Genomic DNA, 48566 nt, shown 5'->3' on the forward strand with positions numbered 1-48566 from the left:
TGTAAAAGCGGAACCCTAAGTGGCCGTGACCTAAATAACGGATATGTACTCGGTCTGATCCAAGATACTGGCCAGCCCTGAGGCCGCCATCGGGGGCAAGCCCCCTCCCACATTTGTTTTGTGCCCTCTCGCTTAACTCCTACACTCCCTAATCATGTGGCATCACGCCACGGGCTTTGCTGTGCGCGCCATTGACCCGCATCAAGACAAACGGCATCGGGCCGACGCTTGACAACCCAAGGTCGTAAACGTATGTTTCAAACACCTGTTTGACCGCCATCATCCTTTCACGCGGTTGCTCATCCCAGATACATCAGCAGAGGTTTATCGCTATGCCTGACTACAAGGCCCCCTTGCGTGATATTCGCTTCGTTCGTGACGAACTGCTCGGTTATGAAGCGCACTATCAGAGCCTGCCGGCTTGCCAGGACGCTACCCCGGACATGGTTGACGCCATTCTCGAAGAAGGCGCCAAGTTCTGTGAGCAAGTGCTGGCGCCGCTGAACCGCGTGGGTGACATCGAAGGGTGTACCTGGAGCGAGTCAGGCGTTAAAACCCCTGCCGGTTTCAAAGAAGCCTACAAACAGTTCGTCGAAGGCGGCTGGCCAAGCCTGGCCCATGACGTGGAGCACGGTGGCCAAGGCCTGCCGGAGTCCCTGGGCCTTGCCGTGAGTGAAATGGTCGGCGAAGCCAACTGGTCGTGGGGCATGTACCCAGGCCTGTCCCACGGCGCGATGAACACTATTTCCGAGCACGGCACGCCGGAGCAGCAAGAGGCCTACCTGACCAAGCTGGTGTCGGGCGAGTGGACCGGCACCATGTGCCTGACCGAGCCGCACTGCGGCACCGACCTGGGCATGCTGCGCACCAAGGCCGAGCCTCAGGCTGACGGTTCCTACAAAGTCTCCGGCACCAAGATCTTCATCTCGGCCGGTGAGCACGACATGGCCGACAACATCGTCCACATCGTACTGGCGCGCCTGCCGGATGCACCGGCAGGTACCAAGGGTATCTCGCTGTTTATCGTGCCCAAATTCCTGCCCAACGCCGATGGCTCGATCGGTGAGCGCAACGCGGTGACCTGTGGCTCCTTGGAGCACAAGATGGGCATCCACGGCAACGCCACCTGCGTGATGAACTTCGACGCAGCCACCGGTTACCTGATCGGCCCGGCGAACAAAGGCCTGAACTGCATGTTCACCTTCATGAACACCGCTCGCCTGGGGACCGCGCTGCAAGGCCTGGCCCACGCCGAGATCGGTTTCCAGGGTGGCCTGAAATATGCGCGTGACCGCCTGCAAATGCGTTCCCTGACCGGCCCGAAAGCGCCGGAAAAAGCCGCCGACCCGATCATCGTGCACCCTGACGTGCGCCGCATGCTGCTGACCATGAAAGCCTTCGCCGAAGGCAACCGTGCGATGGTGTACTTCACCGCCAAGCAAGTGGACATCGTCAAGTACGGCACCGATGACGAAGCCAAGAAACAGGCCGATGGCCTGCTGGCCTTCATGACCCCGATCGCCAAGGCGTTCATGACCGAAGTCGGTTTCGAGTCCGCCAACCACGGCGTGCAGATCTACGGCGGTCACGGCTTCATCGCCGAGTGGGGCATGGAGCAGAACGTTCGCGACAGCCGCATTTCGATGCTGTACGAAGGCACCACCGGTATCCAGGCCCTCGACCTGCTCGGCCGTAAAGTGTTGATGACCCAGGGCGAAGCGCTCAAGGGTTTCACCAAGATCGTGCACAAGTTCTGCCAGGCCAACGAAGGCAACGAAGCCGTCAAGGAATTCGTTGCACCGCTGGCGGCGCTGAACAAAGAGTGGGGCGAGTTGACCATGAAGGTCGGCATGGCCGCGATGAAAGACCGTGAAGAAGTCGGTGCCGCCTCGGTGGACTACCTGATGTATTCCGGTTATGCCTGCCTGGCTTACTTCTGGGCCGACATGGCGCGCCTGGCTGCCGAGAAACTGGCCGCCGGCACCAGCGAAGAGGCGTTCTACACCGCCAAGCTGCAGACCGCGCGCTTCTACTTCCAGCGCATCCTGCCGCGTACCCGCACCCATGTAGCGACCATGCTGTCGGGCGCCAGTAACCTGATGGACATGAAAGAAGAAGACTTCGGCCTGGCTTACTAAGCCGCACCGCGGCTTTTTTTGAAAACCGCCGCTTCCTTCGGGACGCGGCGGTTTTTTTGGTGTTTAAAAAACCTAATGCCGTGCTCAGGGATTGCCGACGGCTGCCGTTACAGTGATGGCAATATGATACAGGTCGGACGGGTTGTGTTTAACTGCCTGCGTAGAAGCACCATGCCATTACTTTTTGCGGGTCGGAGTTCTACCCTTGTTACGCGTGTCCGCTGTGCGGTTCAGTCATTTCCTACCCTCGTTGCTGCTGTTGATGGCTGGGCTCTCGGCTGCTTATCTCAAGGACCTCAACGTTTTCTTCACCTCGCTGTTCAACGTGCTGCCGACCCTGGTGCTGTTGCTCGGCGGAGCGTACTGCGCGGTGTATCGGCGCCAGCGTGAATTGTTCCTGATGATCACGGTGTACGTCGTTTATTTCCTGCTGGACACCCAGACCGATTTCTACCGCGACAATGGCCGCGTGCGCGAAGACGCCGCCGTCGTGTTTCACCTGTGCTGCCTGCTGCTGCCCTTGCTGTTCAGCGTGTACGCGCTGTGGCAGGAAAAGACTCACCTGTTCCGTGACTTCGTCGCACGTTGCGCGGTGCTATTGGCCGTCGGCAGCCTGGCGCTGGCGCTGGAGCAACGTTACCCACAGGGCGTGCTGGACTGGTTGGCCGAGATTCGCTGGCCGGCGCTGCATGGCGCGTGGATGAGCCTGATCCAGCTTTCATACCCGATGTTTCTGATTGGCTTTATCACCCTGGCCGCCCAGTACTGGTATCAGCCGCGCCCGCTGCACGCTGCGCAACTGGTGGGGTTGCTGGGGCTGTTCTGGATGCTGCCGCAAACCTTCATCCTGCCGTTTACGCTCAACATCATGTGCAGCCAGGTGATGCTGATGATCGCTGCCGGTGTGGCGCATGAGGCGTATCAAATGGCCTTTCGCGATGAGCTGACCGGCTTGCCGGGCCGCCGCGCCCTGAACGAACGCATGCAGCGGCTGGGGCGCAATTATGTGTTGGCGATGAGCGATGTGGACCACTTCAAGCGTTTCAACGATACCCACGGCCATGACGTGGGCGACCAGGTGTTGCGCCTGGTGGCGAGCAAACTGTCCAAGGTCAGCGGCGGCGGGCGCGCCTACCGTTACGGCGGTGAAGAGTTCGCCGTGGTGTTTGCCGGCAAGAGCCTGGATGAATGCCTGCCGCACCTGGAGGCCATCCGCGAAAGCATAGCCACCTATGCGATCAAGTTGCGCAACCCGGACCGCCCCAACGACGACCATCAAGGGCGCCAGCGTCGGGCCGCCAGTGGTGCGTCCAGTGTGTCGGTGACGGTCAGCATCGGCGTGGCCGAGCGTCAGGCCGAGCAGCGTAGTCCTGAAGAAGTACTCAAGTGCGCCGATCAGGCGCTCTATGCCGCCAAGGGCGCCGGGCGCAATTGCGTGATCGCGGCCGGGCAGAACCGTCGCGGCGCCGTGCGCATGGAAAACGCTGCCGGTTGAGTAATGGCGCTGTATTCAGCAGCGCTACAGTGATTGTTCGCGGCGTTGGCCGGCAGTAGGTTGAGTCCATCTGCCGCCGGAGACATCGCCATGCCTGAGTACAAAGCTCCCCTGCGCGACATGCGCTTTCTGATCGATAACGTGTTCGATTTCCATGGTCACTACGCGGCCCTGGGCGCGACGGACGCCAGCCCCGACATGGTCAGTGCAATTCTGGAAGAAGGCGCGAAGTTCTGCGAAAACGTCCTCGCGCCGCTCAATCGCAGCGGCGACGAGGAGGGCTGCCATTTCGACAATGGCGTCGTGACCACGCCCAAGGGCTTCAAGCAAGCCTTCGCCCAGTACGTGGAAGGCGGCTGGCACGGCGTGGCAGCGGACCCGGCCTACGGCGGCCAGGGGTTGCCGCAGTCCCTCGGGCTGGTGCTGAGCGAGATGATCGGCTCCAGCAATACGTCCTGGGGCATGTACCCGGGCCTGACTCACGGCGCAATGTCGGCGATCCACGCCCACGGCACCGACGAACAGAAAGCCACGTACCTGCACAAACTCACCGCCGGCGAGTGGACTGGCACCATGTGCCTGACCGAAGCCCATTGCGGCACCGACCTGGGTTTGATCAAGACTCGCGCCGTTCCCCAGGCCGATGGCAGTTATGCGCTCACCGGCAGCAAGATATTCATCTCCGCCGGTGAGCACGACATGAGTGCCAATATCATCCATCTGGTGCTGGCCAAGCTGCCGGATGCACCGGCGGGGACCAAAGGCATTTCGTTGTTCATCGTGCCCAAGTTTCATGCCGATTCCGGCGAACGCAACGCCGTGCAGTGCGGCTCCATCGAACACAAGATGGGCATCAAGGCCTCGGCCACCTGTGTGCTGAACTTCGACGGCGCCAGGGGTTTCCTGATTGGCGAAGCCAACAAAGGCCTCAACTGCATGTTCACCATGATGAACCACGCACGCCTGGGCACCGGGATGCAGGGGCTGTGCAATGGCGAGGCAAGCTTTCAGGGCGCGATCAAATATGCCGGGGAGCGCCTGCAAATGCGCTCGCTGACCGGCGCCAAGGCCCCGGACAAACCCGCCGACCCGATCATCGTGCATGCCGATGTACGTCGCATGTTGCTGACCATGAAAGCCTTCAACGAAGGCAATCGTGCGCTGACCTACTTCACCGCCCAGTTACTCGACACCGCGCACTTGAGCCGCGACGCCGGCCAGCGCGAGGAGGCCGAGAACCTGTTGGCCTTCCTCACGCCGATCTGTAAAGCCTTCATGACCGAAACCGGGCTGGAGGTGACCAACCACGGTATGCAGGTGTTCGGCGGCCATGGCTATATTCGCGAGTGGGGCATGGAGCAACTGGCGCGTGATGCGCGGATTGCGCCGATCTACGAAGGCACCAACGGCATCCAGGCCCTCGATCTGCTGGGGCGCAAAGTGCTGGGCAGCCAGGGCAAGTTGCTGCGCGGCTTTACCCGAATCGTGCATAAGTTCTGCGCCGCCCATGCCGAGCATGCGCAACTCAAGGCCCATGTCGAACAGCTCAACCAGTTGAACCAGCAATGGGGCGAGCTGACGCTGAAGGTCGGTACGGCGGCGATGAGCAATCCCGACGAAGTGGGAGCGGCGGCCATGGACTACCTGATGTACAGCGGCTACATCATCCTCGCCTACCTGTGGTTGCGCATGGCGATTGCGGCGCAGGCGCACGACGACCCAGGGTTTGCCCAGGCCAAGCAGGCCACGTGTGACTTTTATTTCAAGCGCCTGTTACCGCGCACCACGATGCACAGGGCTGCCGTGGAGGCGGGCAGCGAATGCCTGATGAGCCTGCCGGCGCAGGCATTTGCATTGTAAACGTGCGTCAACAGCCTGGTTCGTGACTTACAAATACTTGTCGGTCACGAACGGACCCTATGTGTCTTAAACGTTGTTCGGGTACACTCGGAGCCTGTAAAACCGATCCTATCGAATCACTTTTCACGTTCTCACGAGGTTTGCCATGGCTGATTACAAAGCGCCGTTGCGTGATATGCGCTTCGTCCTCAACGAAGTTTTTGACGTCGCCACCACCTGGGCGCAGTTGCCTGCCCTGGCAGACACGGTTGACGCCGAAACCGTTGAAGCCATCCTCGAAGAGGCCGGCAAGGTCACCGCCAAGTCCATCGCGCCGTTAAGCCGTGGAGGCGATGAGCAAGGCTGCCGTTGGGTGGACAGTGTCGTCAGCACGCCGGACGGTTTCCCACAGGCTTACGCGACCTATGCCGAAGGCGGCTGGGTGGGCGTCGGCGGCGACCCGGCGTATGGCGGCATGGGCATGCCCAAGGCGGTGTCGGCGCAGGTCGAGGAAATGATCAATTCGTCCAGCCTGGCGTTCGGCCTGTACCCGATGTTGACCTCGGGCGCTTGCGTGTCGATCAATACCCACGCCAGCGAGGAACTCAAGGCCACCTACCTGCCGAAGATGTATTCCGGCGAATGGGCCGGTTCCATGTGCCTGACCGAAGCCCATGCCGGTACCGACCTGGGCATGATTCGCACCAAGGCCGAGCCGCAGCCGGATGGTTCCTACAAAGTCAGTGGCACCAAGATTTTCATTACCGGCGGTGAACACGACCTGACCGAAAACATCATCCACCTGGTGTTGGCCAAGCTTCCTGATGCACCGGCGGGGCCCAAGGGCATCTCGCTGTTCCTGGTCCCCAAGTTCATGGTGAACGCCGACGGCAGCCTCGGTGCCCGCAACCCGGTGACCTGCGGCTCGATCGAACACAAGATGGGCATCCAGGCCTCCGCGACGTGCGTGATGAACTTCGACGAAGCCGTCGGCTACCTCGTCGGTGAGCCCAACCGTGGCCTGGCGGCGATGTTCACCATGATGAACTACGAGCGCCTGGGGGTGGGTATCCAGGGCCTGGCTTCCGGCGAGCGCTCCTATCAGAACGCGATTGAATATGCCCGCGATCGGGTGCAGAGCCGTTCGCCATTGGGCGCCCAAGCCAAGGATAAACCGGCCGATCCGATCATCGTGCACCCGGACGTGCGCCGCATGCTGCTGACCATGAAAGCGGCGAACGAGGGCGGTCGTGCGTTCTCCACCTATGTGGCCACGCAGTTGGACATCGCCAAGTTCAGCGAAGACGCTGCTGCCCGTGAGCGCGCCGACAACCTGGTGGCGCTGCTGACGCCGGTCGCCAAGGCGTTTCTCAGCGACCTGGGCCTGGAAACCACCGTGCTCGGCCAGCAAGTGTTCGGTGGCCACGGCTACATTCGCGAGTGGGGTCAGGAGCAATTGGTGCGTGACGTGCGCATTACCCAGATCTACGAAGGCACCAATGGTATCCAGGCACTGGATTTGATGGGGCGCAAGATTGTCGGCAGCGGCGGTGCGTTCTACACCTTGTTCGCCGATGAGATCCGCCAGTTCATCGCCAGTGCCGGCGCGCAACTGGGCGAGTTCACCCGCCCGCTCGGCGCGGCGGTGGACAGCCTGGATGAATTGACCGCCTGGGTGCTGGACCGTGCCAAAACCAATCCGAATGAAATCGGCGCGGCATCGGTGGAATACCTGCACGCGTTTGGTTACATGGCGTATGCCTATATGTGGGCACGCATGGCCAAGGCCGCGTTGGGCAAAGAGACCGAAGACGATTTCTATGCCAGCAAGCTGGGCACGGCGCGCTTTTACTTTGCGCGCCTGTTGCCGCGTATTCATTCGTTGAGCGCGTCGGTGAAAGCCGGTAGCGAGTCGCTGTTCCTGATGGATGAAGCACTGTTCTAGGGGCGAAGCGTGCGTGTAAGCAATCTCTTACATGACGTGCTGCTAATCGTCCTCTATCGCCAAATTGGATCCACGGATAATCTACTTCACATGGACGTCGCGCAGGAAGCGCAAAGCAACAACACGGACACGTAGGATTCTGCCAGGATGGCGGAGTGAAATGGATGTCAGGGAAACAGTCTGCAAAGCCCCGCTTCGGCGGGGTTTTCTTTTGCCCGCGAAAAAGTCAGGCGCCTGCCTGCGGGGCATTCATCACGTCTTCGAGCAACGTGCGCAGCAACGCCACCGTCGCTTGCTGGCGCTGCACGTCACGGCACACCAAACCGACTTTCAACGGCACCCTGGGTTCGCTCAAGGGTTTCCATAGCAGCGACTGGCTGTTGTGTTCGTCCTGGGAACGCCCCGGCAACACAGTGGCCAACTGCGTATGAGGCAGGCTGTCGAGAATCCCCGCCATGGTATTGAGCTCGGCCTGCACCTGCGGGCGTCGGCCCAGGTTGGCCAACTGACCCTGCCAGATCTGCCGTACCTGGAATTCCTCCCCCAGCAGCAACATCGGCAACTCCGCTGCCTGTTTCAGCGAGACCTTCTTGAATTCCCGCAAGGGATGTTGCTCAGGGATGACCACCTTCAATTCATCCTCGTACAACAACACGCCATGCAGGCCCGGTTGGCGAGGTGGCAGGTAGCTGATGCCGATGTCCAGCGAGCCGTTGAGCAGCCGCCGCTCGATCTCAAGCCCGGTCAATTCGTAGATCTGCACAACCAGGTGGGGTTGGGCCTTGCGCACCCGCTCGAGCATTTGCGGCACCAGGCTGGTGTGCACGGTTTGCAGCACACCGATGGCCAAGGTGCGCATCGCCTGGCCCTTGAAGTTACGCAACGCCTCCACGGCCTGCTGCATGCCGTCGATCAGGGGCAAGGCGTGGTTGTACAGCGTGTGTGCGGCGAGTGTGGGGAGCAGGCGCTTGCTGCTGCGTTCGAACAGGCTCACGTCGAGGTTCTGCTCCAGTTGGCGAACCTGCTGCGACAAGGCCGGCTGGGAGATCGACAGACGCTCTGCGGCACGCCCTACGTGGCCTTCCTCATACACCGCGACGAAATAACGCAGTTGCTTGAAATCCATAAGATTTGCTTATCGAAAAAGCTGGAAAATCGAAATGGCCGTTGGCCTCCGAGCGGCCTAGTCTAGCGCCTATTCGCAGGGCTTACAGGGCCGAATCGGGCAATGACTCACGTTTTTGGTAATGGCGTTTACATAGGCAAGACAAAACACCGCGTCGCGCTGTTGGTACCCGACACCTACCCAGGTGCGGTTGCTATCGGGGCTGAACTGTGAACCTGTTCCGGCGCCCGGTGCCCAGTCTTGACGACCTGGTACTTCATGCTCCGCCTGATGATTTTTCCAGCCAATGCCTGATGCCCACTGTCGCGCGTCCCTGCGAGGTGTTCGTCCAGGGTCACGGCGCCTGGCTTTCGGACAGTAACGGCCGTGCCTACCTGGATTTCAGCCAGGGCGGCGGCGCCAACAGCCTCGGCCACAGCCCACAAGCGGTGCGCGACGCCATCACCGAACAGATGCAAACCGTGATCAACCCGGGCATGGGCTTGTACAACCGGGCGCAGCTCGACCTGGTTGATCGCCTGTGCCATCACACCGGCAGCGATCAGGCCTACCTGCTCAACAGCGGTGCCCAGGCCTGCGAAGCCGCAATCAAACTGGCGCGCAAATGGGGCCAACTGCATCGCGGCGGCGCTTATCACATCATTACGGTGAGCAACGGCTGCCACGGCCAGAGTTTCGCCGCGATGTCGGCTTCGGCCGTTGCCTGGGAAAACCGTTTCGAGCCGCAATTGCCGGGTTTCAGTCATGTACCTTTCAACGATCTGCCGGCTCTGCACGCCGCCGTCGATGCGCATACCGTCGCCATCATGCTGGAGCCGATCCAAAGCGCCGCCGGTGTCATCCCTGCGACCGAACACTACCTCAAGGGCGTCGAACGTCTGTGCCGCGAACTGGGCATCCTGCTGATTCTCGATGAAGTGCAAACCGGGATCGGCCGCTGCGGCAGTCTGCTCGCCGAGCAGCAATATGGCATTCGCGCCGACATCATTACCATTGGCAAAGGCCTGGGCGGTGGCGTGCCGCTGGCGGCGTTGCTGGCACGTGGCACCGCCTGTTGCTTCGAAACGGGCGAGCTGGACGGTACCCATCACGGCAATGCGCTGATGGCCGCAGCGGGGATCGCGGTGCTCGATGCCGTGTTGACCGACGGCTTTCTCGAACACGTACGCGAATCCGGCCTCTACCTGGCAGAAGGCCTTGCCCGCCTGGCCTACCGTTACGAGCATGGGCAACTGCGCGGCAACGGACTGATATGGGGCCTGACGCTGTCGGACGATTGCGCGGCTGCGGTGGTAAAGGCCGCGCTGCACGAAGGCCTGATCCTCACGGCTGCGCAGCCGGATTGTCTGCGTTTCACCCCCGCCCTGAACATCAGCAAGAACCACATTGACGAAATGCTCCTGCGCCTGGCCCGTGCCTTCTCTCGGGTACGCACCGCCCAACTGCAATGCCGCAAGGGCATTGCCGTCTAACCCCATTTCCTGAACCGTCTCGCGGGATACGCGGCGCTTCCAGCCTGATTCTTTTGGCTGGGGGCGTTTTTTTGCGTGCGTAATTTTTGGACTGAAAAGGTTGCTTGTGCGTCGTCGGAAACAATGGCTTTTTAGCGGGCTTCGGCAAGGAATGTCGATGGGGGCGCCCAACGCCCTCTTCTAATCTATACCACTGAGTGGTATGTTTTCGAGAAGGATTTTCATGAAGCTCAGATTGTTCAAAACTCGGAATTTTGCGAAAGCAGCCAGCAAAGCTTGGATAAGCGATTCTGAGCTAAAAGAAGCATTCAGCGATTTACTGAACGGGCAGGCTGAAAATTTGGGCGGCGGCGTTTGGAAGAAGCGGCTGAACCAAAATCGCCATCGCTCCATTGTCCTGGCTAAAGGCAGGCACTACTGGGTCTACCAATTGCTGTTCGCCAAGCAGAGTCAGAGCAATATCAGTCAGCGTGAACTGGATGGCTTTCGGTTGCTGGCCAAGCTCTACGAAGACTTAAACCATGTCCAGATTCAGCAATTGCTGGATTTAAAAGAGTTTGTGGAGATACATCATGACCAGGAAATATAAAAGTGAAGCGCTTGAGTCTATTCACCAGTCCGCCGAAGCGCTTTATACAATTGGCGCCATCAGCAAAACCACGCTTCGTGAGTTCGACGAAACGTGTCTGGCAACGGTGCCTGCACATATGCCAGCCGAGCAGATCAAACACTTGCGTGAAAGCAGCCACGTCAGCCAGCCCGTGTTCGCGCGCTACCTGAACACCAGCGCATCGACTGTTAAGCAGTGGGAGTCTGGCGAAAAACAACCCAGCGGCATGGCGCTCAAGTTGTTGAGCATTGTTCAAAAGCATGGCCTGCAGATTCTGGCATGAGATGGCCCAATGCCAGAAACCACTGAACCCTCACGAAGCGCCAATGTCGATTAGCTACACGGCTCACACGAGCCGATTTTTGGAGCTGACCCATGGACATCATTCGTATCATCATCGCCATTCTGCTGCCGCCACTGGGTGTGTTCCTGCAAGTAGGATTTGGCGGCGCATTCTGGCTGAACATCCTGCTGACCCTGTGCGGTTACTTCCCCGGTATCATTCACGCCGTGTACATCATCGCCAAGCGCTGAGACCCTCAGCCTTTCGCGATGAGGCGTGAATTGCGCTCATTGCGAAACGCCAGCTGTTCAATGGTCTGGGTGGCATGTTCGGCCTCTTCCCGCGCTTGCAGGATTATGCCGTGCTGCTCGGACTTGCTGCACACCGGGTCTGCGTTACTCGCATCCCCGGTGAGCATGAAAGCCTGGCAGCGGCAGCCGCCGAAATCCTTTTCCTTCTCATCGCATGAACGGCACGGTTCGGGCATCCAGTCGTAGCCGCGAAAGCGGTTGAAACCGAACGAGTCGTACCAGATGTGCTGCATGCTGTGGTCGCGCACATTGGGAAACTGCACCGGCATCTGTCGGGCGCCATGACAGGGCAGGGCGGTACCGTCCGGCGTGACTGTCAGGAAAATACTGCCCCAGCCATTCATGCAGGCTTTCGGGCGTTCTTCGTAGTAATCCGGCGTGACAAAAATCAACTTGCACGGGTGGCCTTCGGCTTCGAGCCTGGCGCGGTATTCGTTGGTGATGCGTTCGGCGCGCACCAGTTGTTCCCGGGTCGGCAATAACCCCACACGGTTGAGCTGTGCCCAGCCGTAGAACTGGCAGGTGGCAAGCTCGACAAAGTCCGCCTCGAGCGCGATACACAGCTCGATAATGCGGTCGATCTTGTCGATGTTATGCCGGTGGGTGACGAAGTTCAGCACCATCGGATAACCGTGGGCTTTCACCGCGCGGGCCATTTCGAGTTTTTGCGCGAAGGCTTTCTTCGAACCGGCCAGCAGGTTGTTGACCTGTTCGTCGCTGGCCTGGAAGCTGATCTGGATATGGTCCAGGCCGGCCTTTTTGAAGTCGCTGATCTTCTGTTCGGTCAGGCCGATGCCGGAGGTGATCAGGTTGGTGTAGAAACCCAACTTGCGCGCCTCGCCGATAAGCTCGGCCAGGTCCTGGCGCACCAGCGGTTCACCGCCGGAAAACCCAAGCTGCGCGGCGCCCATCTCGCGGGCCTCGCGAAATACCTTGATCCACTGTTCGGTGCTCAGCTCCTTGCCCTGCTCGGCAAAATCCAGCGGGTTGGAACAGTACGGGCACTGCAGCGGGCAGCGATAAGTCAGCTCGGCGAGCAGCCAGAGCGGCAGGCCGATAGCGGGTTTTTCAGGCAAGGGTGATCCAGTGCTCGGCACGGGCGACCTCCATGAATTGCTCGATGTCATCACCGAGTTCCGGCACGCCGGGGAATTGCTGGTCCAGCTCGGCGATGATGGCGGCCACGTCGCGCTCGCCGTCAATCAGTCCACCAATCAGCGCGGCGCTGTCGTTGAGCTTGATCATGCCTTCCGGGTAGAGCAGCACATGGCCTTTCTGTGCGGGCTCGTACTGATAGCGATAGCCTGGGCGCCAAGTCGGTTTTTTGCTGCGATCAAAACTCATAGGGTGATCCCTTTATGCCAGACCCGCTCTGCGGTCACGCTGTGGTATGGCGGGCGGTTCAGTTCGTAGGCCATGCTCATGGCGTCGAGCATGCTCCACAGGATGTCCAGTTTGAACTGGAGAATTTCCAGCATGCGCTCCTGGCCTTCACGGGTGGTGTAGTGCTGCAGGGTGATCGCCAACCCGTGTTCCACGTCGCGACGGGCCTGGCCCAGCCGGGTGCGGAAGTATTCATAGCCGGCCGGGTCGATCCACGGGTAATGCTGCGGCCAGCTGTCGAGGCGCGACTGGTGGATCTGCGGCGCGAACAGTTCGGTCAACGAGCTGCTGGCGGCCTCTTGCCAGCTGGCGCGGCGGGCGAAGTTGACGTAGGCATCTACCGCAAAGCGTACGCCGGGCAGCACCAGTTCCTGGGAGCGCAGTTGGTCGGGATCGAGGCCGACGGCCTGGCCCAGGCGCAGCCAGGCTTCGATGCCGCCGTCTTCTCCGGGCGCGCCATCGTGATCGAGCAGGCGCTGGATCCATTCACGGCGGATTTCCCGGTCCGGGCAATTGGCCAGGATCGCGGCGTCCTTCAGGGGAATGTTCACCTGATAGTAGAAGCGGTTGGCGACCCAGCCCTGGATCTGTTCGCGGGTGGCGCGGCCGTCGTACATCGCCACATGGTACGGGTGGTGGATGTGGTAGAAGGCGCCTTTGGCGCGCAGGGCCTGTTCGAATGCTTCAGGGGTCATCGGTGTATCAGTCATCTGAGGTCTCCTACAACTCAATGCTCATGCCGTCGTAGGCTACTTCGACATTGCGCCGCACCAGCTCGGCTCGCTCGGGGGAGTCTTCATCGAGGATCGGGTTGGTGTTGTTGATGTGGATAAGCACTTTGCGCTGCTTTGGCAACTGCTCCAGCACTTCGAGCATACCGCCAGGACCGTTCTGCGCCAGGTGGCCCATTTCGCGGCCGGTGCGAGTGCCGACGCCACGGCGCTGCATTTCGTCGTCGTCCCACATCGTGCCGTCTACCAGCAGGCAGTCGCTGCCGGCCATGATCTCCAGCAGCGGCGCGTCGACCTTGCCCAGGCCTGGGGCGTAGAACAGTTTGCCGCCGGTGCGCAGGTCTTCGACGATCAGGCCGATGTTATCGCCCGGGTGCGGGTCGAAGCGATGCGGCGAATAAGGCGGCGCCGCGCTGCGCAGCGGCAGCGGGGTGAAGCGCAGGTTGGGGCACGCGTTGATGGTGAAGCTGGCGTCCAGCTCGATACGGTTCCAGGCCAGGCCGCCGTTCCAGTGGGTGAGCATGGTGAACAGCGGGAAGCCGGTACTCAGGTCTTCATGGACCATATCGGTGCACCACACCTGATGCGGGCAACCCTCGCGCAGGCTCAGCAGGCCGGTGGTGTGGTCTATCTGGCTGTCCATCAGGATGATCGCGCCGATGCCGGTGTCACGCAGGGCGCGGCCCGGTTGCATCGGCGCAAAGCCCTGCAACTGCGCGCGGATATCCGGCGACGCATTGCACAGCACCCAGTTCACACCATCGCCGGAAATCGCAATGGACGACTGGGTACGCGCCTGGGCCCGCAGGCTGCCATCACGAAAACCTGCGCAGTTCACGCAGTTGCAGTTCCACTGCGGGAAGCCACCGCCGGCGGCGGAACCTAGAATCTGGACAAACATGGTCGCTCCATCAGCAAAGCTCAAAACAAAAACGCCCCGGGCGAACCGAGGCGTTGTAGTACCCAGCGAATTAACGGCTGGCGAAGTACATGGTGACTTCGAAACCGATGCGCAGATCGGTGTAGGCAGGTTTGGACCAGGTCATATTCATACTCCTATCAAGGGATGGGGATGTTCACTACCAAGTAGTACATATAGTCCACCTCCCATGGGAGATGTTCAGATATTGCGTGTGAATATTACGCAATTCTTTTCGAGTTAGCGCTGTCTTGAAAGAAAAAGCCTGTTGCAGGGTTGGCAACGATCAATCGGCCGAGTGCCACGCCCCTTGGGCGCACGGCCCGTTGGCGAGGCAACGCCAGCCGCCTGTGGCGTCGTTCAACTGTTGAGCGGCGCGCTGTACATCTTCCCGTGAGCGGGTTTGTATCAAATCTTGTAATTGCTCCAGGTAGTCCGATGGGCGGCCCGCCAGGTGCGCGTGCCACAGCAAGTCGGCGGCTTGAGTCATGGGCAGTGACTGGACCGTGAATTGCTGCGCCAGCGCCTCGTTACCCATGTCGGTGCTGCGCTCGATCAATGACGGCAGGTGTGCCAGAAAGGTCTGCACCTGTTCGACGATTTCATCCAGGGAAGCGCTGGGGGACTGCACGCCGAACAGCAGGCCGGTTTGCCCATTGAGCTGTCGGATGCCGCTGAAAACCGCGTAGCCGATTTGTAGTTCAACGCGCAGGCGCTGATAGAACGGCCCTTGAAGCAGATGACCGAGCAAGCGCCAGACGGCTTCATCGCCCAGGGCCTGGGTGGGTGTCGGGCAGAACAGCAACAGCGCTGCTTCGCCGGAATCGGTGTTTATCTCGTGCCAGAGACGCTGGTCCTGGAGATTTTCAGGCGGATACTGAAGCGGTGCAGGCTGCCCAGGCAGTCGTGCCGAGGCGGTCTTGATGGCCGCTTCACAGGCTGCCGGTAAACCTGCGCCCAGCCCATGCCAACGCGCGGTGGCCCATGGGTCTGGCGTCGCCTGCGGCGTTGGCTGAACACCGGCACAGCAACCGGGCAATGCCTTGAGCAGTTCGCGGATGGCGATCATCGGTGCCGAGGGCGGTGGCGGCAGATGTTCATCGGCAGTGGCCAAGCAGTGCGCCAGCGCTTCGAGCACGGCGGGCATGGGTTCGTGGACGCCAAGCATTTTTACCTGCCAGTCATTGGCGATGGTTTCGAAACACAACTCGACACCCGCCTGAGCGGCACGCTCGCGCAGCGGCTGCAACTGGTTTTCCAGACCGGCAGGCACGCCGCAGTCAAATCGCCAGCGCAGGTACAGCGCGCCTTCGTCAGTGTCATTGGCCAAGGCCTGGCTGAAGGTCAGCGCCGACAGGTCCCGTCGTCCCCGTGAGCGATCCTGGGCGAATGTGCGCAAGCCACGGTGGGCGCTGGTTTGGCCGCGAATCAAGCCGGCTCGCTCTGCTCTGACGGGTGGGCGCAGAAACGGGTTATTCGGTGGAAGCTGCCACCCGCGCGTGGCAGGCGGCAGGTGCAAGGCGTCGAGCATGGCCCTGAGGGCTGCGAGGCCTTGCTCCGATAACTCTTCGGTGTCGTTGCGTGCCAGCGCCAGAGCGCCCTGGACCTGCTGCTGGCGCGCAGTGAGCAAGGCGAACTCCTCGCGTAACGGCGCCCAGTCGCTGTGTGCGAAAAAACTCAGCCAGTCGTACAACAGCGCCTCGATCTGTGTGGTCGAGTCGCTTTGGCTGTCGAGGGTAAAGTCGATATCCAGCACGGCCTGTCCGGCAAAGTGATACGGCACCGAGGCGTGCACTGCCGTTGCCAGGCGTCGATCCTTGAGTTGAGCGAGCAAGCCGCCCGGCGCCGCACTGTTGAGCCAGGTGCAGAGAAACGCCAGCGCTTCGCGCGGTGCATCACAGGTGATGACATGGTGCAGATGATGATCGGCAGCGTGCTGATAGCCCCGCGCTTGCCCGGCCATCAGCGCCGGTGGCGCGGCCTGGGGATGCAGCGGGCCAGGGCTCAACTGCGTACTGAATCGCTGCGCCAGCGCTTCCAGGTGTTCCTGGGATTGCGGGCCGGCCAGGCTCAATGTCATCTGCCCGCTCTGATAGAAGCGCTGATGAAATTCGCGCAGCGCCTGCTGAAAGGCCTCACGTTCCACTGGCAGGCTGTCGCGATTGCCCGCGTGAAAGCCGCGTAGCGGATGATCAGCGGCCAGGCCCTTCAGCAAGGCTACCTGTTGCTGCGCCTTGGCATCCCGAGACCAGGCCACGAACTCCGCATGCAGCACTTCGCGCTCGCGCAGTTGGTCGTCAATGGCCAGGCGAGGGTACGTCAGCATGTCGGCCAAGCGCACCAGCCCTTCGTCGAAGGTCGACACCGGCAGCTCGAAAAAAAACTCGGTGACGCGCTCCCGGGTGCTGGCATTCACTTGCCCGCCATGACGCTGCACGTAGGCCATCAGCCCTTCGCCTGTAGGAAAACGCTCAGTTCCCAGAAACAACAAGTGCTCCAGAAAATGCGCGAGCCCCGGCCATGCCAACGGCGCGTCATGACTGCCCGCCGCCACGCGTAAAACGGCGGCGCAGCGCTTCAAGCGTGGCGCAGGGCGCAGGCAAAGGTGCAGGCCATTGGCCAAAGTCAGGTGCAGAGGGTGAGGGTGAACCGGCGCAGGCATGGGCACTTCCGAAACGGGGCAAGTGCCTATGCTAGCAAACCCGGTGGGTCAGGGCTTGTGCAGTGCGCCGTAAAGCTCGGGGCGACGGTCCTGCAAGTAGTGATTGGCGGCGCGGGCGTCGAGGATCGCTTGCCGCTCCAGCGTGCCGACGATCAACGTCTCATCCAGGCCCGCCTGGGCGATGCGCTGACCATCCGGCGCGGCAATGCTGCTTTGGCCGCAGTAGTGAATATCGCCCTCGTGCCCGCAGTAATTGGCGTAGGCCACGAAACACTGGTTCTCGAACGCCCGCGCCCGCACGGTGACGTCGGCGACAAAGTCGAACGGCACCATATTGGCGGTGGGCACCAGAATCAGTTCGGCACCGGCCAGGGCCAGGCGGCGCGTGTTTTCCGGGAACTCCAGGTCGTAGCAAATCAGGAAACCCAGCTTCCAGCCGTTCAATTCCACCAACGGGAAGTCGTCGTCACCGGCGCTGAACATCGAATGGTCCAGATCGCCAAACAGATGCGTCTTGCGGTAGTTGCACAAGCGTGTGCCATGGACGTCGATCAACTGCACGGCGTTGTAGACCTGGCCATCCTCGGCACGCTCCGGATAACCGTACAGGATCGCCAACCCGGCACTTTGCGCGATGTCGGCAATGGTTTGGGCAGACTCGCCATTCTGAGCCTCGGCCAAGGCGCCTGCTGCCTCGGCGCCAATGTTGTAGCCCGTCAGGAACATCTCCGGCAACACGAGCACATCGGCTCCCGCTGCTTCGTGCGCCAGTTGCCGCAGACGTGTGAGATTACCGGCGACATCCAGCGGCAGTGGCGGGCATTGGTACAGGGCGACACGCATGTCAGGCTCCTTATTCGGGCAGGGCGATGGGCCCAATCTCGTCAAACACATCGCCGGGCCCCGGGTTTTCCGGATGGGTGCCGCCGCCGAAGTGGGTCATGATGCCCCACACCGCGTTCAGCGAGGTCTGCACCGCGCCTTCAACCCAGGCCGGTGTCCAGGAAACGTCGTCGCCGGCGATAAAAATCCCACGTTGCTCGGCGGGCATATCCTTCTGCATGAAGTGCGCATACATGCGCTGGTTATACCGATAGTGGCCGGGCAACGCGCCTTTGAAGGCGCCGAGGAAATGCGGGTCGGCTTCCCAGGAGACAGTAATCGGGTCGCCGATGATGCGCGCCTTGATGTCGACTTTCGGGTAGATCTTGGCCAGCGCGTCGAGTGCCAGCTTGACCCGCTTATCGATGGGCTGGGGCAGCATTTTCAGCGCGTCGCTCATCCAGGAGTAGGACAGGCAGATCACTCCCGGCTTGTCGTCGCCGTTATCGAACAGATAGGTGCCACGGGTCAGGCGGTCGGTGAGGGTCATGCTCATCAGGTCGCGGCCGGTTTGCGGGTCTTTGTCTTTCCAGAACGGGCGGTCGACCATGACGAAGGTTTTCGACGACTGCATGTAACGCGTGCGGTCCAGGGCCATCCACATTTTTTGCGAGAACAGGGTTTCGTCGCATTCGATCTGGGTGGTCAGCAGCCAGCTCTGGCAGGTGGTCAATACGGCAGCGTACTCGCGGGTGTCACCGTAGTTGTCGGTGACGGCGAAACGACCGTCGGCGGCGTGGGCGATGCGCTTCACCCCGGCCCGTGGCGCGCCTCTGTGCAATGAGCTCAGGCTGGTGCCGGCGGGCCAGTGGGCACAGCGCTCGGGTACGTGACGCCAAATGCCCATGGGCACTTGCGCCACACCGCCGACCACCAGGTGTTGATGGTCGTCACAGTTGGTCATTACCACGCGGAAAATTTCCAGCATCGAGTTGGGGAAGTCCGAGTCCCAGCCGCCGGTGCCGAAACCGACCTGGCCGAAGACTTCGCGATGATGGAACGACAGCTTGGCGAACGCTTTGGAGGTGGCGACGAAATCGTAGAAGGTGCGGTCGTCCCACAGCGGCACCAGCTTATTCCACAGTGCCTTGAGGCGCGGCACGTCGCGGTCGCGGATCGCTTGCTGGATATCGCTGAACTGCGAACCGGCTTCCAGGGCGTCGGCCCAGGCGTCGGCCACTTCCTGGAACAGCGCAGGCAAGTCGGACAGTTTTTGCGCGTAGTGGGTCTGGCCTTCCAGATCGATGACGGTACTGCCGGATGCCGGCGTCAGCGGGTTGGGGAAGGGTTTGGTTTCCAGGCCCAGTTTGTCCACATAGTGATAGAAGGCGGTGGACGACACTGGAAAACGCATCCCACCCAACTCGGCGATAATCCCTTCGGCGCCTTCAAAAGCCTGGGAGCGCAGGCGACCGCCCATCTTCGAGGCTTCGTACACCACCGGCTTCAAGCCCAGCTTCATCAGTTCGTAGGCCGCCACCAGCCCCGCAATGCCGGCGCCCACGATCGCCACTTCAGCGCCGTGATTGGCGGCAGGAATACTGCCCAGGCCGGCGGGATGCTCGATCCAGTCATCAAAGGCAAACGGGAAATCCGGGCCGAAGATAGTGATGGGTTTCTTACCGTCGGTGGGGTGGCGATGGGGCTTGGCGATGCTGCTGGACGGAATGCTCATGGCGGACCTTACTGACGACTCGGCGGGAGAGGGCCCGTTGAGTATAGGAAAAGATGGCAGCCAGTTTAGGGAGCGTCGCGCTCGTTAATAAGACGCAATGTGTCGTCGGATTGCACTTATTTTAGTCATTATGACGAGCTGTTTGGTCAGATAGGTTGCCCGCGATCCAATTTGTTACTGAGAATGATCGAAGTCGTGGTTTTCTCCACACCATCGACACTGCCGATCTGATCGAGCAATTGATCCAGCTGCTCCGGCGACTCAGTGCGCAGCCACGCCACATAATCAAACTCACCGCTCACCGCGCACAACTGCTGGACCTGAGCCATTGCACTCAACCTGCGCAGCACTTCCTTGCCCGAGCGCGGCTGCACGGTAATCCCGACATAAGCCTGCAAACCGCCATCCGCCAAGCGCTGGCCCAGGCGCACGCCATAACCGGTAATCACCTGGGTTTTCTCCAGGCGCGCCAGGCGCGACGTCACCGTGGTACGCGCAATGCCGAGTTGCCGTGCAAGCATGGCCACGCTTTCGCGAGCGTTGAGCTGCAACGCGGCGATCAGTTGGCGATCGATTTCGTCCAGGGTGGGCAAGGGGAGAAGCTCCAGTGCGGGGGTAGTGGGCATGCATGTTACAGGCTTGGTTCGGCTTACAGAACCGCTATGCCAGACACACGAAAGCCGCGCAATGCGCGGCTTTTTTTGGCTCAAATCCCACCCTCCAACTTTTGTTTGGCCTCTCTGGCGACTTATCTACTTTGAACTTATCCCAACCCCCATCCCCCTAAAGATTTGCAGATAACCCTGGCCCAGGCAGACCCTGGGTTTCCCACTTACACGCAAAGGTTTGGTGAGTTATGAAGAGTGAACAAGTCGAAGGCGTTACAGAGAAGCTTGCCGGCAAGGCACAGAGCGCCGTGGGTAAATTGTTTGGTGATTCGAAGCTGGAAGCCGAAGGCGCTGGACGCCAAGCTGCCGGGCAACTGACTCAGACTTATGGCGATGCACTGGACAGCGTATCGACTTTCGTTAAGGAAAAACCGGTTGCCGCCATCGCGATTGGTGCAGTGGCTCTGTTGGTGCTGGATCGTTTGCTGCGCCGTTGAGGTGAGGGGAAACCTTCAACAATGAGTAAAACTCAACCGTGTGGGCGGTTTGTGGACGGAAGAGATTTTCTGGCGATTTTCAGTCAGGTTCCGTCTACTGCAGAAACGACAAAGGCCACGTAATACGTGGCCTTGAAGGTGGTGGGCCCACACGGACTTGAACCGTGGACCAAAGGATTATGAGTCCTCTGCTCTGACCAACTGAGCTATAGGCCCTTGTAACTGGACGCGGATTATAACGACGGTTTCCTCGCTGTGCCATCCGTAAAATCCCTCATCCGTGTACGAAGGAAGGTTTCGGCAAATAGCTCCGGTGGCAGGGGCAGGCTGACGATGTAGCCTTGCATCTGTTCACAGCCTTCTGCGGCGAGGAATGCTTGCTGTGCGGGGTTTTCCACGCCTTCGGCGATGATGGTGAATTGCATGCTGTGGCCGAGGGCGATGATGGCGCGCACGATGGCGGCGTCGTGGGGGTCGTCGGGCAGGCCGCGGACGAAGGATTGGTCGATCTTGAGGAAGTCCAGCGGCAGGCGCTTGAGGTAGCTGAGGGACGAATAGCCGGTGCCGAAATCATCGATTGCCAGTTGTACGCCCAGTCTTTTGAGCTGGTGCAGCACCGCCAGTGCTTCTTCCGCCTGGCTCATGATGAAGTTTTCGGTGATCTCCAGTTGCAGGCAGCCGGGTTCCAGGCGGTAATCGCGCAGCAGTTGTTCGATGCGCGACAGCAGGTTGGGGTGGCGTAGCTGCGCGCCGGCGAGGTTGACGGACAGCGGCCCGAAGTCCTCGAAAGCGCCTTGCCAGGCGTGCAGCTGTCGACAGGCCTGTTCCAGTACCCAATCGCCAATTTGCAAAATAGTGCCGTTCTCTTCGGCCAGGGCGATGAAGTGTTCGGGCGGGACGTCGCCGAAGGTGGGGTGGTGCCAGCGAATCAAGGCTTCGGCGCCGATCAGTTCGCGGGTGATCAGGCTGCGTTTGGGTTGGTAATACAGGCTCAATTCGTCACGTTCGATGGCGCGGCGCAGCTCGTGCTCCAGCGCCACGCGTTCATTGGCCTGGGCCGTCAGGTCGCGGGTGTAGCTTTCAACGCGGTTGCGGCCCTTGGCTTTGGAGCGGTACATCGCGGCGTCGGCGTTTTTGACCAGGGTGGCGACGTCGGTGCCGTCCTGTGGGTACAGGCTGGTACCGATACTCGCGCTGATAAAGAACTCGTGTTCGCCGGCCTGGAAGGGCGGTGTGAAGCAATCGAGCAGTTTGTTTGCCAGGTATTGCGCGTCACTGGCCTGTTGCAGGCCGGGCAGCAGGATGATGAATTCATCGCCGCCCAGGCGGGCGACGGTGTCGATATCGCGCAGTTGATCCTTGAGGCGTACGGCGATGTCTTTGAGCAGCAGGTCACCGACCGGGTGGCCCAAGCTGTCATTGATGTGTTTGAAACGGTCCAGGTCGAGAAACAGCACGGCACCTTGATTCCCGCTTTCCTGCTGGCCATTGAGGGCGGCTTGCAGTCGGCTTTCAAACAGCGTGCGGTTGGGCAGGCCGGTCAATGGATCGTGATGGGCCTGATAGTCGAGGCGCGCCTGGGCGAGCTTGAGGCTGGAGATGTCGGCAAATACCGCGACGAAGTGGGTGACCACCTGGTCGCTATTGCGCACCGCACTGATGGTGAGCCAGCTTGGGTAGAGCTCACCGTTCTTGCGGCGGTTGGAAATCTCGCCCTGCCAGTGTCCCTGGGTCGTCAACTGGTGCCACATTGCGGCATAGAAGGCGCTGTCGTGCAGGCCGGAGGCGAGCAGGCGCGGGGTGTGGCCAAGTGCTTCGGTTTCGCTGTAGCCCGTGATTTCGCTGAACGCGCGATTGACGGCGCTGATGTTCTGCCGCGTATCGGTGATCAAGACGCCTTCGGCGGTGCTCTCGAACACGGTGGCGGCCTGTTGCAGTTTTTCCTGCATTTGCTGGCGTTCGGTGATGTCGCGGGCGATGGTCAGCATGCAGTCTTCTTCGCCGATGGGCAGCGGGCGGCTGGACAGTTCGCAGAGGCGAATCCGGCCATCGACATGGCGAATATGGCAGATGAAGTCGCGCACGAAGCCGTCGCGCTTCATCAATTCCAGCATGTGCTTGCGCTCATTGAGATCGACCCATATGCCGAGGTCCAGGGTGGATTGATCGAGCGAGGTGGCGCTGGTGTAACCGGTCAGGTGGCTGAAGCCTTCGTTCACTTCTATCAGCAGGCCATCGCTTTGACGGCTCAGCAACAAGCCATCGGGGGAGGCATGAAACGCCTTGGCGAACTTCTGCTCGGACAGCAGCAGTGCCTCTTCCGTACGTTTGGCCTCGCTGATGTCGATCATCAGGCCGCGCAGCACCGGTTCCGGGCCGTATTTGATCAGGCTGACAATGTCGCGCACCCACAGGCAGCGGCCGTCGGCGGTGATGACACGGTAGTCGATGCTGTGATCACGGTTGGCGCGGGTTTCACGGTAGCAATAGGTTTCGGCGCGCACCAGGTCGGCGGGGTGAACGATGTTGCGCCAGAAGCCGGGGATCAGCCAGTGGGCACGGGGGTAGCCAAGCAGTTCCTCAGCATGGGGCGACACGTAGCTGTAGGTGAAATCGCTGATGCTGGCTTCCCAGGCGATGGCGGACAGGCTCTCCACCAGGCCGCGATAGTGGTACTCGCTGCTGCGCAGTTGCTGCTCAAGGGCCACTCGGCGGGAAATTTCCGAGCTGAGCCGGCGATTGATTCGAATGACTATGGCCAGCACGGTACTCAGCAGCAACACCGCAGGCAGGCCGTACATCAACAGATCTGCCCAGAACGTGCGGTGATCGCTGAAACTGCCCACCCAGTGCTGCTGGATCGCATCGGTTTCGGTTGGGCTGAGATCGGCGAGGACCTTGTCCAGGATGCCCACCAGTATTTTTTCATCCCGTGGCACGCCCATTGCCAACTGATAGCGGTAGGGCGTTTCGCCGCTGACGTACAAACCATCGAGTTTCAGTTGGCGCAGGCTCCAGACGCTGGACGCCAGGTCACTGACTACCGCATCCACTTCATCGATGGCCAGGGCCTGCAGCGTGGAGGTGACGTTAGGCATCGCGACGAGATTGAGGTCCGGGTGGTGGGTGCGCAGTAATTCATGGGGCGCGTAGTTTTCCACCACGGCGATTTTCAGTCCGTACAAGTCCTTGAGGCTGCGTGGTTTCGCGCCGCCTTCATGGGCCAGTATCACGATGGGAAAGTCGATATATGGGCGCGTGAAGGCCAGGAAGCTCTGGCGTTCCGGGGTGGACATGACGCCGGGTAGCAGATCGAGCTGATTGTTGCGCGCTTGTTCGAGCACGGCGGTCCAATTCGCCGGCTCGATCAACTTGACCCTGATGCCCAGGCGATCCTGGATCAGGCGTACATAATCGGCGGCCAGGCCCTGGTAGCGGCCATTTTCATCACGGTATTCAAAGGGTGGCCATGACGCATCCACCCCAAGGCGCAGCTCCTGATGGTCCGTCAGCCAGCTACGCTCATCATCAGTGAGAGTCATCGCGCCAGCCGTTGCGGTCCAGGTCAGCAGCGACAGCAGTATCACGGTCGGCAATCTGGGCATAACGGTCTCGTTATGGCACGGGGAATGTCTCGAGTGTAGACGGGCATTGCGAGGGCGGGGCGTTGCGAGGGAGTAAATGTGTAGAAAGAAATGGCTGGAAAGCAAAACCCCCGGCCTGGGCCGGGGGTTCTGGTATCACTCGTCGAGGAAGGAGCGCAGATGCTCGCTTCGCGTCGGGTGGCGCAACTTGCGCAGCGCCTTGGCTTCGATCTGACGGATCCGCTCACGGGTCACGTCAAACTGCTTACCGACTTCCTCAAGGGTGTGGTCGGTATTCATGTCGATGCCGAAACGCATGCGCAGTACCTTGGCTTCACGGGCAGTGAGGCCGGAGAGTACGTCGCGAGTCGCTTCCTTGAGGCTCTCAACAGTGGCGACATCGATAGGCGACTGCATGGTCGAGTCTTCGATGAAGTCACCCAGATGGGAGTCTTCGTCATCACCAATCGGCGTCTCCATGGAGATCGGCTCTTTAGCGATCTTCAATACCTTGCGGATTTTATCCTCAGGCATTTCCATGCGTTCGCCCAGCTCTTCCGGGGTCGGTTCGCGACCCATTTCCTGCAACATCTGCCGGGAAATACGGTTGAGCTTGTTGATGGTCTCGATCATGTGCACCGGAATACGGATGGTGCGGGCCTGGTCGGCGATCGAGCGAGTGATCGCCTGACGGATCCACCAGGTGGCATAAGTCGAGAACTTGTAGCCGCGACGGTATTCGAACTTGTCCACAGCCTTCATCAGGCCGATGTTGCCTTCCTGGATCAGGTCGAGGAATTGCAGGCCGCGGTTGGTGTACTTCTTGGCGATGGAGATCACCAGACGCAAGTTGGCTTCAACCATCTCTTTCTTCGCGCGGCGGGCCTTGGCCTCACCGATCGACATGCGACGGTTGATGTCCTTGATCTCGGCGATCGTCAGGCCTGTTTCGGCCTCCAGTGCGCTCAGTTTCTGCTGGCAACGGATGATGTCCGGCTGCAGGCGACCAATGGCTTCGGCGTATTTCGACTTGCCTTTGGCCAGGGCGTCACTCCAGGTTTCGTCAACTTCGTTGCCCGGGAACTGGCGCAGGAAGTCGGTACGCGGCATGCGCGCATCACGGACACAGAGCTGCATGATGGCACGCTCCTGTGCACGCAGACGCTCAAGGGCGCTACGAACCCGTTCAACCAGGCCTTCGAATTGCTTGGGCACCAGCTTGATCGGCATGAACAGCTCAGCCAGGGCCAACAGCTCGGCAATAGCCTGCTTGTTGCCACGACCATGCTTTTTCAGCGCCTTGCGGGTGATTTCCATTTGATCGGAAACCGCACCGAAACGCTGGGCAGCGACGACCGGGTCCGGACCGCTTTCGACTTCTTCTTCGTCGTCGGTGCTGGCTTCAGCCTCGTCTTCGTCGGTATCGTCGTCCGCTTTCGGCGCTTTTGGATCAACCGGCGGCGGTACTTCGGCGGCAGGTGGCGCAATGCCGTCGTCCGGGTCGATATAACCGCTCAGGACGTCGGACAGGCGGCCACCTTCGGTGGTGACGCGAGTGTACTCGGAGAGAATGTGGTCAACCGTGCCAGGGAAGTGCGCAATTGCGCCCATCACTTCACGGATGCCCTCTTCGATACGCTTGGCGATTTCGATTTCGCCTTCACGTGTCAGCAACTCGACGGTACCCATTTCGCGCATATACATGCGCACAGGGTCAGTCGTGCGACCGATGTCGGTCTCCACCGCGGCCAACGCGGCAGCGGCTTCTTCAGCGGCTGCCTCGTCGGTATCGGCGTCGGCCAACATAAGGGCGTCCGCATCCGGAGCACTCTCGTGTACGGGGATCCCCATGTCATTAATCATGCGGATGATGTCTTCCACCTGCTCAGGATCTGAAATATCCTCAGGCAGGTGGTCGTTGACCTCTGCGTAAGTCAGATACTTCTGCTCACGACCAAGGGTGATCAACTCTTTGATACGAGACTGCTGTTGCGCTTTTCCGGACATAACACCCTATCCACTGAAGGTCTTGGCGGGCAAAAAACAAGCCGAGGATTATACCCGAGCTATGACCTCACACGCCAGCTGAGGTCGGGTTTGATGTGCAAACGTTCTGTTTTAAAAGGTCGCGCATCTGTTTTGCTATCTGAATTTGCTCTTCAGCCGACAATCCCGGCTGTCTTGCTCTCTTAATGAGCTCATCGAGGGTCTGTGTGTGCTGACCCGCGGATAACCTATTAATGGTGTCTAAAAACTGTTGTTCAAGGTTATCGCCGTCAATTAGCCACTCCTTTTCCGCAAGTGCCTTCAACAAACGGCCCTGTTCCGTGCCATGCCAGCGAGCCATCAGCTGGATTGAGTTTAGCTTAGGATTTTTCTGCACGGCCTCGATCAAGGCGATAAGCACCTGAGCGTAGGTGTTGCTCGCGTTGGCGAAATGGTCGGCGCTTTCAACCTTGCCCGCCAATTGCGGGTGATGGATGAGCGTGCGCAAGGCAATCAGCGTCGGCGCTTCCACGGCAACCGGAGTGCGCGGGGCATGGGCCTCATCGCGGTCGCCGCGTTTGCCATTCTTGCTCCAGGGCTTCTTGTCCCATTTTTTGCCGCCGGCGCCGGGCTTTTTCGGCGTCCACTCCTGCTGGGGCGCATACGCATCCTGCGATTGGTGGAAGTCGGAATAGTCCGGCATGGCGTCGTAATCCATGCCGGGGTCGTAGGCCGGTGGTGCATCTTGCGGTGCGTTATGCACCAGCTGGCTGACGGCTTCGCCGCTCAAGCCGGTGATTTCCAGCAAGCGCATGCGCATCAGTGATTTCAGGTTGGCGCCCGGGACTTTATCGATCAACGGCGCTGCGAGGGTGGCCATATGGGCCTTGCCTTCAAGCGAGCGCGGGTCGGCCTCTTCGGTCAGTTGCTGGAAGAAATAGTCCGCCAGCGGCTGTGCGTGTTGATTGATGCGGGCACGGAACGCGTCGGTGCCTTCGGAGCGCACCAGGGTGTCCGGGTCTTCGCCTTCGGGCAGGAACAGAAAGCGTGCGCGGCGTCCATCCTGCAGGCTCGACAGCGTGGCCTCGAGCGCGCGCCAGGCGGCGTTGCGGCCGGCCTGGTCGCCGTCGAAGCAGAACAGCACGCTGGGCACCACGCGAAACAGGCGTTTCATGTGTTCTTCGCTGGTGGCGGTACCGAGCGTCGCCACTGCATTGCGCAGGCCTTGTTGGGCCAGGGCGATCACGTCCATATAGCCTTCAACCACGATGATTTCGTCGAGGTTGCGGTTGTTCTTGCGTGCCTCAAACAGTCCGTAGAGTTCCTGGCCCTTATGGAAAACCGGGGTTTCCGGAGAGTTCAGGTACTTGGGCTTGTCGTCCCCCAGCACGCGGCCACCGAACGCGATGATGCGGCCGCGGCTGTCGCGGATGGGAAACATCACGCGGTCACGGAAGCGGTCATAGCGCTTGCCGGTCTCGGCATTTTCCACCAGCAGGCCGGCATCAATCATGGCTTTTTGCTGGAGCGTATCGCTGCTCAGGTGCTTGTACAGATTGTCCCAGCCGGGCGGTGCAAAACCGAGGCCGAAGTCCCGGGCGATTTCACCGGTGAGGCCGCGGCCCTTGAGGTAATCGACGGCGGCCTTGCGCTGCGGATGGCTTTTAAGTGCCTGTCGATAGAAGTCGGCAGCGGCGGTCAGCAGTGGATACAGCGGCGAGTCAGTGGGCTGTCGCGGCTTGTGCGCGCGGCCACTTTCTTCGCGGGGGATCTCCATGCCGGCGGCTTTTGCCAGGTCCTCGACGGCCTGGGGGAAATCCAGGTTGTCGTGGTCCATCAGGAAGCCGAGGGCGTTGCCGCCTGCACCGCAACCGAAGCAGTAATAGAACTGCTTGTCCGGGCTTACGCTGAACGACGGGGTTTTTTCTTTATGGAACGGGCAGCAGGCGGTGTAGTTCTTGCCGGCTTTTTTCAGTTGCACGCGTGAGCTGACGACATCGACGATGTCGGTGCGGTTCAGAAGGTCGTCAATAAAGCTCTGGGGAATCAGCCCGGCCATGGCGTTCTCGTCATCACTGCGTGTAAATGAGGGCCCGTGAAATGTTCAAGCGCACGTTGGGTGCCTGATCATTATCGTCTGCATGGGATGTCAGAGAGTGTATCTGCCGAACATTCGCTGACGTTAGTTTCTATCAGTGTTCGACGAATAAAAGTTGCCCGTGAGTCCGGTCTTGACCTGTGGGCGGTCTCGGAAGCTCAGCTATGGGCACAGTCGACACAGTATGATCGCCTGCTTGAAGAATTAGGTGTGCTCGTCAGTAGCCTTGTTAGGCTCGTCAGAAGAGACGTGCACCGCTGGCAAAAGAGCCAGTCCTGACGTTTGAAGCGGTGTCTCGGTCGCGTGTGCGGCGTCGACGATGAAGCATCAAGCGATATCCGCAAATGCCAACAGCCCGGCTGAGGGCCGGGCTTGGCAGAAGCTTGCTACGAACGTCTGTGTATTAGTACAGACGAACGGCGCGGCGCTGCTCGCGCTGAACTTTCTTGGCGTGACGCTTAACAGCGGCTGCTGCTTTACGCTTACGCTCAGAAGTTGGCTTCTCGTAAAATTCGCGGCTACGAACTTCAGCCAGAACACCGGCTTTTTCGCAGGAGCGCTTGAAACGACGCAGAGCTACGTCGAAGGGTTCGTTCTCTTTTACTTTGACGGCTGGCATCCAGAGCTACCTTCTTTCATTACCGGGATCAACGTTCTCGTCGCAAAAAATTCGCGGCTGAGGTCGTCGGTTTTTAAGGGTTGCGGATGTTAACCCCTCATTGGCAGGAATGCAAAGCCTCTGATCGAAAACCGCTAGTCGGGAGGGGGAGTGGCGACTATTATGCGCGCCTTCGAATTCAGCCTCTACAAGGCGCAAACCCATGCTAGTACTGGGACTTGAAACCTCCTGCGACGAAACCGGTGTCGCACTTTACGACAGTGAACGCGGGCTCCTGGCCGATGCACTCTTCAGTCAGATCGACCTGCATCGCGCCTATGGCGGCGTGGTGCCGGAGCTTGCCAGCCGTGATCACGTCAAACGTATGCTGCCGTTGATCCGCCAGGTGTTGGATGAAGCCGGCTGCGTGCCGACCGAGATCGATGCCATTGCCTACACCGCAGGCCCCGGATTGGTCGGAGCCCTGCTGGTTGGGGCTTCCTGTGCCCAGGCGCTGGCATTTGCCTGGGGCATTCCGGCCCTCGGTGTGCACCACATGGAAGGTCATTTACTGGCCCCGATGCTGGAAAAAACACCGCCGGCGTTCCCGTTCGTCGCTTTGTTGGTTTCGGGGGGCCATACGCAGCTGGTTCAGGTCGACGGCATCGGTCAATACACGTTGTTGGGCGAGTCGCTGGACGACGCCGCCGGCGAAGCATTCGACAAGACCGCGAAGATGATGGGGCTCAATTATCCCGGCGGTCCGGAAATCGCCCGGCTCGCCGAAAAAGGCGTGGCCGGTCGTTACACATTCCCACGGCCGATGTGTGATCGCCCTGGTTTGATGTTCAGCTTCAGCGGCCTGAAAACCTCGGCGTTGAATACCTGGCAGCAGAGCGTCAGCGCCGGGGACGACGGCGAGCAAGCCCGTTGCGACATCGCGCTGGCGTTCCAGCAGGCCGTGGTAGAGACTTTAACCATCAAGTGCAAGCGTGCCCTGAAGCAGGCCGGCATGAAGCGGCTGGTGATTGCCGGCGGCGTCAGCGCCAACAAGGCCTTGCGCAGCTCGCTGGAGAAGATGCTCGGGGAGATGAAGGGCGATGTGTTTTACGCGCGCCCTGAGTTTTGCACCGACAATGGCGCGATGATCGCCTACGCCGGCTGCCAGCGCCTGCAGGCCGGGCAGCATGAAAGCCTGGCGATCAGCGTGCAGGCGCGTTGGCCGATGGAGCAGTTGTCGCCGTTGTAGGGGGTAACGTGGACCCTGTTAAAAATGCCGTTCGCGCCCGGCAAACAGGTCGCGTAGATTGCCGCGGTGGCGCCAGACGATCAGCAGTGTCAGTACGCTCATCGGCAGCAGCGCCGCCGGTTCCTGCCAGGCCAGCAAGGGCAGGGTGAGCGGTGTGGCGATCAGTGCCGCCAGTGAGCTGGTACGGGTCAGGTAGAACGTCAGCAGCCAGGCAAGCACCGCCAGTAAGGCTGCCGGAGGGTAGATGCCCAGCAGCATGCCGGCCGCCGTGGCGACACCTTTGCCGCCGCGAAAGCGGAAGTACAGGGGGAACAGGTGGCCGAGGACGGCGCAGATGCCCACCCAGGCCTGCTGTTGCAGGGTAAGGCCCGCGAGGCTGGCGATCAGTACGGGCAGCAGGCCCTTGCAGAGGTCGCCCAGCAGCGTCAATACGGCAAGTTTCTTGCCGGCCAGGCGCAACATATTGGTGGCGCCGGCATTGCCTGAGCCACTCATTCGCGGATCGGGATTTCCCGTCAGGCGGCTGAGCAAAATGGCAAAGGACAGCGAGCCGAGCAGGTAGGCGAGAATCGCCAGTGACCAAAACATGCTAACTATTCCGGGCGAGGACGCCCTGATTCTAACGGGGCATCGCGCCCTTGTCGTGCTGCGGAGAAGAGTGCTTGGACAGAGTGTTTATCGAAGGCCTGGAAGTCGACACCGTGATCGGCGCCTACGACTGGGAGCGCGGCATCCGTCAATGCCTGCGCCTGGACCTGAGCTTTGCCTGGGACAACCGTCCGGCCGCCGCCGGTGATGACCTGACCCTGGCCCTGGATTACGCCAGCGTGTCCGCGCGTATCCAGGCCTTTGCCGAACAGTCCCAATACCAACTGGTGGAAACCTTCGCCGAGCGCCTTGCCCAAGTGCTGATGAGTGAATTCCAGATTCCCTGGCTTCACCTCAAATTGACCAAGCCGGGTGCCGTCCCGGCCGCCAAGGGCGTGGGCGTGGAGATCGAGCGCGGATGTCGCTGACTCAGGTTTACCTTGGCCTTGGCAGTAATATCGAGCGCGAGCTCAATTTGCGTGCGGGCCTTGATGCGCTGGCGAGCTTTTTGACGGACATGCGCTGTTCGGCGGTGTTCGAAAGCCAGCCGGTGGGTATCAAGAGCGGGCCGTTCTTCAATCTGGTGGTGTCGGGCTGCACCGACCTGCCGTTGATGGAGCTGGACCGCCGGTTGAAATCCATCGAGGCCGACAATGGTCGTTACGCGCCCGATCGCAAAGGCTTGCCGTTGGACATCGACGTGCTGCTGTATGGCGATCTGGTGGGTAATTTCGACGGTTTGATCCTGCCACGCGCAGAAATCCTGAAAAACGCTTTTGTGCTGTGGCCGCTGTCGATGATGGCGCCGGATCGTGTTCACCCGGAGGCGGGCAAGACCATGGCCGAGCTGTGGCGAGATGCGCAGATTGACCAGGTGCTCGCGCCTGTCGGGTTTGAATGGCAGGGCCGGCAACTTACGGCAGACGTGCTTCTGTAGGAGCCGAGCTTGCTCGCGAAGAACGTGAACGATAACGCGGCGCTCTCAGGTTTTTCGCGAGCAAGCTCGCTCCTACAGGGGCTTGTGTTGTTCCTTGTAGGCTTTGAGTGCGTTAAGCCGTTCGCGCTTGAGCGCTTCGCCCAGCGCGGGGCCTTTGAAGCCTTTTTCCAGCAACGGTGCTACCTGCACCTCGCGCGCAACCTTCGCCGCGCCACGCAAATAATCGGCCTGTGGATAAGTTCGCTGTTCAAAGCCCTTGCGACCCCGCGCATCCATCTCGCAGGCGAGCACAAACTCCTCAAAGCGTTGCGGGCGACGGTAGACGTCAAAACTCTGCAGCAACTCCAGTAGTGTCGAGGCCTTCAGGTCCAGGGCTCGATGGCCGTGGGTGTGATATTGGCCCACCAGCAGCGCCAGCTCCTGGCAATCCCTTGGCACTTTGAAGCGTTCATTGACGGCCTTTATCAGCTTCAAGCCCCGATGTTCGTGGGCAATATGCTGCGGCAACTTATCCACAGGCGTCAGGCCCTTGCCCACGTCGTGCAGCAGGCAGGCCCAGCGTACGGTCAGCGGTTGCTTGTGCAAGGCCGCCTGCTCCAACACGCTCAATGTGTGCAGGCCCGTGTCGATCTCGGGATGATGGGCTGCGGGTTGCGGCACGCCGAACAGCGCATCCACCTCCGGCATCAAGGTTTTCAGCGCATTGCAGTCGCGCAGCACCTGGATAAACACCTGAGGCTGATCTTCCATCAGTGCCCGGGAAATTTCTTTCCAACTGCGCTCCGGGGTCAGCGCCTCCAGTTCGCCGGATTCGCTGAGCTGACGCATCAGCGCAAGCGTTGGCGCGGCCACGGTGAATCCGAGGTGCGCATAACGCGCGGCGAAGCGCGCAACGCGCAGCACTCGCAAGGGATCTTCGGCGAAAGCGGGCGATACGTGACGTAAAATACGCGCGTCCAGATCGCGTTGGCCGTGGTAAGGGTCGGTCAGATTGCCCTCATCGTCTTCAGCCATGGCATTGATGGTCAGGTCGCGACGAATCAGGTCTTCTTCCAGCGTGACTTCGGGGCTGGCGTGAAACACGAAGCCGCCGTAACCCCGGCCACTTTTACGTTCGGTGCGGGCCAGGGCGTATTCATCGCCGTTTTTTGGGTCCAGGAACACGGGGAAGTCAGCACCGACCGGCTTGAAGCCTTTGGCCAGCATCTCTTCGGTGGTGGCGCCGACGACGACGCGGTCGATGTCGGTGACCTTGATGCCCAGCAGGCGATCACGCACCGCACCGCCGACTTTGTAGATTTTCATGAAAAAGCCTCCATTAGCGGCACAGGATACCGCCTGTGCCTGGCCAATGGAGGCTTTGCCGTTTCAGAGATGCACGACGGCCAGGTCCAGGCGGCCGTAGTCGTTATCGTTGTGATCGCTGCGCGGTGGGACATGGTGGGTTTTCATCACCTGGTCGCCCTGCAGGGTTTCCAGGTGGATGTCGAAGCCCCATAGCCGGTGCAAGTGCTTGAGCACTTCTTCGGTGGATTCGCCCAGGGGTTTGCGGTCGTGCTGCTGGTGACGCAAGGTCAGCGAGCGATCCCCGCGCACATCGATGCTGTAGATCTGCACGTTGGGCTCGCGGTTGCCCAGGTTGTATTGCGCCGCCAGGGTCTCGCGGATAGTCCGATAGCCCGGCTCGTCATGGATAGCCGGCACCACCAGGTCCTCCTTGAGGTCGTCGTCCATGATGCTGAACAACTTCAGATCGCGAATCACCTGCGGGGACAGGTACTGCAGGATGAAACTCTCGTCCTTGAAGCTGCTCATGGCGAACTTGATGGTGGACAGCCAGTCGCTGCCGGCGATTTCCGGGAACCAGCGGCGATCCTCTTCGGTTGGGTGCTCGCACATGCGACGGATGTCGCGGTACATCGCAAAGCCCAGTGCGTAGGGGTTGATGCCGTTGTAATAGGGGCTATCGAACCCGGGCTGGAACACCACGCTGGTGTGGGACGTGAGGAACTCCATCATGAAACCGTCGGTGACCAGGCCTTCGTCGTACAGGTCGTTCATCAGGGTGTAATGCCAGAACGTCGCCCAGCCCTCGTTCATCACCTGAGTCTGGCGCTGCGGATAAAAGTATTGGGCGATCTTGCGCACGATGCGCACGATTTCCCGCTGCCAAGGTTCCAGCAACGGGGCGTGCTTTTCCAGGAAATACAGGATGTTTTCCTGAGGTTCGGCGGGGAAGCGTGCATTGTCCTTGTCACTGTTTTTGCCGGCACGCTTTGGAATGGTGCGCCACAGATCGTTGATCTGCTTTTGCAGGTGTTCCTCACGCTCCTGCTGGCGCAGGCGCTCTTCTTCTGCCGAAATCGGATAGGGGCGTTTGTAACGGTCGACGCCATAGTTCATCAGGGCGTGGCAGGAGTCGAGCAGGTCCTCTACCGCGTCGATGCCGTGGCGCTCCTCGCATTGCATGATGTACTGCTTGGCGAACACCAGGTAATCGATGATCGAACTGGCATCGGTCCAGGTGCGGAACAGGTAGTTGCCCTTGAAAAAGCTGTTATGCCCGTAGCATGCGTGGGCCACCACCAGCGCCTGCATGCAGATGGTGTTTTCTTCCATCAGGTAGGCGATGCATGGGTCGGAGTTGATCACGATCTCGTAGGCCAGCCCCATCTGGCCGCGGGTGTAGGACTTTTCGGTGCTGAGGAAGTGTTTGCCATAGGACCAATGGTGATAACCCAGCGGCATGCCGACGGAGGCGTAGGCATCCATCATCTGTTCGGCGGTGATCACTTCGATCTGGTTGGGGTAGGTGTCCAGCGCATAACCTGCCGCGATGCGGCTGATTTCCCGGTCATAGGCCTGGATCAGTTCAAAGGTCCACTCGGACCCGGTGGAGATAGGTTGGCGCTTATGCTCTTTTTTGGCGGTCATGTCACTAACCTGCGCTGGAAGAGTTCACGGAAGACCGGGTAGATATCGCCGGCCGAGACCAGTTGCTGCTGGGCGAACGTGTCGGCAAAGGCTTCGCCGATGCGCTCGTATTCGAACCACAGCGCCTGGTGCTCACGGGGGGTAATTTCGACGTAGGTGTAGTACTGCACGAAAGGCATGATCTGGTTGATCAGGATATCCCGGCAGATCGGCGAATCGTCGTTCCAGTTGTCACCGTCGGACGCCTGGGCCGCATAGATGTTCCACTCATTGGCCGGGTAGCGTTCGGCCATGATTTCCTGCATCAGTTTCAGTGCGCTGGAGACGATGGTGCCGCCGGTTTCGCGCGAGTAGAAGAATTCCTCTTCGTCGACTTCCCGGGCGCTGGTGTGATGGCGGATAAACACCACGTCGATCTTGTCGTAGTTCCGTTTCAAGAACAGGTACAGCAGGATAAAGAAACGCTTGGCGATGTCCTTGGTGGCCTGGGTCATGGAGCCGGACACGTCCATCAGGCAGAACATCACGGCCTTGGAGCTGGGGTTGGGTTGCTTGACCAGCAGGTTGTATTTCAAATCGAAGGTGTCAAGAAACGGCACACGGTGAATACGCGCGCTGAGTTTCTCGATTTCGATTTCTATTTCCTGGATATCGCCGAAGTTATCCGGTTCTTCGCGCTTCAAACGCGCCAATTCTTCCTTGGCGTGCTTGAGCTTTGCACGGCTGCTGCCTGACAGGGCGATCCTACGGGCGTGAGCTGAGCGCAGGGTGCGGATGATGTTGATACGGGACGGGTTGCCCTCGTTGCTGATACCGGCGCGTACGGTTTTGAAGGTGTCGGTGCCGGTCAGGTTGCGTTTGACCAGGTTGGGCAGCTCCAGGTCCTCGAACATGAATTCGAGAAACTCCTCCTGGGTGATCTGGAACACGAATTCGTCCATGCCCTCGCCGGAGTTGCCGGCCTTGCCCGCGCCCTTGCCTCCACCGCCTCCTTGAGGACGTGCAATGTGTTCACCCGTGGTGAACTCCTTGTTGCCGGGATGCACAACGGTCTGCTTGCCGCCCCGGCCGTGGTGCAGCACGGGTTCGTCGATGTCGCGTCCCGGAATGCTGATTTGTTCGCCATGCTCCATGTCGGTGATGGAGCGGCGGCTGACGGCCTCTTCAACCGCCTTTTTGATGTGGTCACGGTAACGCCGCAGGAAACGCTGGCGGTTTACCGTGCTCTTGTTCTTGCCATTGAGGCGTCGGTCGATCACATAGCTCATGGGCCCCTCCGGGGAGCTTCAAGTTGTAAGCCGCAAGCGACAAGTAAAAGCGGATCGGCTTTTACTTGCAGCTTGTAGCTAAAAGCTTGCAGCTACTTCATTGCGATTTCCGGACCCGTAGGTACCATTCCGAAAGAAGGCGTACCTGTTTGTCGGTGTAGCCACGCTCGACCATTCGTGTGACGAAGTCGTTGTGTTTTTGCTGGTCCTCCTTGCTCGCCTTGGCGTTGAAGCTGATAACCGGCAGCAGATCCTCGGTGTTGGAGAACATTTTCTTCTCGATCACCACCCGCAGTTTCTCGTAGCTGAGCCAGGTTGGGTTCTTGCCGTTGTTGTTGGCGCGGGCGCGCAGCACGAAGTTGACGATTTCGTTGCGGAAATCCTTCGGATTGCTGATGCCGGCGGGTTTCTCGATCTTCTCCAGCTCTTCGTTGAGCGCTACGCGGTTGAGGATTTCGCCGGTTTCGGGATCACGGTATTCCTGGTCCTGAATCCAGAAGTCGGCGTACAGCACGTAGCGGTCGAAGATGTTCTGGCCGTACTCGCTGTAGGACTCCAGGTAGGCGGTCTGGATTTCCTTGCCGATGAACTCGATATAGCGCGGCGCCAGGTATTCCTTGAGGAAACGCAGATAGCGCTCGCGGGTTTCGGCCTGGAATTGTTCCTGTTCGATCTGCTGCTCCAGCACGTAGAGCAGGTGCACCGGGTTGGCGGCGATCTCGTGGGGGTCGAAGTTGAAGACCTTGGAGAGGATCTTGAAGGCGAAGCGTGTCGACAGGCCGTTCATGCCTTCATCGACGCCCGCCGTGTCACGGTATTCCTGGATCGATTTGGCCTTGGGATCGGTGTCCTTGAGGTTTTCACCGTCGTACACGCGCATTTTCGAGTAGATATTCGAGTTCTCCGGCTCCTTGAGGCGCGACAGCACGGTGAACTGGGCGAGCATCTTCAAGGTGTCGGGGGCGCAATGGGCCTTGGCCAGTGAGCTGTTGAACAGCAGTTTGTCGTAGATCTTGATTTCATCGCTGACTCGCAGGCAGTACGGCACCTTGACGATGTAGATACGGTCGATGAAGGCTTCGTTGTTCTTGTTGTTGCGGAAGGTGTGCCATTCCGATTCGTTGGAGTGCGCCAGCAGAATCCCGGTGAACGGAATCGCGCCCAGGCCTTCGGTACTGTTGTAGTTACCTTCCTGGGTGGCCGTGAGCAGTGGGTGCAGCACCTTGATCGGCGCCTTGAACATCTCCACGAACTCCATCAGGCCCTGGTTGGCCCGGCACAGCGCGCCCGAGTAGCTGTACGCGTCGGCGTCGTTCTGCGGGAATTCTTCGAGTTTGCGGATATCGACCTTGCCCACCAGCGCCGAGATGTCCTGGTTGTTCTCGTCGCCCGGCTCGGTCTTGGCGACGCCGATCTGGTTGAGGATCGATGGGTAGAGCTTGACCACCCGGAACTGGCTGATATCGCCGCCGAACTCGGACAGGCGCTTGGTGGCCCAGGGCGACATGATGGTATTGAGGTAGCGCCGTGGGATGCCGAAGTCTTCTTCGAGGATCGCACCGTCTTCGGTGGCGTTGAACAGCCCCAAAGGCGACTCGAACACCGGTGAGCCCTTGATGGCGTAGAAGGGCACCTTCTCGATCAGCTGTTTGAGTTTTTCCGCCAGGGACGACTTGCCGCCGCCAACGGGACCGAGCAGGTAGAGGATCTGTTTCTTCTCTTCCAGGCCCTGGGCCGCATGGCGGAAGTAGGAGACGATCTGGTCGATGCATTCCTCCATGCCGTGGAAGTCTTCAAAGGCCGGGTAACGCCGGATCACCTTGTTGGAGAATATTCGCGACAGGCGCGAATTGTTCGAGGTGTCTACCAGCTGCGGCTCGCCAATCGCCAGCAGCAGGCGTTCGGCGGCAGACGCATAGGTGCTGCGGTCCCGTTTGCACAGCTCAAGATACTCTTGAAGCGTGAGTTCTTCCTGCTGTGTGGACTCGAAACGTTGTTGGAAGTGGCTAAAGATACTCATGACGTCGTCACCTCGCTCGATACGTGGAGCCGACGCCGGATCAATCAGTCGATGCTGGCAGCCATTGGCGTTCCCCAATGGCTGTTTTCCCCCCAGAACACCCTGAAACGCTACCGATGACCCGCGCGCCGGTGTACCGGCTCTCCCCTGATTTGGATGGCCTGCACTTAAGGATAGTTGGTAATCGGGGAGTTCAAGGTGCGATACGTAATTAGTTTGGCTGCGCCGTTCGTCAGAAACGGCGCAAGCCCAAGCGTCACGCGGGGTAGCGGGGTGTGAAAAAAATTATTGCGAATCGCCTGAAGAAATTTCCGCAGGATAGGTCGCACGCCACAGCTCAAAGCCGCCATCGAGGCTATAAACGTCGGAGAAGCCCTGGCTGACCAGATAGGCTGCGGCGCTTTGGCTGGAGTTACCGTGATAACACGCCACGATCACCGGCGCGTCGAGGTCGGCGGCGCGGATGAAGTCGGCGATGTTGACGTTGTCCAGATGCCGGGCGCCGGCAATGTGGGCTGCAGCGTAAGTTGGCTGGTCACGGATATCGACGACCACGGCGCCTTGCTCGCGCAGGGCCTGGGCTTGTTCGGGAGGGATACGTTTGAATTCGCTCATGGCGGGCTCCTAGGGCTTGGCGGCGGCCGTCTGTAGGGTGGGTGCAGGGGATTCACACTGGCAACTGATACGCTCGCCGGTGTCGATGTTCATCAGGGTCATGGCGCCGCCCCACACGCAGCCGGTGTCGAGGGCGAACACGCCGGGTTCTTCGCAGTTGCCTTCAAGAGCGGCCCAGTGGCCGAAGATGATCTTCGTGTCCCGGGTCTTGCGTTCCTTGTGGGCGAACCAGGGCTGGTAGCCGGGCAGGGCGGTGTCGGCGCCTTCCTTGCTCTTGAGGTCCAGCTTGCCCTGCGCCGTGCAGAAACGCATGCGCGTGAAATAGTTGGTGATCACTCTCAGGCGGGCGACGCCGGTGAGCTCGTTGTCCCACTTCACTGGCTCGTTGCCATACATGCCGTCGAGGTAGACGGTGTACAGGTTGTCATCGGCCAGGGCGCTTTCGACTTCGGCGGCGCACTTGAGGGCTTTCTTCAAGGTCCATTGCGGTGGGATGCCGGCGTGGACCAGGGCGATGTTACGGGCCTCGTCGTAGTGCATGAGCTTTTGTCGACGGAGCCATTCCAGTAACTCGGCGCGGTCCGGTGCTTCGAGGATCTCGCGCAGGGTGTCGCCTTTTTTCAGGCGCTCGATGTTCTGGCCGGCCGCGAGCAGGTGCAGGTCATGGTTGCCCAGCACGCAGACCAGCGAATCGCGCAGGTTATAGAGGTAGCGCAGGGTTTCCAGCGACTGCGGGCCACGGTTGACCAAGTCGCCGACCAGCCACAGGCGATCATTCACGGGGTCGAAGGCGACCTGTTCAAGCAGGCACTTGAGGGGCTCCAGGCACCCTTGCAGGTCACCGACCGCGTACGTCGCCATCAGTGCAGGGCTCCGGGCACCGCGAGGCGGAACGGCTTGATGGTTGCGTCGAACAAGTGGCCGTCGGTGGCTTTCATCTGATACGAGCCCTGCATGGTGCCGACCCTGGAGGTCATCACCGTGCCGCTGCTGTAGGTGTGGCTGGCGCCGATGTCGATCAACGGTTGCTGGCCGACAACGCCCGCGCCGCGTACTTCTTCAACCTGACCGTCGCCGTCGGTGATCACCCAATGGCGTGACAGCAACTTGGCCGGCACCAGCCCGTTGTTTTTCACCGTGATGGTGTAGGCAAAGGCAAAGCGGTTGAGTTCGGGTTGCGATTGGTCCGCCAGGAAGCGGGTGACGACGCTGACGTCGATCTGGTAGCGAGGATCGGACATGCAAGAGGCCTTAAAAGCAAAAGCGGAGGACAGCAGATGCGGATCAGTCTAGGCCAAGAGGTGGGCACTAGGCCAGACATGCAGTCGGGTATGACAGGGTTCAAGTGTGGGAGGGGGATTGCCCCCGATAGCGGTGGTTCAGTTAAACCTTCCTGCACTGACACAACCTCATCGGGGGCAAGCCCCCTCCCACATTTGTCCTTACACCTGCTCTGCTGCTGGCGCAGGCTGGATAGCCAACTGGTCGGCCAGGCGCACGAATGCGGCCAGGTCCAGTTGCTCGGGACGCAGGCTGCCATCGACGCCGGCAGCTTCGATCTCGGCATTGCTCAACAGCGCCTTGAGCGTGTTGCGCAGGGTCTTGCGCCGTTGGTTGAACGCTTCGCGTACGACGCGCTCGAGCAGTTTGTGGTCCTTGGCCGGGTGCGGCAGGACGGCATGGGGCACCAGGCGCACGATGGCCGAGTCGACCTTCGGCGGCGGGTTGAACGCGCCCGGGCCGACGTTGAACAGGTGTTCGACGCGGCAGTGGTACTGGACCATGATCGACAGCCGGCCCCAATCACCGCCACCTGGGCCTGCGGCCAGGCGCTCCACCACTTCTTTTTGCAGCATGAAGTGCATGTCGCGGATGATCCCGGCGTTGTTCAACAGGTGGAAAATCAGCGGGGTGGAGATGTTGTACGGCAGGTTGCCGACAACGCGCAGGCTGTTGGGCGCGGCGTTGAGGGTGTTGAAGTCGAACTTCAGCGCATCGCCCTGATGCAGGTTGAAGTTGGGCTTGCCGGCAAATTGCTGGTTGAGGATCGGGATCAGGTCCTTGTCCAGCTCCACCACATCCAGTTGACCGCCACTGGCCAGCAGGCCTTGGGTCAGTGCGCCCTGGCCCGGGCCGATTTCCAGCAGGCGGTCTTCTGGCTTGGCATGGATGGAGCGCAGGATGCGGTCGATCACGCCAGCGTCGTGCAGGAAGTTTTGCCCGAAGCGCTTGCGCGCCCGGTGTTGGTAATGCTCGGTCATATACGGGTCTCGGCCATCTGATAGGCGGTTTCCAGGGCCACGTGCAGGCTGCCGGTATCGATCTTGCCGCTGCCCGCCAGGTCCAGGGCAGTGCCATGGTCGACGGAGGTGCGGATGATCGGCAGGCCCAGTGTCACGTTGACTGCGGCGCCGAAGCCTTTGTATTTCAGCACGGGCAGCCCCTGGTCATGGTACATCGCCAGCACTGCGTCGCAGTGCTCCAGATATTTGGGGGTAAACAGAGTGTCTGCGGGCAATGGGCCGCGCAGGTCCATGCCTTCCTGGCGCAGACGCTCTAATGTCGGTTCAATGATGTCGATTTCTTCATGGCCCAAATGGCCGCCTTCACCGGCGTGGGGGTTGAGCCCGCAGACCAGGATGCGCGGTTGGGCAATGCCGAATTTGTGTTGCAGGTCGGCGTGCAGGATGCGCGTGACGCGTTCTATGCGCTCGGCGGTGATGGCGTCGGCGATATCGCGCAGCGGCAGATGGGTGGTGACCAGCGCGACGCGAAGGCCACGGGTGGCCAGCATCATCACGACTTGTTCAGTCTGGGTGAGTTCGGCCAGGAATTCGGTATGACCTGAGAAGGCGATACCGGATTCGTTGATCACGCCTTTATGAACGGGCGCGGTGATCATGCCGGCGAAGTCGCCGTCGATGCAGCCTTGGCCGGCGCGGGTCAGGGTTTCCAACACAAAGGCCGCATTGGCCTTGTCCAGTTGCCCGGCGACGACCTTGGCATGCAGCGGGGTGTCCCACACATACAGGCTGCCCGCCGGCGCCGGCTGGTCGGGCCAGTTGCCCGGTGCAACGCTCAGCAGGTTGACAGCCACACCCAGCTGCGCGGCCCGCTCAAGGAGCAGGTCGCGGCTGGTAATGGCAATCAGGGGGTGTGGCTGGGGGTGCGAGGCGAGCAGCAGGCACAGGTCTGGACCAATGCCGGCCGGCTCGCCGGGTGTTACCGCGAAACGCTGGGGTTTCACTGCGCTGCCTGGTCGGTGCCTGTTTGCTCGGCGGCCGGCAGCTTGTTTTCTACGTAGGCTTCGTCACGGATCTGACGCAGCCAGGTTTGCAGCTCTTCGTCGTACTTGCGGTTGCGCAGTACGGTCAGGGCTTGCTGCTCGCGGGCCTGGTTGGTGTTGTCGGTGGCGCGACGGCCAAGGACTTCCAGTACATGCCAGCCGTATTGGGTCTTGAACGGCTTGGACAGCACGCCTTGCGGCGTATCGGCCATTACCTGCTGGAACTCCGGCACCAGGGCTTTCGGGTCGATCCAGTTCAGGTCGCCGCCGTTGAGGGCCGAGCCTGGGTCTTCCGAGAAACTCTTGGCCAGGGTGGCGAAGTCTTCACCGCTTTCGATGCGGTCATAGATCTTCTGCGCCAGCTCCTTGGTTTGTGCTTCGGTGCGGATTTCGCTGGGTTTGACCAGGATGTGACGAACGTGTACTTCGTCTTTCAGCGAGGTCTCGCCGCCGCGCTTGCCGAGCAGCTTGAGGATGATAAAGCCGCCTGGAGTACGTGCCGGCTGGGTAATGTCACCCACGTTCATGGCACTGAGCTCACGGTCGAACGGCGGCGGCAGTTGAGCGGCTTTACGCCAGCCCATGTCACCACCGTCGAGCGCGTTGTCGCTGCCGGACTGGGCAATCGCCATTTGAGCGAAATCAGCACCCGCCTTGAGGCGGTCGTAGATCGCCTGGGTTTTGGCTGCGGCGGCATTGAGCTGCTCGGCGTTGGCGCTGTCTGGCGTCGGAATCAGGATATTGGCCAGGTGCAGTTCTTCGGAGAGTTGCATCTTGCCCAGGTCCGAGGCCAGGAAGTTCTTCACTTCCTGCTCCGACACCTGCACCCGCTCCGCTACGCGACGTTGACGTACACGGCTGATGATCATTTCACGCTTGATCTGGTCACGCGCGTCCTCATAGGACAGGCCATCGTGCGCCAGGGCTGCGCGGAACTGATCGATGCTCATGTTGTTGCGTTGAGCGATGGTGCCGACGGCCTGGTTCAGCTCTTCGTCCGAAATACGGATGCCGGAGCGCTCGCCGATCTGCAGTTGCAGGTTTTCGACGATCAGGCGTTCCAGCACCTGGGGCTCCAGGACGCTGGTCGGCGGCACACCACCGCCACGCTTGGCGATGGTCTGCTGAACTTCCTTGACCCGCTGGTCCAGCTGGCTCTGCATGATCACGTCGTTATCGACGATGGCTGCGACTTTATCCAGCTGTTGCACCGCGGCATGCGCCGAGGCGGCACCCAGGAACAGCGCGCCCAGCACTAGCGGGCGCAAACACTCAGAAAGCTTTGTCTTCACGTTCACGATAACCTTCAATGCCTTTGTCGAGGAAGCTCTCTACCTTGGCGCCGGTCAGGCCGCCGAGTCCTTTGAGGACGATCTGGAAGAAGAGCCCGTGGTCACCCTTTTCGTTAAGCGGGGCGATCTGGCTGTATTCGTCGTTGGAAACCCAGTAACGGTTGATGACGCGCAGTTTCCAGCAGCAGTTGTCGTACTCGAAACCACCAAAGGCTTCCAGGGTACGGTTACGTGCATAGTCATACTGCCAGCGGGTGATCAGGTTCCACTGTGGAATGATCGGCCACATCATCGAGAAGTCGTGTTGCTGGATTTTGTAGTAATCCTTCACGTAGTTCGGATCGCCCGGCTTGCCGTAGTCACCACCGAATTGCCATTTGTTGGCCAGCTGGTTATAGACGATCTGGTCGTTGCGATAGCGATAACCGAGGTTGATCACCTTGTTCGGGTCGTTTTCCGGCTGGTAGTGGAACATCGCGCTGCCGGACCGTGGGGAGTGGCTCTCGGGGTCCCAGTTGTAGTCGGCTGTGGCGCGCCAGTCGCGGTTGAAGTGGAATTCGTATTCCAGCGCGATAGGCGATACGTCGGTACGCGCGTCATCGCGATCGGCGGCCAATACGCCTGGCAGTTGAACCTCTCGGTCCTTGAAGTACACGGCCTGACCTACCGAAACGCGTTGGCGCTCAAAACCGTTATCTTCGATCCAGCGGCTGGTTACGCCCAGGGACAGTTTGTTCTCGTCACCAATCCGGTCGGTGCCGCTGAAGCGGTTGTCGCGGAACAATGAGGAGTAGCTGAACGAGTATTCACTGGTATCGAAAACCGGAATATCGCTCTGGTCCTTGTTCGGTACGTAGAGGTAGTAGGCCCGCGGTTCGAGGGTCTGGTTGAAGTCCTTGCCGAACAAATTGGTTCTGCGGTCGAAGTACAGGCCGCTGTCTACACTGGCGATCGGTATCGCGCGGTCCTGGGAGCTCTTGAACGTATCGCCTGCAGCCAGCGTGTTTTTACCGATCGTATCAAGGTCAAGATCGTACTTGGTGTAGACGTACTTGAGCTTCGGCGTAATAAAACCGTAAGTCCAATTCATCGGGTATTCGACGGCTGGCGCGACGTTCAGGCGAGTACCGTTGGCCCGGGTAAGACCCAGTACGTTGCTATCCAGGCGAGGTGAAACCAAGCCGTTTTCGTCGGTGAACGTACCGCTCTGCAAGTCACGATCAAAACGTACGGCTTCGGTTTCATAACTGAAGTTCAAGCCGCCCGGATGAAACGGCAGTTGGCCGTCCAGCGTGAGCTGCGGCAAGCGGTCATACGGCGTGATTTGAGAGATTGTGGACAACTGGTACGCCTGGACATTCAAGCGAGCCTGATAAGAATCGCCCCGGTACGTCAGGGAACCCTGCTGGTTCAGGAAGTCCCGGTTCTGTACACCTTCCTCAAACGACTTCAGATCCTGGAAGTAATAAGGATCGCTGATCTTGGTGTAGTCCACCTGGGACGTCAGGCGCGAATCCAACCCACCCCTGTGCTGCCAGTTGAGCATGTAGCGGGTTTTTTCGTAATCGGTCTGGTTCTTGCGCTCGTCGTTGTCGTCGTTCAGGTACGCCCCGCCGAACTGGCCTTCGCTGGACTTGGTGAGGTAGCGGAATTCGCCTTCCATCAACAAGCCGCGCTTGGTCATGTATTGCGGGTACAACGTGGCGTCGTAGTTCGGTGCCAGGTTGAAGTAGTACGGCGTCACGAGGGTAAAGCCGGTTTCACTGCCGGTGCTGAAGCTCGGCGGCAGGAAGCCGGACTGACGGCGATCGTCAATCGGGAAATAGATGTAAGGGGTGTACAGGATCGGGATGTTCTTGACCCGCAACGTCGCGTTGGTGGCCGTACCGAAACCGGTGGCCGGGTTCAACGTGATGTTGTTGCCCTTGAGCTGCCAGGCGTTGCTGTCCGGCTCGCAGGTGGTGTACGTACCGTCCTTGAGACGGATGATCGCGTTCTCGGCACGCTTGGCGTACAGCGCGTTACCGCGGATACGCGACTTGTGCATCACGTACTCGGCGTTGTCGATCTGGGCCGCGCCGGTGTCGAGCTGGACCTGGGCACGGTCGCCCACGATCAGCGCGCCGTTGTCGCGCAGGCGCACGTTGCCGTTCAGCTCGCCACGGTTCTCGGCCTGGTACAGGCTGGCTTCGTCGGACTCCAGCTGCATGCTGCCCTGGCGCATGACGACGTCACCGGCCAGTGTGGCGACCTGCTGTTCCTGCTCGTAACGAGAAGCCTTGGCACCGATGAAGGTCGGCGCATCGCTCTTGTTCGTCTTGTCATTCATGCCAGGACGCGTCGGCTCGATGTAGGCACCGCCGCAGTAAGGGCCGGTTTCGGCCAACTGTGCTGCGGTCAGCTTCTCGCGAGGCACCCAGTCCAGGTGGCTGTAGTCTTTGCTGCGCGAACGCAGCCCACGGCCCTTGGCTTCGGTGACCAGCATGGTCTTGGGCTCGGCGTCGACGCTGCCGCCAGCCTCGCCCTGCGGCGTGCTGTTGGCCGAGCTGACGGCAGAACCGTCATGCACCGGGCGCGGTGGCAATGGGGCGGCGGCCGTTTTCGGCGCGCAATCCCAGGCACCCGAAGCAGAGACTGAGCAGTCATACTGTTCCGCGGCGACCACGAATGAGGTGGCGAAAGGTTGCAAGGCCAGCAGACTGCCGGTTACCAGCAACGGAAATTTTCTACGAAACGCGGGGGATTTCAATGCCATCTTATTAGTCCGGGCTTCCTGCGTGCCATCTGCCCGCGGTTTGGGCCGCACGCCTCTCGATGGTCTGAAAAAGATGCGTGATAATAAAGCATGCCCCGCTTGACGGCTAGCGCCGTCGGAGACCCTTGTAATGCCCGAGCACGATCTACGTTTACAACAGCTGGAAGTCTGGCTGGATGAGCAGTTGCCGATTCTCTTCAACGCTCAGGACTGGGGCCCCGTACCCCCGGCCACATTGACCGCGGCCAGCAGCGACGCGAGTTTCAGGCGTTACTTCCGGTGGGAGGGTGGGGCGCATACATTCGTCGTAATGGACGCGCCACCGCCCCAGGAAAACTGCAAACCTTTCGTCGATATCGCGTATTTGCTCGCGAAATCGGGAATTAATGTGCCAAAAATTTATGCAGAAGATTTGCCCCGTGGCTTTCTTTTGCTCAATGACCTGGGCCGAAAAACCTATCTGGACGTGATTGACGAGCAAAATGCCGATCAATTGTTCGCCGACGCCATCGATGCGCTGCTGGCGTTCCAGCAGTTGCCGATGGACGCGCCGCTGCCCAGCTATGACGTCGCCCTGCTGCGTCGCGAGCTTGAGTTGTTCCCTGAATGGTACGTACGCCGGCACCTGGGTATCGAGCTTGATACCCGCCAGCAGGCCCTCTGGCAGCGCGTCAGTGACCGCTTGATCGACAGCGCCCTGGCCCAGCCCACCGTGCTGGTGCACCGCGACTATATGCCGCGCAACCTGATGATCAGCGAGCCTAACCCTGGGGTGCTGGATTTCCAGGATGCGGTCTATGGCCCGGTGACCTATGACATTACCTGCCTGTTCAAGGACGCCTTCCTCAGTTGGCCCCAGGCCCGCGTGCGCGGGTGGCAGCGCGGCTATTGGGAGCGCGCCGGGCAACTGGGCATCCCTGTGCAGGAGGATTTTGAAGACTTCCTGCGTGCCAGCGACCTGATGGGCGTGCAGCGTCACCTCAAGGTCATCGGCATCTTCGCGCGGATCTGCCACCGCGATGGCAAGCCACGCTATCTGGCGGACGTGCCGCGCTTCTTTGCTTATATAGAAGCGGTGCTGGCCGACCGACCGGAGTTGAGTGACCTGGGTGAGCTGCTCAGCAGCCTGCACCAACCGGCCGAGGCTTGCGTATGAAAGCGATGATCCTGGCGGCCGGCAAGGGCGAGCGCATGCGCCCGCTGACGCTGCATACGCCCAAACCGCTGGTGCAGGCAGGCGGCAAACGGCTGATCGAGTATCACCTTGAAGCGCTGGCCAGGGCCGGCTTCACCGAGATCGTGATCAACCATGCCTGGCTCGGTCAGCAGATCGAAAGCTACCTGGGTGACGGTGCCCAGTTCGGCGTGCGTATCCGTTATTCAGCCGAAGGCGAGCCGCTGGAAACCGGCGGCGGGATTTTCCAGGCGCTGCCGTTGCTGGGTGACGAGCCGTTCCTGGTGGTCAACGGCGATATCTGGACCGATTACGACTTCAGCCAATTGAAGCGACCGCTCCAGGGCCTGGCCCATCTGGTGATGGTCGACAACCCGGCGCATCATCCGTCCGGCGGGGATTTCTACCTGGACGACGGCGTGCTTCATGATGCGGCGCCCGGTGCCGATAACCTGACCTTCAGTGGCATTTCCGTGCTCGACCCTCAATTGTTCGCGGGTTGCAGTGCGGGTGCCTTCAAGCTGGCGCCGTTGCTGCGCGCGGCGATGGCCAACGGTCGGGTGACGGGTGAACACATGAAGGGACGCTGGGTGGATGTCGGAACGCTTGAACGTCTGGCGCAGGTCGAAACCTTGCTGACAGCGGGACGATAGGATGCTGTGGCCAGGGACGCTGATCGGCGCCGGGGCTGGCTTTGCGATTGCCAGCATTCCGGGGGCTCTGTTGGGTGCATTGCTGGGGCAGGCGCTGGACCGGCGCCTGCAATTGCACAGCTGGGCGCAGTTGCGCGAACGCATGGGCGGACGACCCGCATTGCGCAACGACGAATTGTTGTTCGTGCTGCTGGGGCGCCTGGCCAAAAGCAACGGCCGCATTGTGGACGGACATATCCAGCAGGCGCGCCAGGAAATGCGCGCACTGGACATGACCGAGCCGGCCCAGCGCCGAGCCATCATGGCGTTTAATCGTGGCAAGTCCGGCACTGATCGTGTGCGCAGTTATCTGCGCGTGCTCAAGGCGCAACCCCATGCCGCCGAGGGCGTTCTACGTGCGTGCTGGCGGATGGCCTGGGCGGATGGCCGGGCGGATGATGCCGAGCGTGACCTGATCGAACGGTGGGGCAAATGGCTGGGCTGGACGCCGCAACAAATCCGCGCGTTGGCCTCCGATTACGCGCCGGCGCGCAAGCCGTTGGTGAACCGTGTCGGGGCTTATCAGGAGGCGCTGCGGATTCTGGGGGTGACGGCGACCGCTGAGCCGTCGGTGATCAAGCGCGCCTATCGCCGCCTGCTCAGCCGCCACCACCCGGACAAGATCGCCGGCAGTGGCGCCAGCCCCGCGCAAGTGCGTGAGGCGACCGAGCGTACCCGTGAGTTGCATAACGCTTATGCGTTGATTCGCGAGCGGCGGGACTTTCGCTGACATCGCCGATCAAATGTGGGAGGGGGCTTGCTCCCGATAGCGGTGTATCAGTCACCCAATGTATTGGCTGACACACTGTCATCGGGGCATGAGTATCTACACAACTTTTAGGTACCCTGCGGGACCCTGTGGGAGGGGGCTTGCCCCCGATGGCGGCCTCTGGGCCGACCAGGATGTTGGATCA

The 48566-nt window shown here is 60.4% G+C and carries 41 protein-coding genes and 1 tRNA gene; 15 read left to right on the forward strand and 27 right to left on the reverse strand.

Annotated features, from left to right (window positions below; translation table 11 throughout):
- Positions 1–332: 332 nt before the first annotated feature.
- The 4 genes from BFQ00_RS18075 to BFQ00_RS18090 all read left to right on the forward strand — a co-directional run bounded on the left by BFQ00_RS18075 (position 333) and on the right by BFQ00_RS18090 (position 7417).
- Positions 333–2138 carry a phenylacyl-CoA dehydrogenase gene (locus BFQ00_RS18075; RefSeq protein WP_065934292.1) on the forward strand — a complete coding sequence of 602 codons (1806 nt, stop codon included), beginning with the start codon at positions 333–335 and terminating at the stop codon, positions 2136–2138.
- 205 nt (positions 2139–2343) lie between these two features.
- Positions 2344–3633: a GGDEF domain-containing protein gene (locus tag BFQ00_RS18080; RefSeq protein WP_065934293.1), complete on the forward strand. Its 1290-nt coding sequence runs from the start codon at positions 2344–2346 to the stop codon at positions 3631–3633.
- Between the two features lie 90 nt (positions 3634–3723).
- On the forward strand, positions 3724–5493 hold the full coding sequence (locus BFQ00_RS18085; RefSeq protein ID WP_065934294.1) for an acyl-CoA dehydrogenase C-terminal domain-containing protein: 1770 nt from the start codon (positions 3724–3726) through the stop codon (positions 5491–5493).
- Positions 5494–5638: 145 nt separating this feature from the next.
- Positions 5639–7417: an acyl-CoA dehydrogenase C-terminal domain-containing protein gene (locus BFQ00_RS18090; RefSeq protein WP_065934295.1), complete on the forward strand. Its 1779-nt coding sequence runs from the start codon at positions 5639–5641 to the stop codon at positions 7415–7417.
- A 226-nt stretch (positions 7418–7643) separates the two neighbouring features.
- On the opposite strand, the gene BFQ00_RS18095 is transcribed toward BFQ00_RS18090, so the two are convergent.
- The gene (locus BFQ00_RS18095) at positions 7644–8543 is read right to left on the reverse strand and encodes a LysR family transcriptional regulator (protein WP_065885481.1); all 900 of its coding nucleotides are present in this window, start codon (positions 8541–8543) and stop codon (positions 7644–7646) included.
- 209 nt (positions 8544–8752) lie between these two features.
- On the opposite strand from BFQ00_RS18095, the gene BFQ00_RS18100 reads away from it, so the two are divergent.
- The 4 genes from BFQ00_RS18100 to BFQ00_RS18115 all read left to right on the forward strand — a co-directional run bounded on the left by BFQ00_RS18100 (position 8753) and on the right by BFQ00_RS18115 (position 11159).
- On the forward strand, positions 8753–10015 hold the full coding sequence (locus BFQ00_RS18100; RefSeq protein WP_065934296.1) for an aspartate aminotransferase family protein: 1263 nt from the start codon (positions 8753–8755) through the stop codon (positions 10013–10015).
- Between the two features lie 223 nt (positions 10016–10238).
- Positions 10239–10604 carry a type II toxin-antitoxin system RelE/ParE family toxin gene (locus BFQ00_RS18105; RefSeq protein WP_065885483.1) on the forward strand — a complete coding sequence of 122 codons (366 nt, stop codon included), beginning with the start codon at positions 10239–10241 and terminating at the stop codon, positions 10602–10604.
- On the forward strand, positions 10588–10908 hold the full coding sequence (locus BFQ00_RS18110) for a helix-turn-helix domain-containing protein (RefSeq protein ID WP_065885484.1): 321 nt from the start codon (positions 10588–10590) through the stop codon (positions 10906–10908). Before BFQ00_RS18105 ends, BFQ00_RS18110 begins: the two co-directional genes overlap by 17 nt.
- A 92-nt stretch (positions 10909–11000) precedes the next feature.
- Entirely contained in the window at positions 11001–11159 is a 159-nt protein-coding gene (locus tag BFQ00_RS18115) for a YqaE/Pmp3 family membrane protein (protein WP_003194776.1), read from the forward strand.
- Between the two features lie 5 nt (positions 11160–11164).
- Here BFQ00_RS18115 and pqqE read toward each other — a convergent pair whose 3' ends face one another.
- The 9 genes from pqqE to BFQ00_RS18160 all read right to left on the reverse strand — a co-directional run bounded on the left by pqqE (position 11165) and on the right by BFQ00_RS18160 (position 20064).
- Positions 11165–12346 carry a pyrroloquinoline quinone biosynthesis protein PqqE gene (pqqE, locus tag BFQ00_RS18120; RefSeq protein ID WP_065894145.1) on the reverse strand — a complete coding sequence of 394 codons (1182 nt, stop codon included), beginning with the start codon at positions 12344–12346 and terminating at the stop codon, positions 11165–11167.
- Positions 12288–12563 (reverse strand): pyrroloquinoline quinone biosynthesis peptide chaperone PqqD, encoded by a 276-nt coding sequence (gene pqqD / locus BFQ00_RS18125; protein WP_065885486.1) that lies wholly within the window; start codon positions 12561–12563, stop codon positions 12288–12290. The genes pqqE and pqqD overlap by 59 nt, the downstream gene beginning before the upstream one ends.
- Positions 12560–13312: a pyrroloquinoline-quinone synthase PqqC gene (pqqC, locus tag BFQ00_RS18130; protein WP_065885487.1), complete on the reverse strand. Its 753-nt coding sequence runs from the start codon at positions 13310–13312 to the stop codon at positions 12560–12562. The genes pqqD and pqqC overlap by 4 nt, the downstream gene beginning before the upstream one ends.
- A gap of 10 nt (positions 13313–13322) precedes the next feature.
- Positions 13323–14234 carry a pyrroloquinoline quinone biosynthesis protein PqqB gene (gene pqqB / locus BFQ00_RS18135; protein WP_065934297.1) on the reverse strand — a complete coding sequence of 304 codons (912 nt, stop codon included), beginning with the start codon at positions 14232–14234 and terminating at the stop codon, positions 13323–13325.
- Between the two features lie 70 nt (positions 14235–14304).
- Entirely contained in the window at positions 14305–14379 is a 75-nt protein-coding gene (gene pqqA / locus BFQ00_RS18140) for a pyrroloquinoline quinone precursor peptide PqqA (RefSeq protein WP_003194766.1), read from the reverse strand.
- Positions 14380–14538: 159 nt separating this feature from the next.
- Positions 14539–16914 carry a pyrroloquinoline quinone biosynthesis protein PqqF gene (gene pqqF / locus BFQ00_RS18145; RefSeq protein ID WP_065934298.1) on the reverse strand — a complete coding sequence of 792 codons (2376 nt, stop codon included), beginning with the start codon at positions 16912–16914 and terminating at the stop codon, positions 14539–14541.
- Between the two features lie 48 nt (positions 16915–16962).
- Positions 16963–17757 (reverse strand): carbon-nitrogen hydrolase family protein, encoded by a 795-nt coding sequence (locus BFQ00_RS18150; RefSeq protein ID WP_065934299.1) that lies wholly within the window; start codon positions 17755–17757, stop codon positions 16963–16965.
- A gap of 10 nt (positions 17758–17767) precedes the next feature.
- Positions 17768–19450 carry a flavin monoamine oxidase family protein gene (locus BFQ00_RS18155; RefSeq protein ID WP_065934333.1) on the reverse strand — a complete coding sequence of 561 codons (1683 nt, stop codon included), beginning with the start codon at positions 19448–19450 and terminating at the stop codon, positions 17768–17770.
- Positions 19451–19617: 167 nt separating this feature from the next.
- Positions 19618–20064 carry an Lrp/AsnC family transcriptional regulator gene (locus BFQ00_RS18160; protein WP_065885491.1) on the reverse strand — a complete coding sequence of 149 codons (447 nt, stop codon included), beginning with the start codon at positions 20062–20064 and terminating at the stop codon, positions 19618–19620.
- A gap of 263 nt (positions 20065–20327) precedes the next feature.
- Here BFQ00_RS18160 and BFQ00_RS18165 point away from each other — a divergent pair, with 263 nt between their 5' ends.
- Positions 20328–20576 carry a CsbD family protein gene (locus tag BFQ00_RS18165; protein WP_065885492.1) on the forward strand — a complete coding sequence of 83 codons (249 nt, stop codon included), beginning with the start codon at positions 20328–20330 and terminating at the stop codon, positions 20574–20576.
- A 139-nt stretch (positions 20577–20715) separates the two neighbouring features.
- On the opposite strand, the gene BFQ00_RS18170 is transcribed toward BFQ00_RS18165, so the two are convergent.
- From BFQ00_RS18170 to rpsU, 5 genes are all read right to left on the reverse strand, one after another.
- Positions 20716–20792, reverse strand: a tRNA-Ile gene (locus BFQ00_RS18170).
- A gap of 17 nt (positions 20793–20809) precedes the next feature.
- On the reverse strand, positions 20810–24181 hold the full coding sequence (locus BFQ00_RS18175; protein ID WP_065934300.1) for a bifunctional diguanylate cyclase/phosphodiesterase: 3372 nt from the start codon (positions 24179–24181) through the stop codon (positions 20810–20812).
- A 135-nt stretch (positions 24182–24316) separates the two neighbouring features.
- A complete protein-coding gene (gene rpoD, locus BFQ00_RS18180; protein WP_065885494.1) occupies positions 24317–26167 on the reverse strand; it encodes an RNA polymerase sigma factor RpoD in 1851 nt (616 codons plus the stop codon).
- A gap of 67 nt (positions 26168–26234) precedes the next feature.
- The gene (gene dnaG, locus BFQ00_RS18185) at positions 26235–28205 is read right to left on the reverse strand and encodes a DNA primase (protein WP_065934301.1); all 1971 of its coding nucleotides are present in this window, start codon (positions 28203–28205) and stop codon (positions 26235–26237) included.
- Positions 28206–28647: 442 nt separating this feature from the next.
- Positions 28648–28863, reverse strand: a complete 216-nt coding sequence (gene rpsU, locus BFQ00_RS28330; protein ID WP_002551877.1) for a 30S ribosomal protein S21 — start codon at positions 28861–28863, stop codon at positions 28648–28650.
- A 202-nt stretch (positions 28864–29065) separates the two neighbouring features.
- Here rpsU and tsaD point away from each other — a divergent pair, with 202 nt between their 5' ends.
- Entirely contained in the window at positions 29066–30091 is a 1026-nt protein-coding gene (gene tsaD / locus BFQ00_RS18195; protein WP_065885497.1) for a tRNA (adenosine(37)-N6)-threonylcarbamoyltransferase complex transferase subunit TsaD, read from the forward strand.
- A gap of 18 nt (positions 30092–30109) precedes the next feature.
- Here the strand turns inward: tsaD and plsY are convergent, their stop codons facing one another.
- Positions 30110–30679, reverse strand: a complete 570-nt coding sequence (plsY, locus tag BFQ00_RS18200; RefSeq protein WP_057723660.1) for a glycerol-3-phosphate 1-O-acyltransferase PlsY — start codon at positions 30677–30679, stop codon at positions 30110–30112.
- A 74-nt stretch (positions 30680–30753) separates the two neighbouring features.
- On the opposite strand from plsY, the gene folB reads away from it, so the two are divergent.
- Positions 30754–31107 carry a dihydroneopterin aldolase gene (folB, locus tag BFQ00_RS18205; protein ID WP_032883867.1) on the forward strand — a complete coding sequence of 118 codons (354 nt, stop codon included), beginning with the start codon at positions 30754–30756 and terminating at the stop codon, positions 31105–31107.
- A complete protein-coding gene (gene folK, locus BFQ00_RS18210) occupies positions 31098–31616 on the forward strand; it encodes a 2-amino-4-hydroxy-6-hydroxymethyldihydropteridine diphosphokinase (RefSeq protein WP_065934302.1) in 519 nt (172 codons plus the stop codon). Before folB ends, folK begins: the two co-directional genes overlap by 10 nt.
- Positions 31617–31688: 72 nt before the next feature.
- Here folK and BFQ00_RS18215 read toward each other — a convergent pair whose 3' ends face one another.
- The 11 genes from BFQ00_RS18215 to BFQ00_RS18265 all read right to left on the reverse strand — a co-directional run bounded on the left by BFQ00_RS18215 (position 31689) and on the right by BFQ00_RS18265 (position 45786).
- Complete coding sequence (locus BFQ00_RS18215; protein ID WP_065934303.1) at positions 31689–32921, reverse strand: multifunctional CCA addition/repair protein; 1233 nt, start codon at positions 32919–32921, stop codon at positions 31689–31691.
- A 63-nt stretch (positions 32922–32984) separates the two neighbouring features.
- The gene (locus BFQ00_RS18220) at positions 32985–34550 is read right to left on the reverse strand and encodes a SpoVR family protein (protein ID WP_065885501.1); all 1566 of its coding nucleotides are present in this window, start codon (positions 34548–34550) and stop codon (positions 32985–32987) included.
- Complete coding sequence (locus BFQ00_RS18225; RefSeq protein ID WP_065885502.1) at positions 34547–35818, reverse strand: YeaH/YhbH family protein; 1272 nt, start codon at positions 35816–35818, stop codon at positions 34547–34549. The genes BFQ00_RS18220 and BFQ00_RS18225 overlap by 4 nt, the downstream gene beginning before the upstream one ends.
- A 97-nt stretch (positions 35819–35915) precedes the next feature.
- Positions 35916–37838 carry a PrkA family serine protein kinase gene (locus tag BFQ00_RS18230; protein WP_065885503.1) on the reverse strand — a complete coding sequence of 641 codons (1923 nt, stop codon included), beginning with the start codon at positions 37836–37838 and terminating at the stop codon, positions 35916–35918.
- Between the two features lie 285 nt (positions 37839–38123).
- Complete coding sequence (glpE, locus tag BFQ00_RS18235) at positions 38124–38453, reverse strand: thiosulfate sulfurtransferase GlpE (protein WP_065885504.1); 330 nt, start codon at positions 38451–38453, stop codon at positions 38124–38126.
- 9 nt (positions 38454–38462) lie between these two features.
- Positions 38463–39314 carry a symmetrical bis(5'-nucleosyl)-tetraphosphatase gene (locus BFQ00_RS18240; protein ID WP_065934304.1) on the reverse strand — a complete coding sequence of 284 codons (852 nt, stop codon included), beginning with the start codon at positions 39312–39314 and terminating at the stop codon, positions 38463–38465.
- Positions 39314–39694: a Co2+/Mg2+ efflux protein ApaG gene (gene apaG, locus BFQ00_RS18245; protein WP_065885506.1), complete on the reverse strand. Its 381-nt coding sequence runs from the start codon at positions 39692–39694 to the stop codon at positions 39314–39316. The genes BFQ00_RS18240 and apaG overlap by 1 nt, the downstream gene beginning before the upstream one ends.
- Before the next feature lie 201 nt (positions 39695–39895).
- On the reverse strand, positions 39896–40714 hold the full coding sequence (gene rsmA / locus BFQ00_RS18250) for a 16S rRNA (adenine(1518)-N(6)/adenine(1519)-N(6))-dimethyltransferase RsmA (protein ID WP_065885507.1): 819 nt from the start codon (positions 40712–40714) through the stop codon (positions 39896–39898).
- Entirely contained in the window at positions 40711–41700 is a 990-nt protein-coding gene (gene pdxA, locus BFQ00_RS18255; RefSeq protein WP_065934305.1) for a 4-hydroxythreonine-4-phosphate dehydrogenase PdxA, read from the reverse strand. Before pdxA ends, rsmA begins: the two co-directional genes overlap by 4 nt.
- Entirely contained in the window at positions 41697–43031 is a 1335-nt protein-coding gene (locus BFQ00_RS18260; RefSeq protein WP_082632017.1) for a peptidylprolyl isomerase, read from the reverse strand. The genes pdxA and BFQ00_RS18260 overlap by 4 nt, the downstream gene beginning before the upstream one ends.
- The gene (locus BFQ00_RS18265) at positions 43012–45786 is read right to left on the reverse strand and encodes an LPS-assembly protein LptD (RefSeq protein ID WP_065934306.1); all 2775 of its coding nucleotides are present in this window, start codon (positions 45784–45786) and stop codon (positions 43012–43014) included. The genes BFQ00_RS18260 and BFQ00_RS18265 overlap by 20 nt, the downstream gene beginning before the upstream one ends.
- A 130-nt stretch (positions 45787–45916) precedes the next feature.
- Between BFQ00_RS18265 and BFQ00_RS18270 the strand changes: the two genes are divergently transcribed.
- Genes BFQ00_RS18270 through BFQ00_RS18280 form a run of 3 tightly spaced genes read left to right on the forward strand, consistent with a single transcriptional unit; the run spans position 45917 to position 48382 of the window.
- Complete coding sequence (locus tag BFQ00_RS18270) at positions 45917–46942, forward strand: aminoglycoside phosphotransferase family protein (RefSeq protein ID WP_065934307.1); 1026 nt, start codon at positions 45917–45919, stop codon at positions 46940–46942.
- A complete protein-coding gene (gene murU / locus BFQ00_RS18275) occupies positions 46939–47613 on the forward strand; it encodes an N-acetylmuramate alpha-1-phosphate uridylyltransferase MurU (RefSeq protein ID WP_065934308.1) in 675 nt (224 codons plus the stop codon). Before BFQ00_RS18270 ends, murU begins: the two co-directional genes overlap by 4 nt.
- A gap of 1 nt (position 47614) precedes the next feature.
- Positions 47615–48382: a TerB family tellurite resistance protein gene (locus BFQ00_RS18280; RefSeq protein ID WP_065934309.1), complete on the forward strand. Its 768-nt coding sequence runs from the start codon at positions 47615–47617 to the stop codon at positions 48380–48382.
- Positions 48383–48566 lie beyond the last annotated feature (184 nt).

Origin of the sequence: Pseudomonas sp. 28 E 9 (assembly GCF_900004785.1) — a bacterium.
In the GTDB taxonomy this organism is placed as follows: Bacteria; Pseudomonadota; Gammaproteobacteria; order Pseudomonadales; family Pseudomonadaceae; genus Aquipseudomonas; species Aquipseudomonas orientalis_A.

Excerpts from the sequence above, each read along its gene's own strand:
- BFQ00_RS18265 (WP_065934306.1), bottom strand. The coding sequence starts at position 45,786 with ATGGCATTGAAATCCCCCGCGTTTCGTAGAAAATTTCCGTTGCTGGTA.
- pqqE (WP_065894145.1), bottom strand. The coding sequence starts at position 12,346 with ATGACATCGAGCAATTCATGGAGGTCGCCCGTGCCGAGCACTGGATCA.
- pqqB (WP_065934297.1), bottom strand. The coding sequence starts at position 14,234 with ATGTTTGTCCAGATTCTAGGTTCCGCCGCCGGCGGTGGCTTCCCGCAG.
- BFQ00_RS18225 (WP_065885502.1), bottom strand. The coding sequence starts at position 35,818 with ATGAGCTATGTGATCGACCGACGCCTCAATGGCAAGAACAAGAGCACG.
- tsaD (WP_065885497.1), top strand. The coding sequence starts at position 29,066 with ATGCTAGTACTGGGACTTGAAACCTCCTGCGACGAAACCGGTGTCGCA.
- BFQ00_RS18220 (WP_065885501.1), bottom strand. The coding sequence starts at position 34,550 with ATGACCGCCAAAAAAGAGCATAAGCGCCAACCTATCTCCACCGGGTCC.
- pqqF (WP_065934298.1), bottom strand. The coding sequence starts at position 16,914 with ATGCCTGCGCCGGTTCACCCTCACCCTCTGCACCTGACTTTGGCCAAT.
- BFQ00_RS18115 (WP_003194776.1), top strand. The coding sequence starts at position 11,001 with ATGGACATCATTCGTATCATCATCGCCATTCTGCTGCCGCCACTGGGT.
- BFQ00_RS18095 (WP_065885481.1), bottom strand. The coding sequence starts at position 8,543 with ATGGATTTCAAGCAACTGCGTTATTTCGTCGCGGTGTATGAGGAAGGC.
- BFQ00_RS18175 (WP_065934300.1), bottom strand. The coding sequence starts at position 24,181 with ATGCCCAGATTGCCGACCGTGATACTGCTGTCGCTGCTGACCTGGACC.
- BFQ00_RS18240 (WP_065934304.1), bottom strand. The coding sequence starts at position 39,314 with ATGGCGACGTACGCGGTCGGTGACCTGCAAGGGTGCCTGGAGCCCCTC.
- glpE (WP_065885504.1), bottom strand. The coding sequence starts at position 38,453 with ATGAGCGAATTCAAACGTATCCCTCCCGAACAAGCCCAGGCCCTGCGC.
- rpoD (WP_065885494.1), bottom strand. The coding sequence starts at position 26,167 with ATGTCCGGAAAAGCGCAACAGCAGTCTCGTATCAAAGAGTTGATCACC.
- BFQ00_RS18215 (WP_065934303.1), bottom strand. The coding sequence starts at position 32,921 with ATGAAAATCTACAAAGTCGGCGGTGCGGTGCGTGATCGCCTGCTGGGC.
- BFQ00_RS18090 (WP_065934295.1), top strand. The coding sequence starts at position 5,639 with ATGGCTGATTACAAAGCGCCGTTGCGTGATATGCGCTTCGTCCTCAAC.
- rsmA (WP_065885507.1), bottom strand. The coding sequence starts at position 40,714 with ATGACCGAGCATTACCAACACCGGGCGCGCAAGCGCTTCGGGCAAAAC.
- rpsU (WP_002551877.1), bottom strand. The coding sequence starts at position 28,863 with ATGCCAGCCGTCAAAGTAAAAGAGAACGAACCCTTCGACGTAGCTCTG.
- BFQ00_RS18270 (WP_065934307.1), top strand. The coding sequence starts at position 45,917 with ATGCCCGAGCACGATCTACGTTTACAACAGCTGGAAGTCTGGCTGGAT.
- folK (WP_065934302.1), top strand. The coding sequence starts at position 31,098 with ATGTCGCTGACTCAGGTTTACCTTGGCCTTGGCAGTAATATCGAGCGC.
- BFQ00_RS18075 (WP_065934292.1), top strand. The coding sequence starts at position 333 with ATGCCTGACTACAAGGCCCCCTTGCGTGATATTCGCTTCGTTCGTGAC.
- BFQ00_RS18150 (WP_065934299.1), bottom strand. The coding sequence starts at position 17,757 with ATGCGTGTCGCCCTGTACCAATGCCCGCCACTGCCGCTGGATGTCGCC.
- dnaG (WP_065934301.1), bottom strand. The coding sequence starts at position 28,205 with ATGGCCGGGCTGATTCCCCAGAGCTTTATTGACGACCTTCTGAACCGC.
- pqqD (WP_065885486.1), bottom strand. The coding sequence starts at position 12,563 with ATGAGTTTTGATCGCAGCAAAAAACCGACTTGGCGCCCAGGCTATCGC.
- plsY (WP_057723660.1), bottom strand. The coding sequence starts at position 30,679 with ATGTTTTGGTCACTGGCGATTCTCGCCTACCTGCTCGGCTCGCTGTCC.
- apaG (WP_065885506.1), bottom strand. The coding sequence starts at position 39,694 with ATGTCCGATCCTCGCTACCAGATCGACGTCAGCGTCGTCACCCGCTTC.
- BFQ00_RS18280 (WP_065934309.1), top strand. The coding sequence starts at position 47,615 with ATGCTGTGGCCAGGGACGCTGATCGGCGCCGGGGCTGGCTTTGCGATT.
- BFQ00_RS18105 (WP_065885483.1), top strand. The coding sequence starts at position 10,239 with ATGAAGCTCAGATTGTTCAAAACTCGGAATTTTGCGAAAGCAGCCAGC.
- BFQ00_RS18165 (WP_065885492.1), top strand. The coding sequence starts at position 20,328 with ATGAAGAGTGAACAAGTCGAAGGCGTTACAGAGAAGCTTGCCGGCAAG.
- BFQ00_RS18110 (WP_065885484.1), top strand. The coding sequence starts at position 10,588 with ATGACCAGGAAATATAAAAGTGAAGCGCTTGAGTCTATTCACCAGTCC.
- murU (WP_065934308.1), top strand. The coding sequence starts at position 46,939 with ATGAAAGCGATGATCCTGGCGGCCGGCAAGGGCGAGCGCATGCGCCCG.
- BFQ00_RS18230 (WP_065885503.1), bottom strand. The coding sequence starts at position 37,838 with ATGAGTATCTTTAGCCACTTCCAACAACGTTTCGAGTCCACACAGCAG.
- BFQ00_RS18085 (WP_065934294.1), top strand. The coding sequence starts at position 3,724 with ATGCCTGAGTACAAAGCTCCCCTGCGCGACATGCGCTTTCTGATCGAT.
- pqqC (WP_065885487.1), bottom strand. The coding sequence starts at position 13,312 with ATGACTGATACACCGATGACCCCTGAAGCATTCGAACAGGCCCTGCGC.